The 55,258-nt window shown below is 67.9% G+C and carries 51 protein-coding genes (2 of these 51 only partly in view); 26 read left to right on the top strand and 25 right to left on the bottom strand.

Features of this window, described 5'->3' with window-relative positions:
• A protein-coding gene (gene pbpG / locus ACYJSS_RS15785; protein ID WP_111263709.1) for a D-alanyl-D-alanine endopeptidase crosses the window boundary here: on the top strand, positions 1-764 show its 3' portion. Its footprint begins 169 nt before the window's first position; 764 of the gene's 933 nt are visible here — the last part of the coding sequence; its start codon lies off the left edge, out of view; it ends in the stop codon at positions 762-764.
• A gap of 294 nt (positions 765-1,058) precedes the next feature.
• Here pbpG and ACYJSS_RS15780 read toward each other — a convergent pair whose 3' ends face one another.
• From ACYJSS_RS15780 to ACYJSS_RS15770, 3 genes are all read right to left on the bottom strand, one after another.
• The gene (locus ACYJSS_RS15780) at positions 1,059-1,757 is read right to left on the bottom strand and encodes an LrgB family protein (protein WP_111263710.1); all 699 of its coding nucleotides are present in this window, start codon (positions 1,755-1,757) and stop codon (positions 1,059-1,061) included.
• Positions 1,754-2,110, bottom strand: coding sequence for a CidA/LrgA family protein (locus tag ACYJSS_RS15775; protein WP_111263711.1), 357 nt, complete (start codon positions 2,108-2,110; stop codon positions 1,754-1,756). Before ACYJSS_RS15775 ends, ACYJSS_RS15780 begins: the two co-directional genes overlap by 4 nt.
• Before the next feature lie 105 nt (positions 2,111-2,215).
• The gene (locus tag ACYJSS_RS15770) at positions 2,216-2,350 is read right to left on the bottom strand and encodes a hypothetical protein (protein ID WP_256604861.1); all 135 of its coding nucleotides are present in this window, start codon (positions 2,348-2,350) and stop codon (positions 2,216-2,218) included.
• A gap of 259 nt (positions 2,351-2,609) precedes the next feature.
• On the opposite strand from ACYJSS_RS15770, the gene kynU reads away from it, so the two are divergent.
• The 5 genes from kynU (at position 2,610) to ACYJSS_RS15745 (ending at position 9,724) form a co-directional block, all read left to right on the top strand.
• Entirely contained in the window at positions 2,610-3,854 is a 1,245-nt protein-coding gene (gene kynU, locus ACYJSS_RS15765) for a kynureninase (RefSeq protein WP_111263712.1), read from the top strand.
• A gap of 30 nt (positions 3,855-3,884) precedes the next feature.
• Positions 3,885-5,300: an amino acid permease gene (locus ACYJSS_RS15760; RefSeq protein WP_111263713.1), complete on the top strand. Its 1,416-nt coding sequence runs from the start codon at positions 3,885-3,887 to the stop codon at positions 5,298-5,300.
• A gap of 127 nt (positions 5,301-5,427) precedes the next feature.
• Positions 5,428-6,747 (top strand): OprD family porin, encoded by a 1,320-nt coding sequence (locus ACYJSS_RS15755; protein ID WP_111263714.1) that lies wholly within the window; start codon positions 5,428-5,430, stop codon positions 6,745-6,747.
• A gap of 90 nt (positions 6,748-6,837) precedes the next feature.
• Positions 6,838-8,598, top strand: a complete 1,761-nt coding sequence (locus ACYJSS_RS15750; protein WP_158545628.1) for an LVIVD repeat-containing protein — start codon at positions 6,838-6,840, stop codon at positions 8,596-8,598.
• Positions 8,599-8,698: 100 nt separating this feature from the next.
• Positions 8,699-9,724, top strand: coding sequence for a porin (locus tag ACYJSS_RS15745; RefSeq protein WP_111263715.1), 1,026 nt, complete (start codon positions 8,699-8,701; stop codon positions 9,722-9,724).
• Between the two features lie 667 nt (positions 9,725-10,391).
• On the opposite strand, the gene ACYJSS_RS15740 is transcribed toward ACYJSS_RS15745, so the two are convergent.
• The 13 genes from ACYJSS_RS15740 to ACYJSS_RS15680 form a co-directional block, all read right to left on the bottom strand.
• Positions 10,392-11,378: an amidohydrolase family protein gene (locus ACYJSS_RS15740; protein WP_236205470.1), complete on the bottom strand. Its 987-nt coding sequence runs from the start codon at positions 11,376-11,378 to the stop codon at positions 10,392-10,394.
• Positions 11,375-11,947, bottom strand: a complete 573-nt coding sequence (locus tag ACYJSS_RS15735; protein ID WP_111263717.1) for a 3-hydroxyanthranilate 3,4-dioxygenase — start codon at positions 11,945-11,947, stop codon at positions 11,375-11,377. Before ACYJSS_RS15735 ends, ACYJSS_RS15740 begins: the two co-directional genes overlap by 4 nt.
• A 10-nt stretch (positions 11,948-11,957) precedes the next feature.
• Positions 11,958-12,383 (bottom strand): RidA family protein, encoded by a 426-nt coding sequence (locus tag ACYJSS_RS15730; RefSeq protein WP_111263718.1) that lies wholly within the window; start codon positions 12,381-12,383, stop codon positions 11,958-11,960.
• The gene (locus ACYJSS_RS15725; RefSeq protein ID WP_111263719.1) at positions 12,380-13,180 is read right to left on the bottom strand and encodes a 2-keto-4-pentenoate hydratase; all 801 of its coding nucleotides are present in this window, start codon (positions 13,178-13,180) and stop codon (positions 12,380-12,382) included. Before ACYJSS_RS15725 ends, ACYJSS_RS15730 begins: the two co-directional genes overlap by 4 nt.
• Positions 13,177-14,214, bottom strand: a complete 1,038-nt coding sequence (gene dmpG, locus ACYJSS_RS15720; protein ID WP_111263720.1) for a 4-hydroxy-2-oxovalerate aldolase — start codon at positions 14,212-14,214, stop codon at positions 13,177-13,179. Before dmpG ends, ACYJSS_RS15725 begins: the two co-directional genes overlap by 4 nt.
• Before the next feature lie 10 nt (positions 14,215-14,224).
• Positions 14,225-15,166 (bottom strand): acetaldehyde dehydrogenase (acetylating), encoded by a 942-nt coding sequence (locus tag ACYJSS_RS15715; protein ID WP_021218020.1) that lies wholly within the window; start codon positions 15,164-15,166, stop codon positions 14,225-14,227.
• A gap of 11 nt (positions 15,167-15,177) precedes the next feature.
• On the bottom strand, positions 15,178-15,990 hold the full coding sequence (locus ACYJSS_RS15710; protein ID WP_021218019.1) for a 2-keto-4-pentenoate hydratase: 813 nt from the start codon (positions 15,988-15,990) through the stop codon (positions 15,178-15,180).
• 14 nt (positions 15,991-16,004) lie between these two features.
• Positions 16,005-17,471 (bottom strand): 2-hydroxymuconic semialdehyde dehydrogenase, encoded by a 1,467-nt coding sequence (locus ACYJSS_RS15705; RefSeq protein WP_111263722.1) that lies wholly within the window; start codon positions 17,469-17,471, stop codon positions 16,005-16,007.
• A 514-nt stretch (positions 17,472-17,985) separates the two neighbouring features.
• On the bottom strand, positions 17,986-18,948 hold the full coding sequence (locus ACYJSS_RS15700; protein WP_111264561.1) for a LysR substrate-binding domain-containing protein: 963 nt from the start codon (positions 18,946-18,948) through the stop codon (positions 17,986-17,988).
• Between the two features lie 276 nt (positions 18,949-19,224).
• A complete protein-coding gene (locus ACYJSS_RS15695) occupies positions 19,225-19,974 on the bottom strand; it encodes a tetratricopeptide repeat protein (RefSeq protein WP_236206127.1) in 750 nt (249 codons plus the stop codon).
• 123 nt (positions 19,975-20,097) lie between these two features.
• Positions 20,098-22,551 carry a TonB-dependent siderophore receptor gene (locus tag ACYJSS_RS15690; protein ID WP_236206128.1) on the bottom strand — a complete coding sequence of 818 codons (2,454 nt, stop codon included), beginning with the start codon at positions 22,549-22,551 and terminating at the stop codon, positions 20,098-20,100.
• 105 nt (positions 22,552-22,656) lie between these two features.
• Positions 22,657-23,622 carry a FecR domain-containing protein gene (locus ACYJSS_RS15685; RefSeq protein ID WP_111264558.1) on the bottom strand — a complete coding sequence of 322 codons (966 nt, stop codon included), beginning with the start codon at positions 23,620-23,622 and terminating at the stop codon, positions 22,657-22,659.
• Entirely contained in the window at positions 23,619-24,152 is a 534-nt protein-coding gene (locus ACYJSS_RS15680) for a sigma-70 family RNA polymerase sigma factor (protein ID WP_111264557.1), read from the bottom strand. Before ACYJSS_RS15680 ends, ACYJSS_RS15685 begins: the two co-directional genes overlap by 4 nt.
• A 189-nt stretch (positions 24,153-24,341) precedes the next feature.
• Between ACYJSS_RS15680 and ACYJSS_RS15675 the strand changes: the two genes are divergently transcribed.
• The 3 genes from ACYJSS_RS15675 (at position 24,342) to ACYJSS_RS15665 (ending at position 28,565) form a co-directional block, all read left to right on the top strand.
• Positions 24,342-24,854 (top strand): sigma-70 family RNA polymerase sigma factor, encoded by a 513-nt coding sequence (locus ACYJSS_RS15675; protein ID WP_111264556.1) that lies wholly within the window; start codon positions 24,342-24,344, stop codon positions 24,852-24,854.
• Entirely contained in the window at positions 24,851-25,825 is a 975-nt protein-coding gene (locus ACYJSS_RS15670) for a FecR family protein (protein WP_236206129.1), read from the top strand. The genes ACYJSS_RS15675 and ACYJSS_RS15670 overlap by 4 nt, the downstream gene beginning before the upstream one ends.
• A 295-nt stretch (positions 25,826-26,120) precedes the next feature.
• Positions 26,121-28,565: a TonB-dependent siderophore receptor gene (locus ACYJSS_RS15665; RefSeq protein ID WP_236206130.1), complete on the top strand. Its 2,445-nt coding sequence runs from the start codon at positions 26,121-26,123 to the stop codon at positions 28,563-28,565.
• Between the two features lie 399 nt (positions 28,566-28,964).
• On the opposite strand, the gene ACYJSS_RS15660 is transcribed toward ACYJSS_RS15665, so the two are convergent.
• From ACYJSS_RS15660 to ACYJSS_RS15645, 4 genes are all read right to left on the bottom strand, one after another.
• The gene (locus tag ACYJSS_RS15660; protein ID WP_236206131.1) at positions 28,965-29,285 is read right to left on the bottom strand and encodes a hypothetical protein; all 321 of its coding nucleotides are present in this window, start codon (positions 29,283-29,285) and stop codon (positions 28,965-28,967) included.
• Positions 29,282-29,821, bottom strand: coding sequence for a thiamine pyrophosphate-binding protein (locus tag ACYJSS_RS15655; RefSeq protein WP_111261007.1), 540 nt, complete (start codon positions 29,819-29,821; stop codon positions 29,282-29,284). The genes ACYJSS_RS15660 and ACYJSS_RS15655 overlap by 4 nt, the downstream gene beginning before the upstream one ends.
• A complete protein-coding gene (locus ACYJSS_RS15650) occupies positions 29,818-30,996 on the bottom strand; it encodes a PepSY-associated TM helix domain-containing protein (RefSeq protein ID WP_111261008.1) in 1,179 nt (392 codons plus the stop codon). Before ACYJSS_RS15650 ends, ACYJSS_RS15655 begins: the two co-directional genes overlap by 4 nt.
• A gap of 223 nt (positions 30,997-31,219) precedes the next feature.
• Positions 31,220-32,095, bottom strand: coding sequence for a LysR substrate-binding domain-containing protein (locus ACYJSS_RS15645; RefSeq protein WP_236206132.1), 876 nt, complete (start codon positions 32,093-32,095; stop codon positions 31,220-31,222).
• A gap of 134 nt (positions 32,096-32,229) precedes the next feature.
• Between ACYJSS_RS15645 and ACYJSS_RS15640 the strand changes: the two genes are divergently transcribed.
• Genes ACYJSS_RS15640 through ACYJSS_RS15625 form a run of 4 tightly spaced genes read left to right on the top strand, consistent with a single transcriptional unit; the run spans position 32,230 to position 36,458 of the window.
• Positions 32,230-33,285: an agmatine deiminase family protein gene (locus tag ACYJSS_RS15640; RefSeq protein ID WP_236206133.1), complete on the top strand. Its 1,056-nt coding sequence runs from the start codon at positions 32,230-32,232 to the stop codon at positions 33,283-33,285.
• Position 33,286: 1 nt separating this feature from the next.
• Positions 33,287-34,198 (top strand): N-carbamoylputrescine amidase, encoded by a 912-nt coding sequence (aguB, locus tag ACYJSS_RS15635; RefSeq protein WP_236206134.1) that lies wholly within the window; start codon positions 33,287-33,289, stop codon positions 34,196-34,198.
• A gap of 2 nt (positions 34,199-34,200) precedes the next feature.
• Complete coding sequence (locus tag ACYJSS_RS15630; RefSeq protein ID WP_236206135.1) at positions 34,201-35,295, top strand: extracellular solute-binding protein; 1,095 nt, start codon at positions 34,201-34,203, stop codon at positions 35,293-35,295.
• A gap of 35 nt (positions 35,296-35,330) precedes the next feature.
• Positions 35,331-36,458, top strand: coding sequence for an agmatine deiminase family protein (locus tag ACYJSS_RS15625; RefSeq protein WP_236206136.1), 1,128 nt, complete (start codon positions 35,331-35,333; stop codon positions 36,456-36,458).
• A 465-nt stretch (positions 36,459-36,923) separates the two neighbouring features.
• Here the strand turns inward: ACYJSS_RS15625 and ACYJSS_RS15620 are convergent, their stop codons facing one another.
• Entirely contained in the window at positions 36,924-37,226 is a 303-nt protein-coding gene (locus ACYJSS_RS15620) for a DUF1883 domain-containing protein (RefSeq protein WP_111261014.1), read from the bottom strand.
• Between the two features lie 329 nt (positions 37,227-37,555).
• Here ACYJSS_RS15620 and ACYJSS_RS15615 point away from each other — a divergent pair, with 329 nt between their 5' ends.
• Positions 37,556-38,995, top strand: a complete 1,440-nt coding sequence (locus tag ACYJSS_RS15615) for a purine-cytosine permease family protein (protein ID WP_236206137.1) — start codon at positions 37,556-37,558, stop codon at positions 38,993-38,995.
• The gene (locus tag ACYJSS_RS15610; RefSeq protein ID WP_111261016.1) at positions 38,992-39,849 is read left to right on the top strand and encodes a nitrilase family protein; all 858 of its coding nucleotides are present in this window, start codon (positions 38,992-38,994) and stop codon (positions 39,847-39,849) included. Before ACYJSS_RS15615 ends, ACYJSS_RS15610 begins: the two co-directional genes overlap by 4 nt.
• A gap of 43 nt (positions 39,850-39,892) precedes the next feature.
• Here ACYJSS_RS15610 and ACYJSS_RS15605 read toward each other — a convergent pair whose 3' ends face one another.
• Together ACYJSS_RS15605 and ACYJSS_RS15600 are read right to left on the bottom strand one after the other, a co-directional pair.
• Positions 39,893-40,765 (bottom strand): helix-turn-helix transcriptional regulator, encoded by an 873-nt coding sequence (locus tag ACYJSS_RS15605; protein ID WP_236206171.1) that lies wholly within the window; start codon positions 40,763-40,765, stop codon positions 39,893-39,895.
• 90 nt (positions 40,766-40,855) lie between these two features.
• Positions 40,856-41,881, bottom strand: coding sequence for a pyridoxamine 5'-phosphate oxidase family protein (locus ACYJSS_RS15600; RefSeq protein WP_236206138.1), 1,026 nt, complete (start codon positions 41,879-41,881; stop codon positions 40,856-40,858).
• Between the two features lie 367 nt (positions 41,882-42,248).
• Between ACYJSS_RS15600 and ACYJSS_RS15595 the strand changes: the two genes are divergently transcribed.
• The gene (locus tag ACYJSS_RS15595) at positions 42,249-43,280 is read left to right on the top strand and encodes an ABC transporter substrate-binding protein (RefSeq protein WP_236206139.1); all 1,032 of its coding nucleotides are present in this window, start codon (positions 42,249-42,251) and stop codon (positions 43,278-43,280) included.
• A 310-nt stretch (positions 43,281-43,590) separates the two neighbouring features.
• Here the strand turns inward: ACYJSS_RS15595 and ACYJSS_RS15590 are convergent, their stop codons facing one another.
• The gene (locus ACYJSS_RS15590; protein ID WP_236206140.1) at positions 43,591-43,953 is read right to left on the bottom strand and encodes a winged helix-turn-helix transcriptional regulator; all 363 of its coding nucleotides are present in this window, start codon (positions 43,951-43,953) and stop codon (positions 43,591-43,593) included.
• A 123-nt stretch (positions 43,954-44,076) separates the two neighbouring features.
• Between ACYJSS_RS15590 and gstA the strand changes: the two genes are divergently transcribed.
• The 7 genes from gstA (at position 44,077) to ACYJSS_RS15555 (ending at position 52,487) form a co-directional block, all read left to right on the top strand.
• Positions 44,077-44,679 carry a glutathione transferase GstA gene (gene gstA / locus ACYJSS_RS15585; protein WP_236206141.1) on the top strand — a complete coding sequence of 201 codons (603 nt, stop codon included), beginning with the start codon at positions 44,077-44,079 and terminating at the stop codon, positions 44,677-44,679.
• A gap of 75 nt (positions 44,680-44,754) precedes the next feature.
• Complete coding sequence (locus ACYJSS_RS15580) at positions 44,755-45,783, top strand: AraC family transcriptional regulator (RefSeq protein ID WP_236206142.1); 1,029 nt, start codon at positions 44,755-44,757, stop codon at positions 45,781-45,783.
• Positions 45,784-46,057: 274 nt separating this feature from the next.
• Complete coding sequence (locus ACYJSS_RS15575; protein WP_111261023.1) at positions 46,058-46,417, top strand: DUF3509 domain-containing protein; 360 nt, start codon at positions 46,058-46,060, stop codon at positions 46,415-46,417.
• Between the two features lie 268 nt (positions 46,418-46,685).
• Positions 46,686-48,953, top strand: a complete 2,268-nt coding sequence (locus tag ACYJSS_RS15570) for an ATP-binding protein (protein WP_236206143.1) — start codon at positions 46,686-46,688, stop codon at positions 48,951-48,953.
• 9 nt (positions 48,954-48,962) lie between these two features.
• The gene (locus tag ACYJSS_RS15565; RefSeq protein WP_236206144.1) at positions 48,963-49,424 is read left to right on the top strand and encodes a response regulator; all 462 of its coding nucleotides are present in this window, start codon (positions 48,963-48,965) and stop codon (positions 49,422-49,424) included.
• A gap of 64 nt (positions 49,425-49,488) precedes the next feature.
• Positions 49,489-51,879 (top strand): hybrid sensor histidine kinase/response regulator, encoded by a 2,391-nt coding sequence (locus ACYJSS_RS15560; protein WP_111261025.1) that lies wholly within the window; start codon positions 49,489-49,491, stop codon positions 51,877-51,879.
• Complete coding sequence (locus ACYJSS_RS15555) at positions 51,876-52,487, top strand: biliverdin-producing heme oxygenase (protein WP_111261026.1); 612 nt, start codon at positions 51,876-51,878, stop codon at positions 52,485-52,487. The genes ACYJSS_RS15560 and ACYJSS_RS15555 overlap by 4 nt, the downstream gene beginning before the upstream one ends.
• A gap of 183 nt (positions 52,488-52,670) precedes the next feature.
• Here ACYJSS_RS15555 and ACYJSS_RS15550 read toward each other — a convergent pair whose 3' ends face one another.
• On the bottom strand, positions 52,671-53,903 hold the full coding sequence (locus ACYJSS_RS15550; protein ID WP_111261027.1) for an NADH:flavin oxidoreductase/NADH oxidase family protein: 1,233 nt from the start codon (positions 53,901-53,903) through the stop codon (positions 52,671-52,673).
• A 120-nt stretch (positions 53,904-54,023) separates the two neighbouring features.
• Between ACYJSS_RS15550 and ACYJSS_RS15545 the strand changes: the two genes are divergently transcribed.
• From ACYJSS_RS15545 to ACYJSS_RS15535, 3 genes are all read left to right on the top strand, one after another.
• On the top strand, positions 54,024-54,458 hold the full coding sequence (locus ACYJSS_RS15545; protein WP_111261028.1) for a MerR family transcriptional regulator: 435 nt from the start codon (positions 54,024-54,026) through the stop codon (positions 54,456-54,458).
• 370 nt (positions 54,459-54,828) lie between these two features.
• Positions 54,829-55,113 (top strand): PqqD family protein, encoded by a 285-nt coding sequence (locus ACYJSS_RS15540; protein WP_111261029.1) that lies wholly within the window; start codon positions 54,829-54,831, stop codon positions 55,111-55,113.
• Positions 55,110-55,258, top strand: partial view of a lasso peptide biosynthesis B2 protein gene (locus ACYJSS_RS15535; protein WP_111261030.1) — the 5' end (the start) only. 265 nt of this gene lie beyond the right edge of the window; the window shows 149 of its 414 coding nt (coding positions 1-149); the start codon lies at positions 55,110-55,112; its stop codon lies beyond the right edge, outside the window. The genes ACYJSS_RS15540 and ACYJSS_RS15535 overlap by 4 nt, the downstream gene beginning before the upstream one ends.

The raw sequence follows: 55,258 nt of genomic DNA, 5'->3' as shown, positions 1-55,258 counted from the left end.
CCAACAACCCCGACCTGGTGGTGCCCATCGCCTCGGTCACCAAGCTGATGACCGCCCTGGTGGTGCTCGATGCCAGGCAGTCGATGAGCGAAGTCATCGACGTCGACATCAGCCAGACCAAGGAAATGAAGGGCGTCTACTCGCGCGTGCGCCTGGGCAGCCAGGCCACTCGCCACGACATGCTGCTGATGACGCTGATGTCGTCCGAGAACCGCGCCGCCGCGACCCTGGCCCACCATTACCCGGGTGGTTACGGCGCCTTCATCGCCGCGATGAACGCCAAGGCCCGCGCCCTGGGCATGAAGCACACCCGCTACGTGGAGCCCACCGGCCTGTCGCTGAACAACGTCTCCACCGCCCGTGACCTGGTGCAACTGCTGGTCGAGAGCCGCAAGTACCCGCTGCTCAGCGAGCTCAGCACCACCAAGGAAAAGACCATCACCTTCGTCAAGCCGCGCTACAGCCTGGGCTTCAGCAACACCAACCACCTGACCCGCAAGGCCGACTGGAACATCGAGCTGACCAAGACCGGCTTCACCGACGAGGCCGGCCACTGCCTGGTGATGCGCACCCGCATGGGCAACCAGCAGGTGGCCATGGTGCTGCTCGACGCCTTCGGCAAGTACACCCACTTCGCCGACGCCACGCGCATGCGCCGCTGGGTGGAAACCGGCAAGAGCGGCCCCATCCCCGTCGCGGCCAAGGCCTACCGCCAGCAGAAGGACAGCGCGCGCAAGCAGCAGATGGTCGCCACGCCGAATTGATCCGGCGCGTCGTCTTCCATTGGCTTGGGCAACCACGTCCGTAGGGCGTGGTCATGAGTCATCGGTGCTGTCGCTGAAGGACGAACTCGTGCCGCAGGGGGTGCCGTGCGCACCGCAACTCGGTGCCTCCGGTGAAGCCCAGGTGCGCGCAGCACACCCTACGTGTGGAGCGAGCAGCGGCTGCATGTTCCGAGGCCTGGCGGTGCTTCCCCTCCCGTGGAGCCAAAGGTAGATCCACGTTCTACGGACGCGGATTTCTGCGCCTATTGATCCTGGCCTGTTCAGCCCGGCACCTCACCCCAGCAACACCGGCAACAGCACTGCCGTCGCCACGCCCGCCAGGCTCATGGCCAGGGCGGCGAAGGCGCCGGTTTCGCTGTTTTCCTGCAGCGCCTGGGCGGTGCCCACGGCGTGGGCGCTGAGGCCCAGGGCGAGGCCGCGCGCGGCGGGGTGGGTGACCCGTGCCAGGCGCAGCAGGGCCGGGCCCAGGGCCGCGCCGAGCACGCCGGTGATCATCACGAAGACGGCTGCGAGGGAGGCGCTGCCGCCCAGTTGCTCGGCCACCAGGATGGCGATGGGCGAGGTCACCGACTTCGGCGCCAGGGTCATCAGCATCACGTGGCCGGCGCCCAGCAGGTGGGCCAGCAGCAGGGTCAGCGCCAGCGTCACCGTGCCGCCCACGCCCAGGGCGATGAGCACCGGCCAGAACAGCTGGCGGATGCGCGGCAGGTTCAGGTACAGCGGCACCGCCAGGGCGACGGTCGCCGGGCCCAGCAGCAGCCAGAGCATGCTCGATGCGCTGCGGTAGGTGGCGTAGTCGATGCCGCAGGCCAGCAGGGCGGCGACCACCAGCAGGGTCGCCACCAGCACCGGTTGCGCCAGCACCGAGCGGGTTTTCTCGAACAGCAGCAGCGCCAACTGGTAGGCGCCCAGGGTCAGGGCGAGGTGGAACAGCGGGTGGTCGCTGACACCGGGCAGCAGCGGGGTGCTCATGGGCGGCGCTCCGGGCGGCTGCGGCGGATCAGCGCCTGCATCAGCCAGCCGGTGAGCGGGATGCCCACCAGCAAGGAGCCCAGCAGCGCGGCGGCGATGGCCCAGACGTCGCGGCCGATGGTCTCGACGTGCAGCATGATCCCCACCGCCGGCGGCACCAGCAGCAAGGGCAGGTATTTCAGCAACTGGCCGCTGGCGTCCCCCAGTGCCGCCGGCACTTCGCCACGGATCACCAGGAACGCCAGCAGCAGGAGCAGGCCGAGCACCGGCCCCGGCAACAGCGGAAGGAGGAGGTGATTGAGGGCCGAGCCCAGGAGCAGGAACGACAGCAGCTGGAACATCCCGCGCAGCATGGCGACGCCTTCCGAATGACGAGTCGAAGGGGCATCACTATGGGAGCGGCATGGCACCGGAAACAGCGGCAGTTGCGGGCGTGAAAAGCAGAGCAGGGCGGCGCCTCAGGCCAGCCAGTCGTCCTCGCTGCCGGGTTCTTCTTCCGGCGCCAGTCCGCGGATGATGTACCAGCGCACGCCGAGATGGACGCCGATCGCGGCCAGTACGACGAGCAGGATGTGCAGCGACTCCGAATCCATGAGTTCCCCAGGGCAGTGAGGCGACCGGCTCCACGCTAGCTGCCTGCGGGGGCTTTGAACAGGTGCAGTCGAGGGCGTTTTCCAGCGGGCCAGCCGTCGTGGCTGGCTATAACGGCTCGGAATAGTTGCTTCGGGCATTTCTATTTTCGGGTAATGGCGACTGAGGGGTAGCATCCGCTCACCCTAATGCGAACAGGTGCCCCGGACCCGCGCCGGGCACCTGCGGCAACCGATAAGAACAAGCAGTCAAGGAATCGCCATGTCCAGCAGCGCCCCTCTCACCCGCGATGATTTCGTGCGCCTCGACGACGAGGACGGAATGGGTCAGTTCCGTGCCCGTTTCGACCTGCCGCCCAACGAGATCTACCTCGACGGCAACTCCCTCGGCGCCATGCCGGCCCACGTCCCGGCGCGCATCGACAGGGTGATGCGCAAGGAATGGGCCCATGGCCTGATCCGCTCCTGGAACGACGCCGACTGGTACCCGGCCCCGCAGCGCACCGGCGGCAAGATCGCCCGACTGATCGGTGCCCAGGCCCACGAAGTGATAGTGGCCGACTCCACCTCCATCAACCTGTTCAAGGTGCTGGTGGCCGCCACCCGCATGCAGCCTTCGCGCAAGGTGATCCTGGCCGAGCGCGGCAACTTCCCCACCGACGTCTACATCGCCGACGGCGTGGCCGAGCTGACCGGCTGCGAGCTGCGCTGCGTGGAGCCGGACGCGGTGCTCGACGCCCTCGACGAGAGCGTCGCGATCCTGTCCCTGACCCACGTGAACTTCAAATCCGGCCGCCGCTACGACATGGCCGCCATCACCGCCCGCGCCCATGAAGTCGGCGCCCTGGTGGTCTGGGACCTGTGCCACTCGGCCGGCGCCATGCCCATCGAGCTGAACGGCGCCAACGCCGACTTCGCCGTGGGCTGCGGCTACAAGTACCTCAATGGCGGCCCCGGCGCGCCGGCCTTCGTCTTCGTCGCCGAGCGCCACATCGCCCAGGTGCGCCAGCCGCTGACCGGCTGGCACGGCCACGCCAGGCCCTTCGACTTCAGCCACGACTACGCGCCCCACGCCACCATCGACCGCATGCTGGTGGGCACCGCCCCGCAGCTCGGCGTGCTGGCCCTGGAGGCGGCGCTGGAGGTGTTCGAAGACGTCGACATGCAGGCCCTGCGCACCAAGAGCGTGGCCCTGTGCGACCTGTTCATCCGGCTCTGCGACCAGGAGCTGCAAGGCCTGGGCATCGAGCTGCGCACCCCGCGCGACGCCGAGCAGCGCGGCAGCCAGGTGTCCCTGGCCCACGCCGACGCCTACCCGGTGATGCAGGCGCTGATCGCCCGCGGCATCGTCGGCGACTTCCGTGCGCCGGACATCCTGCGCTTCGGCTTCACCCCCCTCTACACGCGCTACCAGGACGTCTGGGAATGCGTGGCGGCACTGCGTGAAATCCTCGAACGAAAAGAATGGGACCGCCCGGAGTTCCTGGCCCGTAAATCGGTGACCTGAGCCCCCGCCAAACCCTGGAGCAAGAATGCGATGACAAAAACAACAAGCTCATTCGAACAATTGGTAGACCGGGAAAAAGGCCTCAAGCAGAGCCTCACCAGCGGGCAGCTGTCGATGATCGCCATCGGTGGCGCCATCGGCACCGGCCTGTTCCTCGGCAGTGGATTCGCCATCGGCTTCGCCGGGCCCAGCGTGCTGGTCAGCTACGGCATCGGCGCGCTGATCGCCCTGCTGCTGATGGGCTGCCTGGCGGAAATGACCGTGCGCCACCCCACCTCCGGCTCGTTCGGCTCCTTCGCCGAGTTCTACGTGTCACCCGGCTTCGGCTTCGCCATCCGCTACGCCTACTGGTCGTCCATCGTCTTCGCGGTGGGCACCGAGATCACCGCCGCGGCCATGTACATGAAGTACTGGTACCCCGAGGTGCCGGGCGGCTACTGGATGGTGGCCTTCTCCGTGGCGCTGATCCTGGCCAACGCCTTCAGCGTCAAGGTGTTCGGCGCCATCGAGTACGTGTTCTCGCTGCTCAAGCTGTGCGCCATCGTGGTCTTCATCCTGCTCGGCGCCTGGGTGGTGTACGGCGCGCCGGCGGATTCGGCCATCGGCTTCGCCAACTACGGCAACGACCGCGGCTTCTTCCCCAACGGCCTGTGGGGCACCTGGGTGGCGGTGATCGTGGCCTTCTTCAGCTACCTCAGCATCGAGATGATCGCGGTGGCCGCCGGTGAGGCGAAGGACCCGCAAAGCGCGGTGACCCGAGCCTTCCGCATCACCGTGGTACGCCTGGTGGTGTTCTACCTGCTGACCATCGCCCTGGTCCTGGCCATCGTGCCCTGGGGCCAGAACACCGGCGGCCAGAGCCCCTTCGTCATGGTGATGGAAGCCACCGGCGTGCCCTATGCGGGCGCGGTGTTCAACGCGGTGATCCTGATCGCGGCGCTGTCGGCGATGAACAGCCAGCTGTACATCACCACCCGCCTGATGTTCAGCCTGTCCCGTGCCGGCCAGGCGCCCAGGGTGTTCGGCACCCTGAGCGGCAAGGGCGTACCGCTGCCGGCGCTGCTGCTGTCCTCGGTGGGCATCGCCCTGGCCACCCTGCTGTACCTGGCGTACCCGGAGAAGGCCTTCACCCTGATGATGTCGATCGCCATGTTCGGCGCGATGTTCACCTGGGCGGGCATCTTCCTCACCCACCTGTTCTTCCGTCGCCGCCAGGGCGGCCAGCCGCTGACGTTCAAGCTCTGGGGCTACCCCTGGACCAGCCTCGCCGGCCTCGCGCTGATGCTGGCGCTGATGGTCACCACGCTGTTCACCGAGGCGTTCGCACCCACCCTGCTGTGCGGCCTGCCGTTCCTCGCGGTGATCCTGCTGATCTACGCCCTGCGCTTCCGGCAACGGGCGCCACTCGAAGGCGACGCGCCCAAGCCGCTGCCGATCCAGCGTTGATCCCCGGGCCAGGGACGGCCCGCACCCCCTGAAGGCAACACGACCCGTCCATGGCGGGCCGATGCCCGCACGCGCCCGGGGAAAGGCGCGACAGCGAAGAACAACAAGAATCCACGAGGCTCGAACCATGTTGCGCAGAACCTTCCCGGCATTGCTGCTGGCCGCCTGTGCCTGCCCGCTCGCCCTTGCGGCGAGCGAGCCGGCGCCGGGCCTCGTCGCCGGCAGCCAGGCGACCCTGTTGCTGCGCAACTCCTACTTCAACCGCAGCAAGGAGGATGGCCGCCGCGACGCCCGCGACTGGACCCAGGGCGTCGTCGCCCAGTACGCCTCCGGCTTCACCGCAGGCACCGTCGGTGTCGGCCTCGACGGCTTCGCCTACCTCGGGCTGAAGCTCGATGCCCCGGCCAACAAGAGCGGCACCGGCAACCTCCCGGTGCACGACGACGGCCAGCCTGCCGACGAGTACGCCAAGGCCGGCGCCGCCCTCAAGCTGCGTTACTCGCGCAGCGTGCTCACGCTCGGCGAGCAGCGCCCCGACACCCCGGTGTTCGGCGTCAGCCACTTCCGCATCGTGCCGCAGACCGCCACCGGCATTGCCCTGGTCAGCCAGGAGATCGACGGGCTCGACCTGCAGGCCGGGCACTTCACCTCGTCCACCAGCCCGGTGACCACCAACGGCGACGGCGACCTCTGGGCGGTGATGGCGGGCGTCATCACCCCGCGCGCCGACTACCTGGGCGGCCGCTACCGGGTCGCCCCCGGCCTGGATCTGAGCCTCTACGGCGCGCGCTTCAAGGACATCTGGAACCAGTACTACGCCAGCCTCGACGGCCGCCACGGGCTGGCCGCCGACCGCGAACTGGGCCTGACGCTGACCCTCTACCGCACCACCGACAGTGGCCAGGCGCGGGCCGGCGATATCGACACCACCACCCTGGGCGCCGCCACCTGGCTGCGCAGCGGCGCGCACCGCTGGCTGCTGGGGCTGCAACGGGTGGACGGCGATACGCCGTTCGACTACCTGGGCGTGGGCGACAACGACCGCAATGGCCGCAACGGGCGGGACCAGGGCGCCTCCATCTACCTGCCCAACGCCGCCCAGTTCGCCGACTTCAACGGCCCCAATGAGCGCTCCTGGCAGGTGCGCTACGACCTGGCGCTGGAGCGCTACGGCGTGCCCGGCCTGTCGCTGATGGCCCGTCACGTGCGCGGCTGGGGCATCGACGGCAGCCGGATTCCCGCCGGCAGCCCCTACGCCGGGCGCTACGGCGCCGATGGCGAGCACCGCGAAAGCAACCTGGAGCTGCGCTACGTGGTGCAGGCCGGGCCGGCCAAGGGCCTGAGCCTGCGCGCGCGCCAGGCCTGGCACCGCGCCGATCGCGACCAGGGCTCGGGCGACCTCGACGACTTCCGCCTGATCACCGACTACCCCATCGACCTGTTCTGACCGGCCAGCACGCCTGGCCGGGGGCTTCACCCACATCGATTTCTGCAATGGCAAGCACTGCCCAATCGGGCACAACTGACGGAGTGAATAATGAAAACAAGGCTGCTCCCTTCCAAGGCTCGCGTTCCGTTCATCCAGACCGGCGTCGCGGCATCCGTGATCCTCGGCATGTTGCTGGGCGGTTATGCCCGCGCCGAGGGCCACGGCCCGATCAACATCGTCGACCCCTTCGTGAAGCGGCAGGCCGAGCTGTCGCCGGACAGGACCCCACCTGAACCGGCGCCGGGCAGCTACGGCCTGGACAAGAAGACCGGCGTCTTCACCCACCCGGCGGCCACGCCCTTCTCCCACGGCGGCCAGCCCTTCGCCGGCCAGCTCGACTACTGGGACAGCAAGACCTACATCAAGAACATGAAGGTCGAGGCCTACTACCCCATCGTGGTCGAGCCCTTCCACACCTGGCAGAACATCGTCGACTTCGACGGCAAGCGCTACCTGTACCAGTACGTGCGCCGCAGCCTGAAGATCTTCGACATCACCCATCCCAAGGACGTGAAGCTGCTGCTTACCCGTGGCGAGACCTGGGGCCCGAACGGCCCGGGCGAGGAGCAGAACCCCTACCCGGCGGACGACATGTTCGGCGCGGCCTCCATCCAGTGGAACAAGAAGCTGGGCAAGAACATCATGGTGCAGTCCTTCGAGGTGCGTCGTTTCGGCGTGCTGGAAGACAAGTACCGCGAGCCGGACAAGGTCGAGGCCATCCGCAAGTCCAAGCACCTCAAGGGCTTCAAGGTCTACGAGATGAACGGCCCGCTGCCGGCGGACTGGAAGCTGATCGCCACCCGCACCACCGACATCGAGCACCCCAACGCGCCCATCGGCGAGCAGGAAGGCTCCGGCGTGCGTGACATCCCGGCCTACTTCGGCGGCGATGTGATGTACGTGGCCGCCGCCCCCAGCGACAAGTACGCCCTCACCGAATACCCCAACGACCTGTACAACGCCGGCTACCAGTCCTGGGACATGTCCAACCCGGCCGACCCCAAGCTGCTGGACGTGCTCACCGTGCCCGGCCAGATCGTCGGCGACCCCGAGCACGAGGCCGTGTTCAAGGCCAACCCGCGCGCCGGCAACCGCGCCTCCTGGATGGGCGCGCGCATGTCGCTGTTCATCCCCAAACCGGTGGAGCAGGGCGGCAAGTACGGCTACGCGGCCATGGGCGGCATGGGCCTGTACGTGGTCGACATCACCGATTCGAAGGCGATGAAGGTGGTGGGGCACGTGGACTTCCCGGTCAGCGTGGCCGGCACCGAAGGCGACAACATCGACGTCTCCCAGGTGGAGAAGACCGGACTGGTGTACTTCAGCGGCTACCCGCTGTCCGAGGACTGCTACGAGGCCTACAAGGACATCTACGCGGTGGACGTGAGCAACCCGGCCAAGCCCGCCATCAAGCACGTGCTGCCGCGCCCGACGCCGCCGGCCGATGCCGCCTTCACCGACTTCTGCCAGCGCAAGGGCAGCTTCGGGCCCAAGCGCACCGGCTACTACACCCAGCCCGGCGTCTCCCGCGAGGGCATCCTGCCGTACGCCTTCTACAACGCCGGCGTGCAGGTGTTCGACGTGCGTGACCCGGCCAAACCCACCATCGGCGCCTACTTCGTGCCGCCCTTCGACACCCAGAACGTGGCCAGCTACGCGGTCGGCAACCTGACCCACAGCGCTTACACCGAGTACGACCGCAACCTGATCTGGGTCTTCACCAACCACGGCTTCTACGCACTGTCGACGCCGTTGCTGGGCACGCCGAGCTTCGACGCACCGAAGAAGCCCTGGCCGTCCCGGGACTGACCCTGCGGCTCCATAACAACAAAACCCAATAAGAAAAATAGAGCGCGCGGCGGCGGGGAGATGGCCGCCGCGGGCTCACCCTGTTCGATCGGAGCAACCCATGCGCAAACTTCTACTCGCACTTCCGCTTGTGAGCGGGCACGCCTTCGCGGGAATCGAGATATCCGGGATCATCGACGTCACCTACGAGGTGGCCACCTCAGGCGGGGACACCGTGGAGCGGGTCACCGGTGCCGGTCTCAGCGCCAACCGCATCCAGTTCAAGGCGGACCAGGCGCTCACCGACGACCTCTCGGTGAAGGGCGTCTACGAGGCGATGTACAACCCCCATTCCGATGACGACATGGGCAAGCGCGAAGCCTATGCCCAGATCATCTCCAAGCGCTGGGGCACCCTCAGTGCCGGGCGCCAGGACACGCCCTCGGCCAACGCCTACGGCTACGCCGACCCGCTGTTCGGCAACGAATACAGCCTGATCAACAACGTCAGCGTGTTCTATGCGCCCTGGCGTGAAGACCGCTCGCTGATGTACATCAGCCCGCGCATCGAGGGCTTCGAGTTCCGCGGCATGGCCACCCAGGGCGAGAAGGACGGCAGCCGCGACGGCCGTGTCTACAGCGTGGCGCTGGACTACTGGGCCGACAGCCCCTGGTACTTCTCCGGCGCCCTGGACCGCAAGTACCAGCGCAACCTCTGGGACAAGGACAGCATGGAGTACGCCACCGACCTCTACCTGACGGCGGTGTACAGCATGGGCAAGACCGACCTGACCGCCGTCTACCACCGCTACACCGGCTACTACGCCTACGCGCCCTGGGTGGATTTCGAATCCAACGGCAGCGACCTGCAGCTGGGCCTGCGGCACAACTTCGGCAACAAGCACAACGTCGCCGTCAGCCTGATCTACAAGGACGACCGCAAGGACGAAGCCCTCAGCGACGCCGCCGGCATCAACCTCGGCTACATCTACAACTACGACGAGAACATCGACCTCTACGGCGTCTACGCCTACATCCACCACACGCGTGATTCGGATGTGCGCTACCCCATCAGCTGGAACCTGGAAAGCCCGCTCGCCGACGAAAACCCCGAAGGCATGCAGCTCGGCGTGCGCTTCAAGTTCTAGCCCACCCGCCACACCCCCGCCCGCGACAGGACGCTGTCGCGGGTTTTTTATTGCCCGCGATACGGCGGTGCATGGGGCACGTCCGGTGCACGCCGGTCACGCCGATTGGTGGATGGGTGAAGCGTCATCCACCCTAAGCGAGGCCGGGCCGATGAGCCGGGTTGGGGCCCGGAGGTGATGGGTTTCGCGGCGCTCTACCCAGCCCCGGGGTTGATCGGGATGTAGGGTGGATGACGCTCTTTTCATCCACCAAACGATGTCGCCGGAAAGCACATTGCGGCGGCGGTGCATGGGGCATGTCCGGTGCACGCCGGTCATGCCGATTGGTGGATGGGTGAAGCGTCATCCACCCTACGCGAGGCCGGGCCGATGAGCCGGGTTGGGGCCCGGAGGTGATGGGTTTAGCGGCGCTCTACCCAGCCCCGAGGTTGATCGGGATGTAGGGTGGATGACGCTCTTTTCATCCACCAGGCGATGTGCCGGGGAATACCTGAGCCCATACAGGGATGCAGTTCGTAGGATGGGTAGAGCGAAGCGAAACCCATGCTGCACAGGCGGTGCGGGGTGTCGCGGGTTTCACCCGCCCTACGGAAACCATGCCCATAAAAAAGCCCTGGTCCGACGGTGCGGACCAGGGCTTGAGTCAGGAGGCGTGATGGAGGGGGTATCAGATGCCGAAGAACTCCCGGGCGTTGCCGGCGCAGATGCGTGCCTTGTCGGCGTCGTCCAGGCGCGGGTGTTCGAGCACGCCGGAGCCGATGCGCTGTTCGCCCAGGGGGAAGGGCGAGTCGGAGCCGAGCATGACCCGGTCCGGGCCCATCACCTCCACCAGCAGCTGCAGGGCGCGGGGGTCGAACACGGCGGAGTCGACGAAGAAGCGCTTCACGTAGCTCGAGGGCAGTTGCGGGCAGTCCTCGCGGACGATGTCGCGGTGGCGCCAGGCGTTGTCGACGCGGCCGAGAAGGAAGGCGAAGCCGCCGCCGCCGTGGGCGAAGCAGATGCGCAGCGACTCGGGGATGCGCTCGAAGGCACCGGAGAGGATCAGCGAGAGGATGCCCAGCTGGGTTTCCGCCGGCATCGCCACCAGCCAGGGCAGCATCCATTTGCGCATGCGCTCGCCGCCCATCATGTCCCAGGGGTGCACCAGCACCGGGATGCCGTCGTTGGCGCAGTGGCTGAGGAAGGTCACCAGGTTGTCGTGGTCCAGGTCGTGGTTGCCCACGTGGTTGCCGATCTGCACGCCGACGTGGCCGGCGGCCTTGGCGCGGCTGGCCTCGCGGCAGGCTGCGTCTATGTCCTGCAGGGGCACCTGGGCCAGCACCTTAAGGCGGTCCGGGGCGCGGGCGGTCATCTCCAGGGCGCGGTCGTTCATCAGCTGGGCCCAGGGCAGGGCGCGTTCGATGGGCGCGTCGTAGGCGAACATCACCGGGGTGGCGCACATGATCTGGATGTCCAGGCCCTGCTCATCGAGGTGCTCGATGCGCCGGACCGGGTCCCAGAGCACGTCGTGCACCGGGCGGAAGGGCTTGTCGCCGACCATGATCTGGCCGCTGGGGCCGTCGCTGTGCAGCCAGGGCGCGCGCTCGGGGTTGAGCCGTGCGGCTTCCTCCCGGGTGATGGTGGGGAAGAAGTGCGAGTGGATATCGATTTTCATGCTCGGGCTGCCGCCTCCAGGGTCCGGTGCCAGGTCTGCCAGTCACGGCCGGGGTGGATCTCGCCGCATTCGCTGCAGCGGCGCTCGGCCTCGCGGGTGGCGTAGAACTGCTCGTACACCGGGGGCAGGTCGTTGACGATGCTCTGCAGCTGCATCTCGTAGCGCTTGATCACCGTGCCGCAGTGGGCGCAGCTCCACTGCAGCGCGTCGTACAGGCCGGCGGGGCGCTGGCGCTCGATCACCAGGCACAGGCTGCCGGGCTCGGGGCGTTGCGGGGAGTGGATGACGTGGGGCGCCATCAGGTAGATGTCGCCCTCGCGCAGGTCGATGCGCTCGTAGCGGCCACGGTCCCAGATGTTCAGGTAGGCGTTGCCCTTGAACTGGTAGAAGAACTCTTCCATCGGGTCGTCGTGGAAGTCGGTGCGCTGGTTCGGGCCACCGACCACGGTGACCATGAAGTCGGCGTCCTGCCACACCTGCTGGTTGCCCACGGGCGGCTTGAGCAGATGCGCGTGCTCCTCGATCCAGCGGTTGAAGTTGAGCGGCGGGCTGAAGTGGTGTTTGTCCATCTTGTTGTTCTCAGCGATTGAGCGGGGCGTAGGCCACGGCCTTGATTTCGATGCGCAGGTGCGGGTGCGGCAACTGGTGCACGGCGACGGTGGTGCGGGTCGGGCCGCTCTCGTCGAAGTACTCGGCGTAGACCTGGTTGTAGGGGCCGAAGTCGTTCATGTCGACCAGGAAGGTGCTGATCTCCACCAGGTTCTGCAAGGTTGCGTTTTCACTGGCGAGGATGTCGCGGATGTTCTCGATCACCGCGCGGGTCTGGGCGCGGATGTCCAGGTTGGTGGTGCCCATGGCGTCCACCTCCACGCCCTCGAAGCTGTTGTCCGGGCGCCGCGAGCTGGTGCCGGAGACGTAGAGGAAGTCGCCGGCGCGCTTGATGTGCGGGAAGCGCCCGCGTGGGGTGGCCTTGCCGGCCACGACTGTGGAGCGGTTGTCATTCATGCTCGGGTTCCTTGTTGGGGCGCGCGGGCGGCGCTGCAGGTGAAGCCGCATTCGCCGTAGCCGGCGATCTCCACGCTGACGTGGGCGCCCGGGGTGAGGGCTTCGGCGGCGGTGGCGGCGCCGGCCATGATCAGGCTGCCGGCGGGAAGGGCGATTTCGGCGCGGGCCAGCAGCTGCGAGGCCTGTACCAGGCTGCGCAGCGGGTGGCCGAGGATCGCGGCGGTGGAGCCGGCCTGGACCACGCGGCCGTCGATGCGCATCAGCACGCCGGCGTTGGCCAGCCCGGCGAAGTCCCGCGACCAGGCACCGACCACCAGGCCGGACGAGGAGCAGTTGTCGGCCACCACGTCCTCCAGGCTGAACTTGAAGGCCTGGTAGCGCGAATCGATGATCTCGATGGCCGGGGCCACGGCCTCCAGGTAGTCGGCCGCCTCCAGCTGGGTGAGCGGGCGCTCGATGGCGCGGCGGGTGACGAAGCACACCTCCGGCTCGGCGCGCGGGTGGATGAAGCGGCCCAGGTCCACCACGCCGCCGTCCTCTTCCAGCATGGCGTCGGTGAGCCAGCCCCAGATCAGGCTGTCGACGCCCATCTGGATCATCTTGGCGCGGCTGGTGAAGCCCAGCTTGACCCCGACCATGCGCTCGCCGTCGGCGTAGCGACGGGCCATGGACGCGCGCTGGATCAGGTAGGCCTCGTCGAGGGAAAAGGGGCTGCTGGTGCTGAACTGTGCCAGCGGCTCGGCCTGGCGGGCGGCGCGGTCGAGGGCGGTGGCGATGCGGGCGATATCGGTGCTCATGGGCGCGGCTCCTGGCGTTGGGCGAGAAGGTCGAGGGCGACGTCGACGATCATGTCTTCCTGGCCGCCGACCATGCGGCGCTGGCCGAGCTCGACGAGGATGTCCACGGTCTTCAGCCCGTAGCGGGCGGCGGCCACCTCGGCATGGCGCAGGAAGCTGGAGTACACGCCGGCATAGCCCAGGGCGAGGGTTTCGCGGTCCACGCGCACGGGGCGGTCCTGCAGTGGGCGGACGATGTCGTCGGCGGCATCCATCAGTGCCAGCAGGTCGGTGCCGTGGTGCCAGCCCAGGCGTTCGGCGGCGGCGATGAACACCTCCAGCGGCGCGTTGCCGGCCCCGGCGCCCATGCCGGCGAGGCTGGCGTCGATGCGGTCGCAGCCTTCCTCCACCGCGACGATGGAGTTGGCCACGCCCAGGGAGAGGTTGTGGTGGGCATGGATGCCGGTGGCGGTGGCCGGGTCGAGCACGGCCTTGAGTGCGCGGAAGCGCTCGCGGATGTCCTGCATGCCCATGGCGCCGCCGGAGTCGACCACGTAGATGCAGGTGGCGCCGTAGCTTTCCATCAGCTTGGCCTGGCGGGCGAGGCCGTCGGGGGTCTGCATGTGGCTCATCATCAGGAAGCCGACGGTGTCCATGCCCAGGTGGCGGGCGTACTCGATGTGCTGGCGGGAGACATCCGCCTCGGTGCAGTGGGTGGCCACGCGGACCACCCGGGCGCCGGCGGCGTGGGCGGCCTTGAGGTCGTGCACCGTGCCGATGCCGGGCAGCAGCAGGGTGGCGATGCGCGCGTGCTGCAGCACATCGGCGGCGGCCTCGATCCATTCCAGGTCGGTGTGGGCGCCGAAGCCGTAGTTGAAGCTCGAGCCCTGCAGGCCGTCGCCGTGGGCGATTTCGATGGAGTCCACGCGGGCCTGGTCCAGGGCGCGGGCGATGGTCTGCACCTGCTCCAGCGAGTACTGGTGGCGGATGGCGTGCATGCCGTCGCGCAGGGTCACGTCGGAGATGTACAGCTTCTTGCCGGGGGTGGCGGTCATGGCGTGCTCCTCAGCGGTTCAGCAGCGACTGCGCCATGCGTTCGGCGGTGGCCAGCGCGGCGGAGGTCATGATGTCGAGGTTGCCGGCGTAGCTCGGCAGGTAATGGGCGGCGCCTTCCACTTCGAGGAACACCGAGGTCTTCAACCCGCTGAAGCGGCCATGGCCGGGGAGGGTCAGCGGCGCCGATTCGGGGATCACCTCGAACTGCACCTGCTGCTTGAGGCGGTAGCCCGGCACATAGGCCTGCACGGCGGCGACCATTTCTTCGATTGAGGCGGCGACCTGCGCCTGGTCCACCGCTTCGCTCAGCACATAGACGGTGTCGCGCATGATCAGCGGCGGCTCGGCCGGGTTCATGATGATGATCGCCTTGCCCTTGGCCGCCCCGCCGATTACTTCGATGGCCTTGGAGGTGGTCTCGGTGAACTCGTCGATATTGGCGCGGGTGCCGGGGCCGGCGGACTTGCTGGCGATGGAGGCGATGATCTCGGCGTAGTGCACGCGGGCCACGCGGGACACCGCCGCCACCATGGGAATGGTGGCCTGGCCGCCGCAGGTGACCATGTTGACGTTGGTCTGTTGCAGGTTCTGCTCCAGGTTCACCACCGGCACGCAGTAGGGGCCGATGGCCGCCGGGGTCAGGTCGATCAGGCGGATGCCGGGCTTCACGCTGCGCAGGTAGGCATCGTTCTGCACATGGGCGGCGGCGCTGGTGGCATCGAAGACGAAGTCGATCTCGGCGAACTCGGGCAGGCGGGTCAGCCCCTCCACGCCTTCATGGGTGGTGGCCACGCCCAGGCGGGCGGCGCGGGCCAGGCCGTCGGAGGCCGGGTCGATGCCGACCATGGCGGCGATTTCCAGGTGCTGGGCGTTGCGCAGGATCTTGATCATCAGGTCGGTGCCGATGTTGCCCGAGCCGATGATCGCGGCCTTGAGTTTCTGTCTGTTCATGGGGGCTCCGGTCATTGCGCGGTGGCGAAGGCGGCGGTGACGCTGCCCAGGCCCTGGATGTGCGCGGTGAAGCTGTCGCCCGGTTGCACGGCGACCATCGGCCCCAGCGCACCGGTGAGGAGGATGTCGCCGGCACGCAGCGGTGCACCGTGGCGGACCATGGTGTCGGCCAGCCACAGCGCGGCGTTCAGCGGGTTGTCCATGCATGCGGCACCGGCGCCGACCGACACCGGCTCGCCGCGCAGGGTCATGCTCATGCCGCAACGCACCAGGTCCAGCTTGTCCAGGGTCACCGGGCGGCTGCCGAGCACGAAGAGGCCGGAGGAGGCGTTGTCGGCGATGGTGTCCACCAGGCGGATGTCCCAGTTGGCGATGCGGCTGCCGACCACTTCGATGGCCGGCAGGGCGAAGGCGGTGGCGCGGATCAGGTCGGCCACGGTGTGGCGCTCGAAGCACAGGTCGTGTTCCAGCACCAGGGCGATCTCCGCTTCCACCTTGGGTTGCAGGGTGTCGTCCCAGGCGATGGGCTGGCCGTCGCCCCGGGCCCGCTCGGCGAACAGCAGGCCGAAGTCCGGCTGGTCGACGCCCAGCTGCTTCTGCACGGCGCGGGAGGTCAGGCCGATCTTGTGGCCCACCGGGCGCAGGCCGGCGTCGATGGCGGCCAGGGTGTTGTAGCGCTGGACGGCATAGGCCAGGGCGACCGGGTCCTGGGTCGGGTCTTCGGCCAGGGCGGTGGCGATCAGGTCGCGCACCGGGGCGCAGGGTTGGCCGCTGCGTTCCGCCTGGCGCAGGCGGCTGGCCGCTTCGATGAGTGCTGCATGCATGGTGGGGCTCCCGCTCAGGCGTTGACGCAGATGGTGGTGATCTCGGAGTAGAAATCCAGGGAATGGCGGCCGCCCTCGCGGCCGAGGCCGGACAGGCGCGCGCCGCCGAAGGGCGTGCGCAGGTCACGCAGGAACCAGGTGTTGACCCAGACCATGCCCACGCGGAAGCGCCGCGAGACCTTGTGCGCGCGCTTCAGGTCGCGGGTCCACAGAGCCGTGGCCAGGCCGTAGGCGGAGTCGTTGACGCGGCGCACCACCTCGTCCTCGCTGTCGAAGGGGGCGATGTGGCAGACCGGGCCGAACACCTCTTCGCGCACGCAGCGGGCGTCGTCGCCGAGGCCGGTCCAGATGGTCGGCTGCACGTAGGCGCCGTTGTCGCGCTCGTCGCCGAACACCGGCACGCCGCCACCGGTGACTTCGACGGCGCCTTCGCTGCGGGCCAGTTCGAAGTAGCCGAGCACCTTGTCGCGGTGCTTGTGGGAGATCAGCGAGCCCATGTTCACGCCGTCTTCGTCGGGGTAGCCGATCTTCAGCTTCTCGGCGCCGGCCTTCATGGCGGCGACGAAGCGCTCGTAGATCGGCCGCTCGACATAGACGCGCTCCGAGCACAGGCACACCTGGCCGGAGTTGGTGAAGCTGGAGCGCAGCACGCCGGCCACCGCCGCGTCGAAGTCGCAGTCGGCGAAGACCACCGCCGCGTTCTTGCCGCCCAGCTCGAAGGAGACGTCACGCACGCCCTCGGCGGCGGCCTTCATGATGGTGGCGCCGGTGCGCGACTCACCGGTGAAAGTGATGGCGTCGACGTCCGGGTTGCGGGTGAGGAATTCCCCGGCGGAGTTGGGGCCGAAGCCGTGCACCAGGTTGAACACGCCGGCGGGCAGCCCGGCTTCCTGCATCACCTCGGACAGCAGGGTGGCGCTGGAGGGCGAATCCTCCGACGGCTTGACCACCACCGAGTTGCCGCAGGCCAGGGCCGGGGCGACCTTCCAGGTGAGCAGCAGCATCGGCAGGTTCCACGGCGAGATGATCGCCACCACGCCGTGGGGCTTGCGCACGGTGTAGCTGAACACCTCGCTGCCATCGGCGGCGCGCATCTCGAAGAACTCGCTGCCGGCCTGGCGCACCAGCTCGGCGAAGGTGCGGAAGTTATGCACGCCCCGGGCGATGTCCAGGGTGCGCGCCTGCTGCACCGGGCGCCCGGTGTCGGCGACCTCGGCGGCGACGAACGCCTCGAAGCGGCGCTCGATGCCATCGGCGATGCGCATCAGCATGTCGGCGCGCTGGCTCGGGCTGAAGTCGGCCCAGGGCCCTTCCTGCGCGGCCTTGGCGGCGGCGACGGCGCGTTCCACCTGGCTGGCGTCGGCTTCGCAGACCTGGCTCAGGACGCGCCCGTCGATGGGCGAGATATTGGGGAAGGTCTTGTCACTGGCGACGAATTCGCCCGCGATGAAATGGCGCAGCAAGGGCAGGGGAGTGGACACGACAACCTCCGATTCTTGGATTTCGGAGGAGTCTAGGGAAGGCGCCTATAAGCGAATAATGAAAGCCTTGAGGTTGACTATTCTGCTTTGGAATAGCTGGGTGGCCCCGATCATGGCACACCGGTGCGACATGACCGTAGGGGCGAATTCATTGGCTCTGTCTGCGTTAAGTGTTGCTAGAAGAATTGAGCCCTGCTGATTGCCGAGCTCTGGTGATGTTTCTGGTTTCGCCCCCCGGGCGAGTCTCTTTTGGCAGTCGCCCCAAAAGAAACCAAAAGGGCTTGCCCCATCATCCGGCCCCGGCTTCGCCGGGGTTCCCTCACTCCATCGTCGCTCTGGGGGCCGGCGCGATGGGCCATCCATGGCCTGGCGCGCCTCTCGCGGCATCCATGCCGCTCGTCCCCCGGCGCAACGACTGCGTTCGGCCTCCTGGAGGGGCGTTGGCGGCTGCTCCAACTTTCTTCGCTCAAATCCACACATTGATGTGCGCACCTACCCAACGTGCACGCATCGATCAGGCCGGCGCGCCCTGGTCATGCTCGCGGCTGGCCTGTTCCAGGCATTCGCGGAACAGGCGGGCGGCGGGGCCGAGGTCGCGGTTGGCGGCGTGGAAGTAGCCGATGTCGCCGAACTGCAGCGGGGCGCCCAGGTCGAGGGCGCGCAGCATGCCGGCATCGGCGAACTGGCGGGTGGCTTCAAAGGGCATCAGGGCGACGGTCTGCTGGTCCTGCATGAGGCTGATGTTGGTGAGGATCGACAGGGATTCGACCACGTTGGCCGGGGTGCCCAGGTCGGCCTCGGCGAACAGGCGGTCGGCGGTGCGGCGCAGCAGCGAGTCTCGGGTCGGCAGCACCCAGGGGTAGCCGTGCAGTTCCGCCAGGCTCACCGGCGAGCGGCCCTGCAGCGGGTGCTGGGCGCCGGCCACCACGCACAGGGCCTCGCCATAGAGCACTTCGACTTCCAGCATCGGCGACTCGTTGCGCCAGCCCCAGTCGTCCGGCACGCGGCCCACCACCAGGTCCACCTCGCCCACGGCCAGGGCCGGGAACAGCTGGTCCATCTGCCCCACCCGCAGGGACACCAGCACGCTGGGCGCGCGTTGCTTGAGCAGTTGCATGGCGCGCGGCAGCAGCGAGCTGGAGGCGGAGATCAGGGTGCCGACCATGACATGGCCGGAGGTGCCTTCCTGGAAGGCGTTGACCTCGTCGGTCAGCGAGCGCAATTCGGCCAGCAGCGACTTGGCCCGGCGCACCACCAGCTCGCCCAGTTCGGTGGCGGTCACCCCCCGGTTGCCACGGATCAGCAGCGGGGCGTCGAAGTAGGATTCCAGCTCGTGGATGATCTTGGTCACCGCCGGCTGGGTCAGGTTAAGCGCCTGCGCCGCGCGCAGCAGCGAGCCGCTTTGCAGCACCTGGTCGAACACCACCAGTTGGTAGAACTTGAGCTTCCGCGCCACGGACATGGGGGTGAATTTCATGCGGTGCCTCGACGGGTCAAAGGGCGGTGGGGTGCGCAAAGCACCGCATGGTAATCAAAAGCGGGGACGAGCGGGGGATGTGGATGGTGGCGCCTGCTGGAGAGTTTTTGAGTCCAGCGGGTTGCCGAGTTTTGATGGTGGTTGTGCCGTAGGGTGTGCCGTGCGCACCGCCGCGCGGTGCGTCCGGCGAGCTCCAGGTGCGCGCAGCACACCCTACGTTCGAGGTGAGCGGCGGCTGCATGCTCAGAGGCCCGGTTGTGCCCTTTGGCTATGGCCTCAGGGCTGCATCTCGCGCAGGGCGTCGCGGCTGAGGCTGATCCACTCGCCGTGCAGGTTGCGGTAGTGCCTGGGGGAGCGGCGGGCGTAGTGCTGGATCTGTTCCAGCAGCTCGCGGGCTTCGCGCTGGCGGCCCAGCTGGCGGAGCATCAGGGCGTAGCGGTAGTTGGCCTCGGGGCCGGTGTAGTAGCCCGAGAGGGCGCGGTATTCCTCTTCCGCTTGGCTGGTATCGCCGAGGCTTTCCAGGGCGCGGGCGTAGAGCAGGTGGCCGACGGCGGAGCGGTAGTCGGGGTTGTGCTGGATCAGCCGGTCGAGGGTGTCGCGGCAGCCTTGCGCGTCGTCCTTGGCGAACTGCGCCTGGGCGAGGCCGAGGAGGATGTCCGGCGCGTGCGCGTGGATGCCGCGCAGGGCGGCCTGGTAGTGGCTGGCGGCTTCGTCGGCACGGCCCAGGCGCAGCAGCTCTTCGGCCACTTGCACGCGGGTTTCGCGGGTGTCGCGCAGGTCCAGCTCGTCACGCAGGGCGCGCAGGTGGCGCTCGGGGTCGAGGGTGTCGTGCAGGCGGTTGACGGTGCGCCGGCCGGTGCGGCTGCCGAGCAGGTCGGGGAGCATGATGCCGAGGAAGTAGATCAGGCAGCCGAGGCCCGGCAGCGCGATGATCAGGTACAGCCAGTAGCGTTCCTGCCCGCTGCGGACGACGTGGAGGCCGCAGGTGACCTGGCAGGCGATGACGAGCAGGGCGAGCAGTGGCATGGCGGTTTCCAGTCCCTTGGAGAGTCGATGGGCGCCGCCCGGAAAGGACGGGCGCCTATGAAATCACGCCGCCATGCGCTTGTCAGGTGGCCGGCTGTGGAGCCGGTCACGTTGTGGGCGGGCTTACCAGTCGTAGCTGAGGTTGGACACCAGGGTGCGGCCCTGGCCGTAGTAGCAGTCCCAGATGCTGCGGCAGCTGGCGACGTAGGTCTTGTCGGTGAGGTTCTCGACGTTCACCGCCAGCTTCACGCCCTTCAGGCGCAGTACCGAGTGCTCGAAATCGTAGGTCACGGCTGCGTCGTAGACGGTGTAGGACGGGATCTGGAACGAGCCCTCGTAGTCATCGCCGTAGCTGCCGCGCACGTAGCGGGCACCGAACCCGGCGCCGAGGCCGGAGAGCGGGCCGTCGCCGATGTAGCGGTAGTCGGCCCAGAGCGAGGCGGTGAGCGGCGGGCTGCTGGCCGGGTGGCGGCCTTTGCGGCCGTCGTTGTCCTTGCTGTATTCGATGTCGTTGCGCGAGACCGAGGCCAGCAGGTTGAGGTTCTCGGTCAGCGCGGCCTTGCCTTCCAGCTCCACGCCCTGGGAGCGGATGGCGCCGGTCTGGGCGTTGAAGCCGGGGTTGGCGAGGTCGGTGGTGAGGATGTTTTCCTGCTCCAGTTCGTAGACCGAGAGCTGGATGAAGCTTTCCTGGCCACTGGGCTGGTACTTCAGGCCGGTTTCGTACTGCTTGCCGGTGGAGGGCTCGAAGGGCTGGCTGGCGGCGTTGGTGCCGGTCTGCGGGAGGAAGGATTCGGAGTAGCTGATGTAGGGCGCCAGGCCGTTGTCGAAGACGTAGGTGAGGCCGGCGCGGCCGGTGAAGGCTTCGTCCTTGACGTTGCTGTGGGTGCCCTGGATCGGCGCGCGGTTGTCGGTTTCGGCCCAGTCGTAGCGCCCGCCGAGGGTGAGGATCCACTGGTCGAGCTTGATCTGGTCCTGCAGGTAGAGGCCGGTCTGGGTGACGGTGTTGTCCCACTTGTAGCGGTTGCCGAAGCGCAGCGCCTGGCCGTAGACCGGGTTGAACAGGTCGATGATCGGCGGGTTGTAGTCGTACTGGCCGTCGAACTTCGAGTTGAAGTGGTAGTAGTCCAGGCCGATGAGCAGGGTGTGGCGGGCCTCGCCGGTGTCGAACTGCGCCTGGGCGATGTTATCCACGCCGAACACGCTGTTCTTCTGCGCCCAGTCGACGCCGTAGCGGGTCTGGTAGCGCTTGTCGTTGGCACCGGTGACCGGGTTGGCGACGAAGCGGTAGCCGTGCAGCGGCGCGGTGTAGTGGTCGTCGACATAGGCGTAGCGGGCGTTCTGCCTGAACGTCCAGACGTCGTCGAGGCGGTGGCTCAGCTCGTAGCCCAGGGCGTTCTGCTTGCGGTTGTAGTCGTTGACGCCGGGCTCGCCGAGAAAGCGGTCACGGGAGATATGGCCGTTGGGGTTGGCGAACACCGTGCCTTCGCTGGGCAGGCCCTGGGCCTCGGGCACGCCGTCGTCCTTCTGCCATTGGGCGTAGAGCGTGAGGCTGGTGTCGTCGCTGGCCAGCCAGGTGAGGCTCGGGGCGATGAACAGGCGCTGCTGCTCGACGTAGTCGATTTCCGCGTTGCTGTCGCTGGCCAGGCCGGTGAGGCGATAGAGGAACTGGCCCTGGTCGTCCAGCGGGCCGCCGAGGTCGAAGGCGCCGCTCTTGCGGTCGTAGCTGCCGGTGCCGAGCTGGATCTGGTGCAGCGGCTCGGCGGTGGGGCGCTTGCTGACCATGTTGACCATGCCGCCGGGCTGGTTCTGGCCGTAGAGCACGGAGGAGGGGCCCTTCATCACTTCGATGCGTTCCAGCGAGTAGGGCTCGATCTGCAGGGCGCCGCCGGTGCTGCCGCCGCCATAGGGCAGGTGCAGGCCGTCGAGGTAGAGCGGGGTCGGCAAGTAGCCGCGCGAGGTGGGCTCGTCGAAGATCTTCACCCGGTCGGAGAAGCCGCCACCGGTCATGCCGGCGGTGTAGCGCAGCGCCTCGGTGATGCTCTGCGCGCCGCGCGCCTTGATCTCGTCGGCGGTGATCACGTTGATGGTCTGGGGGATTTCCAGCAGCGGCGTATCGGTCTTGGTGCCGGTGCCGCTGCGGGTGGCCACGTAGCCCTGCACCGGGCCCCAGGCGTTTTCCTGGTAGCTGCTGCCCTGGATGCGCGTGGCGTCCAGTTGCAGGCCGTCGCCTTCGCTGCGCGGTTGCAACTGGTAGCGGCGTTCACCGGTGGGCAGGGCCTGCAGGCCGCTGGCGCCGAGGAGGATGCCCAGCGCCTGGTCCACGCTGTAGCGCCCCTGCAGGGCCGGGCTCTGCTTGCCGGCGGTGAGGGCGCCGTCGGCGGCCAGGTAGATGCCGGCCTGCACGGCGAAGCGGTTGAGCTGGTCGGCCAGGGGGCCCGCGGGGATGTCGAACTGTTGCTCCTGCATCTGCTCGGCGGCGGATACCAGCGTGCCGTGGAGGGCGGCGACAGCGCCGAGGGCGAGCGGGATGGCCAGCGCGAGGGGGCGCAGGGGGAAGCGTGAGGGGCGCGGTGACATGTTTTTTCCTTGTCGTTCGAGGGGCAGAAAGCCGTTGTCACCCGCTAATTCGGATGAGAAGGAAAAACCGGAAACGCGAATGCGAAATTTTTTCGAACAGTGCGATCAGCGCGCTTCCACGGTGTGCCACCAGGGCAGGGTGCGGTGCACGCGGATGGGCAGGACGTCTTCCAGCATCGCCAGTGCCTGGTCGCCGTCATGCAGGGGGAAGGCGCCGCTCACCCGCAGGTTGGCGACCTGTGGCGCCACGCCGAGGTGGCCGTGGCGGTGGGCGGCCAGCTCTTCGACGAAGGCCGAGAGCGGCATGTCGCTGGCCAGCAGCATGCCCTGGCTCCAGCTCTGCCGGCCCTGGCTGGCGGGCTGCAGGGCGCCGATGGCCTGGTCGTCGAAGCCCAGTTGCTCGCCGGCCTGGGCGATGCGCACCTGGCCGGCGGTGTTGCGTACTTCCACCGCGCCTTCGAAGACGTTGAGCCGGGTGCGCCCCTGCTGTTGCTGCACGCTGAAGCGCGTGCCCAGCGCGCGCAGGCGGCCTTCGGCGGTGGTGATGACGAAGGGGCGGCTGTCGTGGTGGGTGTCGATCAGCACCTCGCCGGCCACCAGGTGCAACAGGCGCAGGTCGGCTTGCAGGTCGACGTCCAGGGCGCTGGCGCTGTTCAGCCAGACGTGGCTGCCGTCGCCCAGGGTGAGTTCGCGCACCTCGCCCGTGGCGCTGCGGTAGTCGGCGCGCCAGCCCGCCACCAGGCCCGGCAGCGGCATGTTGCGCCAGCCGGCCCAGCCGAGCAGGGTGCCGCCGGAGAGCACGGCCAGGGTGCGCAGCACCTGGCGCCGGGAGTGCTGGGCACGACGGGCGCCCTTGAGCGTTTGCAGGGCCACCTCGCCATCGCCTTGCAAGGGGGCGAAGCGCTGGCTGATGCGTTCGACGTAGAGCCAGGCCTGGCGGTGCATCTCGCTTTGCCCGTGCCAGTGCAGCCAGGCGGCGCGGGTGCTGTCGTCGGCGGCTTCGGCGCTGAGTTCGGCGTACCAGTGCGCGGCCTGCTGGAGGATGGCGTGGTCGGGCTTGAGCGGGGTCATGTGCGCAGCGCCTCGTCCAGTTCGGCTTCCAGCAGCAGGCACTTGAACATGGCCTGGGCCATGTAGCTGGTGACGGTCCGTTCGGACACCCCGAGCCGCTCGGCGATGGCGCGGTAGCCCAGGCCCTGGACCTGAGCCAGGAGGAAGGCCTCGGCGACCTTGGGCGGCAGGCTGGCGAGCATCGCGTGCACCTGCTGCAGCGCTTCCAGGACCATGGCGCGGTGTTCCTCGGAGGGTGTCACCGCCTCGGGCTGGCCGGCCAGCACCTCGGCCCAGGCGCGCTCCACCTGCTGGCGCCGCCAGAAATCCACGCACACATGGCGGGACATGGCGCTGAGGTAGGCGCGGACGTGGGTATCGCTGTCGAACTGGCGCGGCCTGCTCAGCAGGCGCAGGAACACGTCGTGGGCGAGGTCGGCGGCATCGCTGGCGTTGCCCAGCTTGCGTTGCAGCCAGGCGCGTATCCAGCCGTGGTGCTCGACGTAGTAGTGCTGCACCTGGCGTTGGTAGGACTTGTCGAGGGTCGACATCGGGTGGCTTCCGGCAGGGCAGGCGGCTTGAATGCAGATGAGAAGGATTCGCATATTATGCGCAGTCGCCCGTGCTGGCAAACCGCACCGTGGCCGACCGGCCAGGGCGGGTGAATGCGGGCATTGCCAGCGGGAACGCGGATCAACAATAATGCGACTTATTCTTATTTGAATCCTGGGTCTTTCCCCGTGTCCACCTCTCCGGATCTCAATGCTTCCCTGGCGACGCTCTACAGCGAGAACCACCGCTGGCTGCGCGCCTGGCTCTATCGCCAGCTGCGCTGCCCGCAGGATGCCGCCGACCTGACCCAGGACACCTTCATGCGGGCCATGGCCTCGCGCCAGCTGGGGCAGTTGGAGGAGCCGCGCGCCTTCCTCAACACCCTGGCCCGGCGCCTGCTGTGCAGCTTCTGGCGGCGGCGCAAGGTGGAGCGTGCGTACCTCGAGGCCCTCGCGGAGCTGCCCGAGCGGTTCGCCCCCTCGGAGGAGGACATCGCCCTGGTCAGCGAGGCCATCGACGCCATCGACCGGCTGCTCGACGGCTTGCCGCAGCGGGTGCGCCGCGCCTTCCTGCTCAACCGTCTCGACGGCTTGCCGCAGCAGGCCATCGCCGACCTCCTGGGGGTGTCCCTGGCCACGGTCGAACGCGACCTGCGCCGTGCCTTCGTGCATTGCCTCTGCGCCCACCCGGAGCTGCCATGAGCCACGCCGAACTCGACCCGCACACCCGCACCGCCATCGACTGGATGCTGCGCCTGGACCCGGGCCGGGTGACCAACCACGACCGCCAGGACTTCAAGCGCTGGCTGGCCGACGACCCGGCCCACCTGCTCGCCTGGCAACGGGTCAGCGGTCTGCTGCAGCAGCCGCTGGCCGACCTGCAGGGCGCCGAAGTACGCAGCCCGGGCCAGTTGCGGGCCGCCAGCCGGGCACTCTCCGCCCCTGACTCGCCGCAGCGCCGCAAGCTGCTGCGCGGCGGCCTGGCCCTGCTGGTGCTGGGCGCCGGCAGCGGTGCGCTGGTCAACCGCGTGACCCCGTTGACGGGCCTCAGCGCCGATGTGCACACCGCCACCGGCGAGCGCCGCACGCTGCAACTGGCTGACGGCAGCCGCCTGGTCCTCAATGCCCGCAGCTCGGTGGATATCCGCTTCGATGGCGCGCGTCGGCTGCTGCGCCTGCGTGAGGGCGAGGTGCTGGTGACGGTCGCCGCCGATGCCGCGCGGCCCTTCGTCATCGCCACCGCCCAGGGCGAAGTACGGGCGCTGGGCACGCGCTTCCTGGTGCGCCAGGAGGCGTCGCGCAGCCTGGTCTGCGTGCAGGAGCACAGCGTGCGCATCGACTGCCTCGACGGGCGCCAGGGCGAGCTGGGCGAAGGCCAGGCGGCCTGGTTCGGCGCCTCGGGCATCCAGCCGGCCCCTGCCAGCCTGCTGACCCGTGCGGCCTGGGTGGACGGGCGCGTGGAAGTCGATGACGAGCCCCTGGGGCACCTGGTCGAGGCCCTGCGCCCCTACCATCGCGGCCTGCTGCGCATCAGCCCGGAAGCCGCGCAGGTGCGGGTGTTCGGCGTGTTCCCCCTGGACGACAGCGGCGCCGCCCTGCAATCGCTGGCCGAGACCATGCCGGTGCGGGTGCGCCGCTACGGCCCCTGGCTGACCCTGATCGACCGCGCCTGATCGCGCATGGAGTGGCTCCGTGCATAGGGCGGATGGCGCTCTTTTCATCCACCCGCGGTGTCGCCTGCGAGCACGAAATGGTGGACGGGTGAAGCGTCGTCCACCCTAGGGCTGGCGTGCGCGGAGTCGGTCGGTGTGTGGGGTGGGTTTTTTTCATCCACCAAAGGGCGCCAAAGACGGGCTCGAAAGCGCGGCCATCGAACACATGCAAAAAATTCGCAAGAACGATGAGGGGTTTATGCGCCTCGTTGGACATGGATAGGGCAAACCCGACACACGGAACAAGGAGCCCTTCATGTCGTCCCCCCTTCTGCGCCCTGGCCTGCTGGCCCTGGCGATCGCCTTCGCCAGCGCCGGCCAGCCACTCGTGGCCCTGGCCGAGTCCAGCAGCAGCCAGGTTGCCGTGCGCAGCTATGACATCCCCGCCGGCCCGCTGGGCGAGACCCTGGCTCGCATCTCCCGCGAGAGCGGCCGCACCCTCTCCGCCGACCCGTCGTTGATTCAGGGCAAGCAGGCGCCGGCGGTGCGCGGGCAGTTCACCGCGGAGCAGGCGGTGCAGCAGGCGTTGGCGGGGAGTGGGTTGTCGCTGGTGATCACCGCCGGCGGCACGCTGTCGTTGATCCCGGCGCCAGCGGAAGGCGCCCTGGAGCTGGAGGCGACGACCATCTCTTCCTCGCTGCTGGGCGATACCACCGAGGGCACGGGCTCCTACACCACCGGTTCGACCCGTACCGCGACCAAGCTGCCGCTGTCCCTGCGCGAGACGCCGCAGTCGGTCAGCGTGATCACCAGCCAGCGCATCCGCGACCAGAAGATGGTCAGCCTGGAAGACGTCCTCACCCAGGCCCCGGGCGTGCTCTACAAGAAGAAGAGCAACTCCTCGGACGAGGAGGTGGGCATCTTTTCCCGTGGCATGAAGATCGAGAACTTCCAGGTCGACGGCATCCCGACGGTGTTCGAGCCCTCGATGAGCAGCCAGTCCAACGACATGGCGGTGTATGACCGGGTCGAGATCGTGCGCGGCGCCACCGGGCTGCTCAGCGGCATCGGCCAGCCGTCCGCCACCATCAACATGGTGCGCAAGCGCCCGACCCGCGAGTTCGCGGCCTCGATCCAGGGCAGCGCCGGCTCCTGGGACAACTACCGCTCCGAGGTCGATGTTTCCGGCCCGATGAACGAGCAAGGCACCCTGCGCGGCCGCCTGGTGGGCGCCTACCAGACAGCCAACTCCTTCACCGATCGCCTCAGCACCGAGCGGCGGGTGGCCTATGGCGTGATCGAGGCGGACCTCGGCGAGCGCGATACCGTCAGCTTCGGCATCGACTACCAGGTGCGCAACTGCGATGCCTGCGGCTATTTCGGCTTCCCGGCGTTCTACAGCAATGGCCAGCGCACCGACTTCAAGCGCTCCTTCAACTCGGCCGCCGACTGGAGCCACGCCGATCGCCAGCGCACCTCGATCTTCGGCACCTACGAGCACCGCTTCGACAACGAGTGGATGGCTAAGGTCGCCGTCACCAACGTGCGTGACGACAACGACGTCGAGTACGGCTGGTTCAGCAGCAATGGCTACCCCAATCAGCAGACCGGTGCGGGCACCAGCCTGTATTTCGCCAAGTGGCCGAGCAAGCCCGAGCAGAATTCGGTGGACGCCTACGCATCCGGCCCCTTCAGCCTGTTCGGCCGCGAGCACGAGCTGGTGGTCGGTGCCAGCGCCATGCGCTACCGCAGCAACACCGGTGCCTACCCGCTGTGGGTGGATCGCAGCGGCAGCGGCTGGAACCCGGCCATTCCCGACGTCTACCAATGGCGCGGCGACATCTCCAAGCCGCCGTTCAACCGCATTGGCGACCTGGAGTACAGCCAGCGCCAGTACGCGGCGTACAGCACGGCCCGCTTCACGCTCACCGATGACCTGTCGCTGATCCTCGGCAGCCGCCTGAGCTACTTCAAGGTCGACCAGAGCTCCGCCTACTACGGCTACGACCCGACCTCCCTGAAGAAGCGCGAGCACGGCGAGCTCACGCCATACGCCGGCATCGTCTACGACCTGGACGACAACCACTCGGTCTATGCCAGCTACACCAGCATCTACAAGCCGCAATCGAGCCGGACCCTCGAAGGCACCTTCATGGACCCCACCGAAGGCGAGAGCTACGAGGTCGGGGCCAAGGGCGAGTACTACGACGGCCGGCTCAACCTCAGCGCCGCGCTGTTCGAGTCCAAGCTGAGCAACTACGCGGTCGGCACCGGGCTGTACGACGCCTTCGACAACGAGATGGTGGCGCCCGCGAAGATCAAGATCAGGGGCCTGGAGCTCGAAGTCGCCGGTGAACTCATGCCGGGCTGGCACGTGCAGGCGGCCTACAGCCACGTGAACGCCTACTACCCGCAAGGCGTCGATGTGAACGTCGGTTTCCCACGGAACAACGTCAAGCTCTTCACCACCTACGACCTGACCGGGGACCTGAACCGCCTCACCCTCGGCGGCGGCGTGCGCTTGGAAAGCGCGACCCGCTACGGCAATACCCAGGTGATCCCCGGCACCACCCTGCAAGCCAAGCAGGGCAGCTACGCCCTGGTGGACCTGCTGGCGCGCTACCGCTTCGACGAGCACTTCACCGGCACGCTCAACGTCGGCAACCTGTTCGACAAGGCGTACTACGCGAGCACCAGCGTCTACAGCGACCTCTACGGCGAGCCGCGCAGCCTGACCGCTTCATTGCGCTGGGAGTATTGATCGCAGCCGACCAGGCCCGGGGCTTAAGCGCGGGCTACGGCGTGACGCTGTGCGTGGGTGGAGGTCGTTCTTTGCCTCCACCAGCGGTGCCGCCCGTGAGTTCGCAGGGTGGACGGGTGGAGCGTCGTCCACCCTACGGCTGGCGCGCACGGAGTTGGGCCATGGGTCGGGTGGATGGCGCTCTTTTCATCCACCAGCGGTGTTACCTGTGAGCACGCAGGGTGGACGGGTGAAGCATCGTCCACCCTACGGTTGCGTGCACGGAGTTGGCTCGTGGGTAGGGTGGATGACGCTTTTTTCATCCACCAGCGCTGCCGCCGGCACGCACCGGGTCGGCCTGTGTGTAGGGTGGGCCGGGCGTCGCTCCGTTTCAGCCCGCCGATTGTCGATTGCGCGCCCTCAGAGCCCCTTGATCTGCTTGTAGTCCAGCTCGGCGGTATGGCCGGCGCCGAGGTCGAGCAGCACGTAGAACTCGCCGTCCGGGCGGGGGAAGGTGAAGCGCGAGTCCGCGCCGAGCTTGCCGGCAACCAGTACCTTTTCGTCGTAGCCGATCACGTCCAGGGTCACGCCCGGGGCGGCGCTGCCGTTGGAGAGGCCGCCGGTGCAGCGGATCTGCCCTTCGGCGATGGCTTCGCACTCGACGAAGGCGTTGTGGGCGAAGGCGGCGGGGGTGGCGAGCAGCAGGGCGCTCGCCAGCAGGGTGGGGTAAAGGGGCTTCACAGCGTGTCTCCATTGCGGGCCAGCCATTCGATCATCGACGGCGAGACTTCCTTCAGGGGGATGGACGCCTGGTGCACGCTGCCGTCCCAGCCTTCCACGGTCAGCCACAGGGCGTCGTCGGCGGTGGTGCCCGGCGGAATGCGTACTTCGGCGAACAGCCGGTAGGGGCTACCGGACAGCAGCGAGCCGGCGGCGCGCAGGCTGCGTGGCTTGCCGATGCGCAGGTAGGCGGCCTTCACCTGGCCGATGCACTCGGCGCAGAAGGCCAGGGTGATCTCCTTCATGTAGCCGGCCTTGCCGTCGCGTTGCGGCTCGTGCAGCTCCCATTCGGCGATGCGTGCGGTCCAGGGGCCGACCGGGTATTGGCCTATCACCCGTTCGCCCAGGCCCTGCAGGCCACGGTCGAGGCTGACGTCATGGAAGTAGGCGGGCATGAAGCCCAGCGGGATCAGCACCAGCAGCGCGCTGAGGTGGAAGCGCCACGTGAGCCACAGGCGCTTGAGGCGGGTCTCGGGAATCAGGGCTGCGTTGCTCATTCGGTCGCCTCCACGGCGGTGGCGGCGGGTGTCGGGCGGGGCTTGCGCTTGAGCGCCTTGGCGGTGGCGATCACCGTGCGCTTGCTCCAGATGAGCAGGCCGCTGAGCACCATCATGCTCAGCAGCAGGCCGAAGAAGAACCAGACCAGCTTCACCCAGATGCCGCCGAAGTCGCCGGTGTGCAGCGGGCGCATGGACTCGGTGACGAACTCCAGGGGCGTGCGGTCGGCGAGCAGGCGCGAGCCCACCAGTTCACCCGTGTAGGGGTTGAGTTCGGCGGTCTGGTACATCAGCGGGTACCAGCCGCGGCCGCCCACTTCCATCGGCGTGTAGGCGTCCGGGGGGAACATCACGAAGCTCACCTCGAAGCCGGGAATGGTCCGCGTGGCGGTGGCCACCGCCTGGTCCACGCCCACGCGCGGCATCGGCCGGCCGGGCTGCGCCAGGGGGACTTCGTCACGCGGGATCAGCGTCGGCAGGCCTTCGCTGGAGATGGAGATGTGCGTGTCGGCGAGGATGGCGCTGATCAGGAACCACACGCCGGTGATGGAAATCACCGCGATGAACCAGATCGACCAGATGCCCGACAGGCGATGGAAGTCGCCCCAGAAGATGCGCGCGCCCTGGTTGAAGCGCAGCGTCGGCTTGAGGAAGCCGCGCCAGAAGCGCTTGTACACCACCAGCCCCGTGACCAGCGAGGCGAGCATCGGCAGGCCCAGCAGCGAGACCAGGTACCAGCCCCAGCTGTAGCCGTTGGTGAAGGGCACCAGCCACCAGCCATGCAGGGCGCGGGTGAACTGGCGGAAGTCGAACAGCGGGCTGCTGCCCTGGATCTGCCCGGTGTAGGGGTTCACGTACAGGGTCGCGGTGCGCGTGTCGGGGTAGGTCACCGAGGCGGTCAGGGCGAAGTGGCTTTCCTCGGGCTTGGCCAGCCACTCCACATCGGCGGTGGGGTCCTGCTTCTCGATGGCGGCGAGGATCTGGTCGAAGCTCATCAGCTCGGCGTCATCCGAGGGCGCGGTGGCGCGCACGTCGGGGTTGGCGAGCCAGACGATCTCCTCGCTGAGCACCGCCAGGGTGCCGGTGATGCACACCAGGAACACGAAGAACCAGATGGGCAACGCCAGCCAGCTGTGGACCAGGAACCAGGTTTTCGAACGGGATTTCTTCGACATGGGCAACGATCTGGGTAGCGGAATCAGGGCCTCCGGCCTCGGCCGGTCACGGGTGCGGTCACGCCCGGCCCATGGAAAAGCACCCGCCGGCCCGAGGGGCTGGCGGGTGAAACCAAAGAAACGGCATCTCGAAATCGAGGGGGCGTTACATTCAGGACGGATGAGAAGGGCAAAACCCGCAACGGCACATGCAAGAAAATGTTTCCGTCCGACTGATGGTCTTCTAGCCCAGGGCTTTCACCTCGTCTTCCAGCTGTTCCAGCAGCCACTCGCTGAAGCGGCGCGTCAGCGGGCTGAGCTCGCTGTCGCGGTGGATCAGCCAGGCCCAGTTGGGGCCACGGATGGTCTGCTCCACCAACGGTTGCAGGCGCTTCTCGGCGCGGGCCCTCTGCGCCAGCAAGCGGCTGACCAGGGCGGTGCCGAGCCCGTCGCAGGCGGCGTCCAGCAGCAGGCCGGGGTCGGAGAAGTTGAGGCCGCTGCTCTGCTGGCCGACGTCGATGCCCGCTTCCAGCGCCCAGTGGCTCCAGTCCATCTCGCGCTCGCCGTGCAGGGTGGTGCGCTGCGCCGGCGGCGTGGCCAGCAGCGCCGGGTGGCAGGCGGGGTAGAGGCGATCGGCATGCAGGACGCGGAAGCTGCATTCGGCCTGGGCGGCGATGTCGTCGCGCACGGCGATGTCGATGGTCTGGGTGGCCATGTCCGGCGGCTCGTCGGTGGTGAACAGCCACAGGTCCACTTCCGGGTGTTGCCGGCGGAAGTCGCCCAGGCGCGGCACCAGCCAGTGGCGGGCGAAGGCCGGGCTGGTGTTGACCACCAGCTGGTTGGGCTTGCGGTACTGCTCCAGCCGGCGGATGCCCACGGCCAGTTGCTGCAGCAGCGCCTGGGTGGTGCCGAGCAGGTCGTGCCCCGCATCGGTGAGGGCGACGCTGCGGCCGTTGCGGTGGAACAGCGGCTGTTCGAGGAAGCCTTCGAGGCTGCGGATCTGCTGGCTGATGGCCGATTGGGTGAGGTGCAGCTCCTCGGCGGCCTTGTGGAAGCTGCCGAGGCGGGCGGCGGCTTCGAAGCCGCGCAGGGCGTTCAGCGGGGGCCAGTGCTTGAGCATCTCTGATAAGCCTGTCTGATCATAAGTGTGGAAAATCTATCGTTTGTTGCGCCTGTTTCACAGGCCTAGCATGGCATCCATTACCGCAATCGCGGTTTTCAGTGATAACTAAAACTTAACTGAAGGCAATCGTCATGCAGCAGCAACACGCGCAGCAGAGCGGCTGGGTCATGCCCGCCGAATGGTCCCACCACGCCGCCACCTGGATGGTCTGGCCGCACAACCAGCCGCTGTGGGAAACGGGCTGGGGCGTGACCCTGGCTGCGGTGCAGGAGGACTTCGCCCGTGTCGCCAACGCCATCGCCCGCTTCGAGCCGGTGAAGATGGTGGTGGACCCGAGTGCCGTGGAGCGCGCCCGCGCCCTCTGCGGCCCGGGCATCGAGCTGCTGCCCCTGGCGGTCGACGACAGCTGGTGCCGTGACTCCGGCCCCAGCTTCGTCTGCCACCCGCAACTGGGCGTGGCCGGCGTCAGCTGGCGCTTCAATGCCTGGGGCGGCAAGTCGGCCCACGACCTGGATGAGGGCCTGGCGCGCCGCGTGCTCAATCACCTGGGGCTGGACTGCTTCGGCACCGCGTTGAGCAACGAGGGCGGCGCCATCCATGTGGACGGCGACGGCACCCTGATCACCACCGAGTCGGTGCTGCTCAACGCCAACCGCAACGCGGGCATCAGCAAGGCCGAGGTGGAGGCGATCTTCGCCCGCCTGCTGGGGGTGAAGAAGACCATCTGGCTGCCGGGCGACCCGGACCACGTCACCGGCGACATGACCGACGGCCACGTCGACGGCGTCTGCGCCTTCGCCCGCCCCGGTGCGCTGCTGGTGGATGCCACCCGTGACGCCACCTCGGTCTATGCCCAGGTGGCGCGGGAGAACCGCCGCGCCCTGGAGCTGGCCACCGACGCCCGTGGCCGCCGCTTCGAGATGCTCGAACTGTTCGAGGCCAGCGATGCGGTAGACACCGGGGCCGAGGTGTTCTGCGCTTCCTACACCAACTTCTACATCGCCAACGGCGCGATCATCATGCCGGCCTACGGCATCGACGCCGACGACGAGGCCGCCGCCACCCTGCGCCTGGCCTTTCCCGGCCGCGAAGTGGTGCCGGTGCGCATCGACCAGCTGGCCCACGGCGGCGGCGGGGTGCATTGCATCACCCAGCAGCAGCCGGCCTGGCTGCTGAAGGGGGTGTGAGATGGCCAGGCTGACCGTCGCCACCACCCAGATGGCCTGCAGCTGGAACCTCGCGCGCAACCTCGACCAGGCCGAGCGCCTGGTCCGCGAGGCGGCCGCCAGGGGCGCCCAGGTGATCCTGCTGCAGGAGCTGTTCGCCACCCCCTATTTCTGCATCGAGCAGAACCACCGCCACCTGGCGCTGGCCGAGGAGTACGCCCAGAGCCAGGTGCTGGCGCGCTTCGCCGACCTCGCCGGGGAGCTGGGCGTGGTCCTGCCGCTGAGCTGGTTCGAGCGTGCCGGCAACGCCTTCTTCAACTCCCTGGCCATGGCCGACGCCGATGGCCGCCTGCTGGGCGTGTACCGCAAGACCCACATCCCCAACGCCATCGGCTACCAGGAGAAGGACTACTTCAGCCCGGGCGACACCGGCTTCCGCGTCTGGGACACCGTTCACGGCCGCCTCGGCGTGGGCATCTGCTGGGACCAGTGGTTCCCCGAGACCGCGCGCTGCCTGGCCTTGCAGGGTGCCGAGGTGCTGCTGTTCCCCACCGCCATCGGCTCCGAGCCCGGCGCCCAGGGCCTGGATTCCCGCGACCACTGGCAGATGACCATGCGCGGCCACGCCGCCGCCAACCTCCTCCCGGTGGTGGCGGCCAACCGCGTCGGCCGCGAGGTGGCGACCACCGACCCGGAATTGCAGATGAGCTTCTACGGCTCCTCCTTCATCTGCGACCACAAGGGCAAGGTGCTGGCCGAGGCCGACCGCGAAGGCACCACGGTGCTGCTGCAGGAGCTGGACCTCGACGCCATGGCCGAGGAACGCCTGGCCTGGGGCATCTACCGCGACCGCCGCCCGGAGATGTACGGCCCGATGCTCGGCCTCGACGGCAAGCGCACCCACGTCACCTGGCAGAACACCCGAGGAGCCTGAGCATGCGTGCCTTCCGATCGCTGTTGGTCACCGCCGCCGCCCTGGCCTGCCTGGCCGGCAACGCCCAGGCGGAGGAGAAGATCCTGCGCCTGTACAACTGGGCGGATTACTTCGCCGAAGACACCCTCAGCCGCTTCACCGCCGAGACCGGCATCCAGGTCGTCTATGACGTGATGGACGGCAGCGAAACCCTGGAAGCCAAGCTGATGGCCGGCAACAGCGGCTACGACCTGGTGTTCCCCGGCGACACCGTGGCCGAGCGGCTGATGCGTGCCGGCGCCCTGCAGAAGCTCGACGCGAGCAAGCTCACCGGCCTGGACGACATCGAGCCCGGCCTCAAGCGCCTGCAGACCCGCTACCCCTACTCGCGCCACGCCGTGGTGCCCTACACCTGGGGCACCATCGGCATCACCTACAACGCCGCGATGATCGCCCAGCGCCAGGCCGATGCGCCGGTGAACAGCCTCGACCTGCTGTTCAAGCCGGAGCTGGCCGCGCGCTTCGCCGACTGCGGCATCTCGGTGATCGACTCCCCCGACGAGGTGCTCGCGGTGGTGCTCAACTACCTGGGTCGCGACCCGCGCAGCGCCAAGGCCGAGGACCTGGCGGCGGCCACCGCGCTGCTGAGCGCCATCAAGCCCTACATCCGCAAGTTCCAGTCGCAGCCGGTCACCGACCTGGTCAACGGCAACCTCTGCCTGTCCCTGGGCTACAGCGGCGACGTCACCCAGTCGCAACGCGCCGCCGCAGCGGCGGGCAAGCCGATGGACTTCCAGTACCGCATTCCCCGCGAGGGCACCACGGTGTGGATGGACACCCTGGCCATCCCCGTCGATGCGCGGCACCCGGAATACGCCTATGCCTTCATCAACTTCGTGATGCGCCCGGAGAACATGGCCGCCATCAGCAACTTCACCGGCTACCCCACCTCCAGCGCCAAGGCGCGGCCGATGGTGGACGCCGACATGCGCGGCAACCCGGACATCTACGTCGACGATGCCACCTATGCCCGGCTGATCCCCGGGCGCGACATCCCCCAGCGCGACATGCGTGCGCGCATGCGTGCCTGGACCAAGTTCAAGACCTCCACCCACTGAAATGCCCGCCGGCGCCCCGCGCCCTGGAGAAAGCCATGCCTTCGCGTCGTGACTTCATCAAGCACCTCACCGCCGTCGCCGGCCTCGGCGCGGTCGCCAGCCTCGGGCTCGGCATCTCGCCCGCCCGTGCCCAGGCCGCCCTGCGTGGCGGCGCCTGGCGCATGCCGGACGAGAACGGCGTGCACGTCTGCAGCTACGTCAGCTTCGGCGCCCAGGCGGCGATCTGGGAGGACTTCACCGCCGACGTGCAGGACTGCATCGGCCTGATCGCCCGCACCATCGCCACCTACGAGCCGGTGGTGGTGCTGCACCGCCCCGGCCAGCTGAGCCTGGCCAGGCAGAAGTGCGGCACGCGCAACACCCGCTTCGTCGAGATGCCCCTGGACGACGTGTGGATGCGCGACATCGGCGGCGCCTTCGTGGTGGACGGGCAGGGCGGCCTCGGCCTGGTGGATTTCAACTTCAACGGCTGGGGCAACAAGCAGCAGCACAGCAAGGATGGCGAGGTGGCCGGGGAAGTCAGCTACGACGCCGACGCCAGCTACATCGCCAGCCAGCTCACCGGTGAAGGTGGCGGTATCGAAGTGGACGGCGCCGGCACCGGCATCATGACCGAGAGCTGCTGGATCAACGGCAACCGCAACCCCGGCCTGAGCAAGGCCCAGGTGGAAGCCGAGCTGATGAGCAACCTCGGCCTGCGCAGGATCATCTGGCTGCCCGGCATCAAGGGCAAGGACATCACCGACGCCCACGTCGACTTCTACGCGCGCTTCGTCAAACCCGGCGTGGTGGTCGCCAACCTCGACAACGACCCGCAGTCCTACGACTACGCGGTGACCCGCAAGCACCTGGAGATCCTCAACAAGGCCACCGACGCCGACGGCCGCAAGCTGCAGGTCCACACCCTGCCGCCGCCCCGCACCCTGCGCAACAACCGCTTCACCCGTAACAACCCGGACTTCGCCCCCGGCTACATCAACTACTACCCGGTCAACGGCGCGGTGATCGCCCCGCAGTTCGGTGACGCCAGCGCCGATGCCTTCTGCCGCGACCTGCTCACCCGGCTCTACCCGGGGCGCAAGGTGGTGCAGATCAACATCGACGCGGTCGCCGCCGGCGGTGGCGGCATCCACTGCGTCACCTGCCACCAGCCGAAGGTGTAGACGGGCGGTCCCGGTTCCGATGGGCTCCCGGTTTGTAGGGGGGATGACGCTCTTTTCATCCACCGTGCGAGGCCGCCGGGAGCACCGTGGTGGCAGCCCTGCGGGTTGCTTGGCGTACGGGGCGGGTGCAAGGCCGGTGATGGGTTTCGCTGCGCTCTACGCCATCCTACGGTTCGTGTGCGGGGCCTGTTGGGGCGAATGCATGCGCCCGCTTTTCCACCCGGTTCGTGTCACACCCGCTCCATTTGTTTACGTGCGAAAAGTTGACACATGGACATGTAAACAAACACGACATAGCGTGACGCCCCAGATGCCGAATCAACTTCTGGGGAGCCCGGACATGTTGTCGATCGAACTGATTGTGGAAAACCTCGCCAGCAGCGCCCTGGTGCTGGGCGTCATGCTGGGCCTCGCCTGGCTGGCCTACGGCCCGGCCGAGCGCGGCCTGCGTGGTTGAGGCGGCCGTCAGGCCATGTCGGAAGGCGAGCGGCGCACGAACTTGATCTTGTGGGTGAAGGTCGGTTTGCGCGTCACGCTGATGGCCCGGCGGGTCACCGCGTCGAGGGTGATGTTCCAGTAGCCGGTGCTGGGCACGGTGATGCGCGCCGGGAACTTGTCGAAGGCGCCGCCGTGGTAGGTGTGGCGCCCACCATTCTTGAAGCTGCGAAAATTCGCGTCGCTCATCAGGCGGATGTTGCAGACCTGCGAGCACTCGATGACCACGATGTCGCCTTCGTTGAGGTGTTCGCGCTGGTGGATGAACTTCATGTACCGCTCCGGAACTGGTAAAGCGAAAAGGCGCAACGATATCACGCCCTTCCCCCGGCCCGCTCCGCCGCGAAGGCCGAACGGCAGGCCTGCCGACGGGCTGCGGTAGCGCTTGGTTTGCATATTCCTCAACCAAGTATTTGATTTGTCCGATGTTTCCCCGCCGCCCCCTTGGCTAGAGTCGGTGCCATAACGACTACAACAAGCCGAGGCATCCGATGGACCACCTGCCCCTCTCCTGCGACATCCCGCCCGCCTGATCCGCAACCCGTGACCTCCACCGCACGCCCCTTGGCGCTGCGCCTTCACGTTCCGGATGAGGCCTTCACATGCACAACACCCCGCACACCCAAGCATCGCGCCCGAAGATCGAGGTGCGCTCCATCGACTACGTGCCGCGCAGCGAGCGCCACGGCAAGGTCTGGCACCAGGGGCCGTTCTGGTTCACCGGCAACTTCGTGCTCACCACCCTGGTCACCGGTTTCACCGGACCGGCCCTGGGGCTGGGGGCGTTGCCCTCGATGCTGGCGATTCTGATCGGCGTGGCCATCGGCACCTTCTTCATGGCCTTCCATGCCAACCAGGGGCCGCGCATGGGGCTGCCGCAGATGATCCAGTCGCGGGCGCAGTTCGGCCTCCGCGGCGCGGTGGTGCCCTTCATCGCAGTGGTGGGGGTGTACATCGGCTTCAACGTGTTCAACGTCATCCTCGCCACCGATGCGATCAACACCGTGCTGCCCGGCGCGCGCACGCCCTGGTACGTACTGCTGGTGGGGCTGGCGGTGCTGCTGGCGATCGTCGGGCACGACCTGCTGCACACCGTGCAGCGCTGGCTGACCTACCTGATGATCGCGGTGTTCGGCATGCTCACCCTCTTCGCCGTCACCGAGCTGCAGGCCGATGCGGCCCTGGCGTCGGCGGGGTTTTCCTGGAGCGCGTTCCTGGTGCAGCTCTCGGCGGCAGCCGGCTACCAGATCAGCTACTCGGTGTACGTGTCGGACTATTCGCGCTACCTGCCCCACGACACGCCGCCACGCCGGGTGATCTTCTGGACCTATCTCGGCGCCGGCGGCTCGGCGCTGTGGCTGATGTCCCTGGGGGCCTTCATCGCCTCGGCACTGCCGGCGCCGGATGCCATCGGCAGCATCCGCGAGATCGGCAACCGGCTGTTCGCGGGCTTCGGCACCTTCACCGTGCTCATCGCCGTGCCGGCACTGGTGGGCATCATGGCGGTGAACTGCTACGGCGCGATGCTCACCAGCCTCAGCGCCATCGACGCCTTCGCCCGTGTGAAGCCGACCCTGCGCCTGCGGGTGGCCGGTATCGGCGTGATCGCCCTCCTCGTGCTGGTGGTGGCGCGGCTGATCCCGGAGAGCTACCTGGGCAGCTTCAACACCTTCGTCCTGCTGATGCTGTACTTCCTGGTGCCCTGGACGGCGGTCAACCTGGTGGACTTCTACCTGGTGCGGCGCGGGCACTACGCGATCAGCGAGATCTTCAATCCGCAGGGCCTGTATCGCGGCTGGTCGGTCGCCGGGCTGCTGGCCTATGGGCTCGGGTTGCTGGCGATGGTGCCGTTCATGGCGCTGGGTTTCTGGACCGGCCCCGCCACGGCCGCCCTGGGCGGTGCGGACATCGCCTTCGCGGTGGGCCTGCCGGTGTCCGGGCTGAGCTACTGGCTGCTGGCCCGGAAGCTGGACCTGGCCGCCGAGCGCCGGCTGGCGGAATCGGACCAGCAACGACTGGAGCAAGGAGGGCCGCAGGCATGACGACGATGAAGGTGAGCGTGGCCTGCTGCCAGGTCGCCCCGCGCATTGGCGAGCTGGCCTTCAACCGCGCGCTCGTCGAGCGCGTCACCCGCCGGGCGGCGAGCCTGGGCGCGCAGGTGGTGGTGCTGCCGGAGCTGGTGCAGAGCGGCTATGTGTTCCGCGACCCCGCCGAGGCCCGGGCCCTGGCCGAACCGCTGGACGGCCCCGGCATCACGCTGTGGGCGGCCCTGGCCGCCGAGCTGGGCATCGTGCTGGTGGGCGGCTTCTGCGAGCTGCGCGAGGACGGCACCCTGGCCAACAGCGCGGCGCTGGTGGATGCCAGCGGGGTGCGCGCGGTGTACCGCAAGGCGCACCTGTGGGATGGCGAGAAGGCGATCTTCACGCCCGGCGATGCCGCGCCCCCGGTGGTGGACACGGCCTTCGGGCGCCTCGCGGTGATGATCTGCTACGACCTCGAATTCCCCGAATGGGTGCGCCTGCCGGCCCTGGCCGGCGCCGAGCTCCTCTGTGCCCCGGTCAACTGGCCGCGAGGCCCGCGCCCGGTGGGTGAACGCCCCGCCGAAGTGGTGCGGGTGCAGGCCAATGCGGCGGTGAACCGGATGACCATCGCCGCCTGTGACCGCCACGGCCACGAGCGGGGCGTGGATTGGGTGGAGGGTTCGGTGCTGGTGGACGCCGACGGTTATCCCCTGGCCGGGCCGGCGGGCGAGGGCGGCGAGCAACTGCTGCTGGCGTCGCTGGACCTGGGGGCGGCGCGGGACAAGCGCATCAGTGGGCATAACGATGTGCAGGGTGATCGGCGGCCGGAGCTTTATGCCGGGGTACTGGCTGTGCAGGGGAGGGCCCTGGGTTGAAGCCCAGGCGACAGGGTGATCGGCGTAGCCCGGCAGCGAATGCTCAGCTGTAGAGCCAGCGCCCGAGTTCTTCCAGGTTGGCGACCACGATCTGCTGCGCCACCGGCTTGGCCTGCACCTTGTTCGGGTCGATCTGGTAGCGCTGCAGCACGTATTGCACCAGGGCGCCGCGGCTGTGGATGACCAGCTGGCCGCCCTGCATGCCGTAGTCCGCCTCGATGATCGCCTGCTGCGCGGGCTTCAGCCGACCGTCGGGGGCGAGGATCACCTCCACCGCCGTCATCCAGCCCTCGTCCGCGTCGCGGCCCTGTGCGGACTCGTCCATCAGGTCCGGCTCGCCACGGAAGCGGCTGAGCACGAAGTCGCGGTAGTCGCGGTTCTTCTCGCAATAGGCGCGCACGTGCCAGCGCATGCCGGTGAACACCAGGGTGTGCGGGGCGATGACGCGGATCTCCGATTCCGGGTGGGCCAGGGATACGTACTCGGTCTCCAGGCGCAGGCCGTCGCGACAGGCCTGGAGCAGGGGGCGCAGCACCTCGGGGCGGATGCTGCGGTCCGGCACCTGCAGCACCTCGGTGTGGGCGTAGGCCAGGGCCAGGCCCTCGATGTGCGGCGAGCGTTCGCGGTTCTGGTCCAGCAGGTGCAAATAGGCACTGGCGCTGCCGTCGATGAACAGCGGGCGGAAGCCCTTGCCGGGTTTGTAGCCCTTGAGGTGCTTGTCGTAGACGAGGTTCTTCGGCGCGTGCTCGTTGAGGTAGGCGTTGATGTCCTTGGAGGCCTGCTGGCGGCTGATGCCGAAGCTCTGCATCAGGTGGTTGGTGGTCAGCCGGCCTTCCCACCAGGCCACGGTTTCGATGAGCCGGTAGCGCTGGGCGAGGTCCCAGCGGACGTGGTCGATGGAGCGCTTCATGGCGATGCACCTGGCGGGAGGGAGCCTTGGGTATAGGCCAGGTGCGTGGATATGTCCAATAAGGCGACATGACGCGTCGGGTGGCTGGAAGGCCCGTCAATAGAGGTGCTTGAGATCGTGCCTGACCACCGCATCCACCACCAGGGTGGTGGCCTTGCCCAGCAGGCCGGTGCCGTTCATGTGCTCGGCGAGCATCTTCGGGAAGGAGGGGATGGCCGTCGGCGCCAGGTGGGTCTCCGCGCGCCACAGGCCGGCTTCGACCAGCTCGGCTGCCTCGACGAAGGCGAAGCGCTCTACCTCCACCAGGGTGCCCAGCACTGGGGCCTTGCCGTTCACCGCGAGCGGGCCCAGCAGCTGCGGGTCGGCGCTCACCTGTGCGCGGCCGGTGACGCTGAGCACGGTCGCTGAGCCCGGCAGCAGGAAGGCCAGCTTCAGTTCGTCGCAGGCGAGGATGTTGCTCAGCGACACCGCCACCTTGTTGCCCGGCCGTTCGGGGATCAGCAGCCGCTGCGGGTCGAGGAGCCCGATGAAGCCGTCCGGGTCGCCCCGGGGCGAGAGCTCGGTGGCTCCCTCGGCGTTGCGGGTCAGCATCAGCAGGTAGGGCGAGCGGGCGATGAAGCCCCGCGCGGCCTCGGAGAGCACGCCTTCGCCCCGTTCGGCCGGCCACCCGTCGAGGTGTTCGCGTGGCGTCCAGAAGTCCGCGCGCACCATGGCCCGCGAGCAGTGCAGGAACAGGGCGTCGGCCTCGAATTCCAGGCAGGTGCCGGCCTCTTCCCGCAGCGGCTGGCCGCGACCATTGGCGCGCAGGGCGAAGCCGATGCCCGGCAGGATGAAGAGCAGGCTGCAGGCCCTGGAGTTGCCGTACTCCAGCAGGGGCAGGGCGGCGGGCCAGGCCAGCCGGATGCGCTTGCCTTCGGCCAGGATCACCGGCGTGGTGTGCAGGTCGAGGAAGGCGATGTCGCTGTCGGCGCCGGCCAGGCCGACGGCGCAGACACTGGCGTTGCGGATGAGCGTCAGGCAGTGGGGGTCGATCACCGGTTGCAGGCGCTTCTTCATCAGGGCGGGCGGTTCGGCGATCAGCGTGCGCAGGGCGCCGAGGGATTCGATGCGGTGGCGGGACATGCGGCAACTCCTCATGGGGCGGTGACCCGATGCTAGGGCCGCCCGGGCCATGAGGGCATGGCGCATGGTTTCAATCGACATGGCGTTCGGTTGCAATCGTCCGCGCGGGTGCGACGGCCACGCCCGATAACCTGAAACGCTCGTCCCAGAGCCTGTGAAGCGCTCGCCACTGTGACGGAAAGCAATATGTGTGACGGGCGTTGCGTTCAGACTGTGCGGCAGATCCGGACCCGGTGCCTGCCAGGGGCGGTGGGAGGCAGCGTCATGTCGCTGCCGCGCACCTGGCAACCAAGGGGCACTGTGAGAATCCGGGCAGCGCCACGGTCGACCCGTGGCCACACCGCCAATCGACAATAAGGAATGCTTCATGGATGTTGCTGTACGACGTGCCCTCGGTCTTCTCCTGGCCTGCGCCAGCCTGCCCGCCTCGGCGGATTTCGTCACCGTGATCACCTTCGGGGGCGCCAACAAGGACGTGCAGAAGGAGGCCTTCTTCAAGCCCTTCAAGGCGAGCACCGGCAACGCCGTGGTGCACGGCTCGTACAACGGCGACCTCGACAAGCTCAAGCACATGGTCGAACTCAGCCACGTGACCTGGGACGTGGTGGAGATGGAGGCACCGGAACTGGCGCGGGGCTGCGAGGAGGGGCTGTTCGAGAAGCTCGACCCGGCCCTGCTCGGCAACCCCGCCGACTTCGTACCCGGCACCTTCCAGCCTTGCGGCGTCGGTATCTTCGTCTGGTCCACGGTGCTCGCCTATGACTCGGCGAAGATCAAGAACGTCCCCAGCGGCTGGGGCGATTTCTGGGACCTGCGCAAGTACCCGGGCAAGCGCGGCCTGCGCCATGGCGCCAAGTACAACCTGGAGTTCGCCCTGATGGCCGACGGCGTCGCGCCGCAGGACGTCTACCAGGTGCTGGACACCCCGGCCGGTGTCGAACGCGCCTTCCGCAAGCTCGACGAGATCAAGGCCAGCGTCGTCTGGTGGAAGGCAGGCGCCGAACCGGTGCGCGCCCTGCAGGACGGCAAGGTGGCCATGAGCGCCGCCTACAACGGCCGCATCGCCACCGCGCAGAAGGAAACCCGTTCCCTGGCCATGGTCTGGACCGGCAGCATCTACGACTTCGACTACTGGGCTCTGCCCAAGGGCTCGTGGAAGGGCGACCTGGCCAGGACCTTCGTCGCCTTCACCACCCAGCCGGAGCGGCAGAAGGCCTTCGCCGAGGGCATCTCCTATGCCCCGGTGAACAACAAGGCGATCGCCATGATCGACCCTGCCATCGCCGCCACCCTGCCCACCGCCCCGCAGAACATCAGCGGCGCCCTGCCGATGAGCGTGAAGTTCTGGGCCGCCCACGGCGAGCTGGAGCAGCGCTTCGAGAACTGGGTGAAGAACTGATCCCCCGCACGGAGCTGGTCTGTGTGTAGGGTGGAGGTCGCTCTTCACCTCCACCAGCGGTGCTTCATGTGGGTACGAATGCTTGTGGCTGCGTAGCCCGGGAGCGGAGTTGCCTGCATCCCCGGGCTGAAGCCCGGGCTACAACCTGTGCAGCATGTGGGCGCGAACGGTGGACGGGAGAAGCGTCGTCCACCCTACGGTTCCGGCGCGCGAGGCGTTGGTCCGTGTGTAGGGTGGAGGTCGCTCTTTACCTCCACCGGCGGTGCTGCATGTGGGTACGAATGGTGGACGGGAGAAGCGCCGTCCCCCCCTACGGTTGCACGTGCTCCGGCGTTGGCGCTTCGGCGCCCTCGTGCGGCGGTCTCGCCTTGAGCCAGAGGCCGAATTCCTTGATCACCTCGACCACCTTGCGCAGGCGCTGGCCGTCTTCGGTGAGCTGGTATTCCACCCGCACCGGCACTTCCGGGTAGACGGTGCGCAGCACCATGCCGGCCTCTTCCAGGGCGCGAAGGTCGAGGGTGAGCATGCGCTGGGAGATGTGCGGGATGTCGCGGCGCAGGTCGTTGAAGCGCTTGGGACCGTCGAGCAGGTAGGACACCAGCAGCAGGCGCCAGCGGCCGCCGAGCAGGTGCATGGCTTCCTCGACCGAGCAACCGGATACGTTCTTCTTCATGGGGGCTCCAGGTATATTTTGTGTACCTAAGCTACAGATTTCTCCCTTCTTCAAAAAGAGAACCGCTGCGTCGATACTCCCGCCGCGCCCCCATTCCGGGGGTGGCCCGTGCAAGGAGTCGCCATGAAGCTGTACTACGCCCCCCGTACCTGTTCGCTGTCGCCGCATATCGTGCTGCTGGAGCTGGGCCTGCCGTTCGAGGCGGTCCGTGTGGACAACCGCAGCAAGCTCACCGAGCACGGCGACGATTTCCTCGTCATCAACCCCAAGGGCTATGTCGCCGCGCTGGAGCTGGACAATGGCGAGGTGCTCACCGAAGGCACCGCCATCGTCCAGTACCTGGCCGACCTGCGCCCGGAGGCGGGGCTCGCGCCGGCCAACGGCACGCTGCAGCGGGTGCGCCTGCAGGAGTGGCTGAACTTCATCTCCGGGGAGATCCACGCCGGCATGAGCCCGCTGTTCAACGCGGCGATCCCGGAGGAGGTGAAGGCGATCTTCCGCGCGCGCCTGTTCAAGCGCTTCGACTTCCTGGAAGCCGCGCTGGGCCAGGCCGACTACCTGCTGGGCAATCGCTTCGGCGTGGCCGATGCCTACCTGTTCACCGTGCTCGGCTGGGTGGATTTCTTCGCCATCGAGCTGGCGCCCTGGCCGGCGCTCGCGGCCTTCCGTGCGCGCATCGGGGCGCGACCCCAGGTGCAGGCCGCGATGCGTGCCGAGGCGGCGTGAGGCACGCGACCGCAGCCGCTGGCGGTGCCTGCGGCTGAGCGGTTACTGTCCGTGCAGGAAAAAGGAAGGCCTGCCATGAGCCCAACCCGCGTCTCCGCCCTTGCGGTGCTCGACCTGCATGACCTGCTGCTGCAACTGGGCGCCGTCGAGGCGGCGCAGCTGCAGGTTGCCGGCCTGTCCCGCGAGGTGCTGCTGGAGCGTTGCGATCCCGCCGCGCCGCTGCAGGAGCAGCGCCTGGACGAGGGCCTGTTGCTGGGGTTGTGGCAGTTGGCGGCGAGCAACGCGGCGTTGCCGCAGGTCGGCCTGCTGGTCGGGCAGGTCTTCAACCCCGAGCGACGTGGCCTGCTGGCCAGCCTGCTGTTCCAGTGCGCGTCGGTGGGCGAGGCGCTGTCGACCTTCCTGCGTCATGGTGCGCTGATGAACCCCTCCGAACGCTGGAGCGCACGCGATGCACAGGGCGGCCTGTGCCTCGAACTGGAGTTCGTCGCCGGGCGCGGTTATCCACAGGCGGCGGTGGAGCGCAGCCTGGCGGCGCTGGTGCGCTGGGGACGGGAGCTGGTGGGGGAGGACTTCGTGCCGCAGCGGGTCGAATTCGCCTGCCCGTGCCCGGCCCATGCCGCGTACTTCGTCGAGGCGTTCGGCAGGCCCGTGCGGTTCGGCTGCCCCGCCAACCGCCTGTATCTGTCGCGCGAGCAGGTGGCCAGCCCGATCCGCAGCGCCAACCCCTACCTCAAGGCGTTGCTGGAGTCGCGTGCGCAGATGGCTCTGGAGCAGCTGCGGGCCGAGCGCGACCTGGCCGAGCGCGCACGCCTGATGATCCGCGCCGGTCTCGCCGGCGGCCCGGGCATCGAGGCGCTCTGCGCCGCCCTGCACCTCAGCCGAGCGACGCTCTACCGGCGCCTGCGTGAGCAGGGCACCAGCTTCACCGCGCTGCTGGAGCAGGAGCGCAGTCGTCTGGCCCTGCAGCAGGTGCGTGACGGCGTGCCGCTGCAGGCGATCAGCGAGGCGTTGGGCTTCAAGGACCTGAGCACCTTCCACCGTGCCTTCCGCCGCTGGTTCGGCCATTCGCCCGGTGCGGCGAGAAGGCCGTCCGTCGCGGAATGACGCCAGTGGGGCTCGCCTGAGTACCGCCGCTCCCTCCACCCCAGCGCAACGGACGACCGCTTTCTCGGCAACAGGTTCGAGCGAAACGTGGCGGCCCGTCCAAAAGTTCAGTGCAGATTGCAAGGCTCGCTTGGGGGCATCGTGCAATATGCAAGTGGCATTTTGATGGCTATAAGATCCAACTATATGATTTTCATGATTTTTTTCATTCGGCTCAACTGGCACAGCGGGTGCAGAGGGAAGAGCTCAAAGAAAAATATCAGGGAGCAGAACAATGCAGATCGCCATCAAAGAATTCTTCGACGCATTCCCCGGCTACGAGGTGTCCATCCGCCCCCGTCCCGACGGCATGCTGCTGCTCACCCTCGGCAAGCAGGGCGAGACGGCCATGAGCAAGGCCATCCAGAGCGACGCCGTGTTCTGCAAGGAGCGCGTGCGCGGGCTGATCCGCGATGTGATGCGCGAGATGAAGCTGGCCTCCGGCGAGGTGACCTGGAAAGGCGAAGGCAACATCTGGCTGAGCCGTGACCTGCCGACCTTCACCGGCGGCCCGATCCAGATGACCGCGGCCAAGACCCTGGTCGAGCGCCGCAAGCTGGAGCGCATGGCGGGTCGTCGCGCCGTCGCAGGCTGATCGCAGCGGCCGCCGGTCCCTGTGATCGGCGGTGCCGCTGATCTTCCGTCGCTGGAAGCGAATGAGTTTTTGGGAATTTTTCACGTTCCAGGCGTTCAATCCTTCATGATAAGCGAGGCGATCAATCCCGCTGGCCGTCGACCTGGTCGACGGCGGACACCGGCGGTTCAGCCTCCCTGACATCAATGGAATGCGTGGCTGCAGTGCGCCGAATATCCGGCGCGCGCCCTTGCGAGGGTCGGCAGTGGTGCATCGAAGGAGACCGTTCTTGATACCCAGCGACAGCGACGAGGCCCTGGCCAACGCGAGCGAGAACTGCGCCCGGGAGCCCATCCATATCCCCGGCAGTATCCAGCCGCACGGCTTCATGCTGGTGTTCGACGAGGCCGCTGGCCGCGTCGTCCAGGCTAGCGAGAATGTGCGCGAGTGGTTGGGGCTGGCGGTCGAGGACCTGCTCGGCCGCCACCTCGATGAGCTGCTGGCGGATGTGCCGCCGTTACTGGCACGCCTGGCCACCCTGGCGGACGACGAGACCAATCCCTTCCATGTTGGCGATGTGCATTTCGCCATCGGCGACCGGGCGGGCCAACCGATCGCGATGATGGCGCACCGCTGGGACGGCGTGCTGATCGCGGAGTTCGAGCCTGCCAGCGACGTGGCCACCGCCTACGGCAATTTCTATCCGCTGGTGCGCAGCTTCATCGGCCGCCTGCAGGAGTCCGACAGCATCGAGGCGCTGTGCCGGCGCGCGGTGGAGGAGGTCAAGCGGGTCACCGGCTTCGGCCGGGTCAAGGCCTACTCCTTCGACGCCGATGGCAATGGCCTGGTGCTGGCGGAGGAGGCCGACCCCGGCTACCCGCGCTACCTGGGCCTGTGCTTCCCCGCCTCGGACATCCCCCAGCAGGCCCGTGCGCTCTATTGCGCCAACCGCATCCGCGTGATCGAGGACGCCAACTACCGGCCTTCGCCCCTGCGGCCCCAGGACAACCCGCTGAGCGGCAAGCCGCTCGATCTCAGCTTCTCGGCCCTGCGCAGCGTCTCCCCGGTGCACCTGCAGTACATGCGCAACATGGGCACCCTGGCGTCGATGTCGATTTCCATCGTCGTGCGCGGCCAGCTCTGGGGCCTGATCTCCTGCCATGACGAGCAGCCGCGCGCGGTGGGCTTCCAGACGCGCACCGCCTGCGAGCTGCTGGGCAGCGTGCTGTCGCTGCAGATCGAGACCCGCGAGGCCCACGGCCAGACCCAGCGCCTGCTCGGCCTGCGCCAGCACATCGTGAACCTGCTCTCCTCGATGGCTGACCGCGACAGTGTGGCCGCCGGCTTGCTGGCGATGCCCACTGCCCTGCTGGACTTCGCCCGTGCCAGTGGTGCGGCGATCATCTCGGCGGCCAATTGCGACCTGGTGGGGCAGACGCCACCCCGGGCGCAGGTCGATGCGCTGGTGCACTGGCTGGCCAGGCGTGGTGGCCAGGAGGTCTTCCACACCGACAACATCGGCCACGACATCGACGAGCTGCCCGAGCTGGCCGCGCATGTGGGCGGTGTACTGGCGGTGGCCATCTCCAAGATCCACTCCCACTACCTGCTGTGGTTCCGCCCCGAGCAGGTGCGCACCGTCGAATGGGCGGGCAGGCCGGAGAAAAGCATCGGACCGGGGGGCGCGCTCAACCCGCGCAACAGCTTCGAGCGCTGGCAGGAGACGGTTCGCGGCTTCTGCGTGCCCTGGGACCCGCTGGAAATCGAGGGCGTGATCGAACTGCGCTCGGCGGTGCTCGGCATCGTCCTGCGCAAGGCCGAGGAGATGGCCCAGCTGGCGGGTGAGCTGAAGAAGTCCAACAAGGAGCTGGAAGCCTTCTCCTACAGCGTCTCCCACGACCTGCGTGCCCCGCTGCGGCACATCGCCGGCTACGCCGAGCTGCTGGGGGAATTCGAGGGGGGGCGCCTGTCGGAACGTGGCCTGCGGTTTCTCGATCACATCGGTGAGTCGGCGCGTTTCGCCGGCACCCTGGTGGACAACCTGCTGAGCTTCTCGCAGATGGGCCGCGCCGCGCTGCGTTTCTCCGACGTCGACTTGCAGGCGCTGGTGGAAGCCATCCGCCACGAGATGGCGCCGGATGTGGAAGGGCGCCGAATCGAATGGCGCACGGACGGGCTGCCGGTGATAATCGCCGACGCCGCATTCCTCCACCTGGCGATGCGCAACCTCCTGTCCAACGCCGTCAAGTACAGCCGCGACCGCAACCCCGCGATCATCGAGGTGAGTGCGCGTTTCGAGGGCGACGAGGTGGTGGTGGCCGTGAGCGACAACGGCGTGGGTTTCGACATGGAGTACGCCGGCAAGCTGTTCGGCGTGTTCCAGCGCCTGCACCGCATGGAGGAGTTCGAAGGCACCGGCATCGGCCTGGCCAGCGTGCGCCGCATCATCGAGCGCCACGATGGCCGCGTGTGGGCCGAGGGCCGGGTCGACGAAGGCGCCACTTTCTTTTTCTCACTGCCCCTGCGTGGGCAGGAAATACCGTCAAGGAACACATGAGGATCGATGATGCTCAAACCCATCCTGCTGATCGAAGACAACCCCCGGGACCTTGAGCTCACTCTCGTGGCCCTGGAGCGCAGCCAGCTGGCCAACGATGTGATCGTCCTGCGTGACGGCGCCGAGGCGCTGGATTACCTGTTCCGTCGCAACGAGCACGCCCAGCGCGCCGACGGCAACCCGGCGGTGATGCTGCTGGACCTCAAGCTGCCGAAGATCGATGGCCTGGAAGTGCTCAAGGTCGTGCGCGATACCCCCGAGCTGCGCAGCATTCCCATCGTCATGCTCACATCCTCGCGGGAGGAGCCCGACCTGCAGCGCGCCTACGAGCTGGGAGTGAACGCCTATGTGGTGAAGCCGGTCGAATTCAAGGAATTCGTCGCGGCGATTTCCGACCTGGGCATCTTCTGGGCCGTGCTCAACGAACCGCCGCCCGGCTCGCTGCGCCTCCAGCGCCGCCCGGGCTCCTGAGCCGCGACCATAGCCACGCCCCGGCCGCCGATCGCCGGGCTACAGGGAATGACGACGACTGTCCATGCCGCAAAAGCCTTTGAACCTGCTGTTAGTCGAAGACAGTTCGCGCGATGCCGAGTTGGCCCTGCTGACCCTGGAACGTAGCGGCCTGCTGGTGGAATCCACGCTGGTCTACAACCATCGGGGCGTCGAGGAAGCGCTGTTGCGCACCCAGTACGACCTGATCCTCTGCGACTTCATCCTCCCCGGTTCCTCGGGCGCCCAGGCCCTGGAAGTGGCGCGGCGCCTGGCCCCGAAAACGCCGTTCATCTTCCTCTCCGGCGTCTTCGGCGAAGAGCACGCAGTGGAGATGATGCGCCAGGGCGCCATCGACTATGTGCTCAAGCAGAACCTCAGCCTGCTGCCCAAGGCGGTGACCCGCGCGCTCGCCGAGGTGCACGAGCGCAAGCGCCGGCTCATGGCCGAAGAGGCGCTGATGGAGGTCGAGGTGCGCGCGCGCCTGGCCATCGACTCGGCACGCATGGGCATGTGGGACTACCAGCCCGAGGATGACCGGGTGATCTGGGACGAGCGCTGCAAGGCGCTCTACGAACTGCCGCAGGATGCCGAGATCAGCCTGCGCACCTTCCTCGATCGCTGCCACCCGAAGGACCGGCCGCTGCTGGAGCGGCGGATGAACGAGGCGCTGTCCAACGACAGCGGCAACGATTACCAGGCCGAATACCGCCTGCAGCTGCCCGGCGGCCGCGAGCGCTGGGTGCAGACCAGCGGCCGCGCCTTCTTCGAGGAGGGCCGCTGCGTGCGCTTCATCGGCGTGCTGCAGGACATCAGCGAGCAGAAGTACGCCACCGAAGCCCTGCAGCGCCTCAACGAGATGCTCGGTGAACGTGTCGAGCGGCGCACCCGCGAGCGCGACCGCACCTGGGAGCTGTCCCGCGAGCTGCTGGCGGTGCTGCGCTTCGACATGACGCCCATCGCCCTCAACCCGGCCTGGGAGGAAACCCTCGGGCTCACCCGCCAGCAGCTGACCCGCGTGCAGCTCTGGCAGCTGATCCACCCGGACGACATCGACGCCACCCTGCGCGAGGCCGAGAACATCGCCAACGGCAACGTCTCCACGCGCTTCGTCAACCGCATGCGCCACAAGGACGGGGAGTACCGCTGGCTGTCCTGGACCATCGTTCCCGACGAAGGGCTGATGTACGCCGCCGTGCGCGACATCACCAGCGAGCGCGCGGTGATGGACGAACTGGCCAGTGCCAACAGCCAGCTGCGCGAGCAGATCCGCGAGCGCGAGCGTGTCGAGGCGGCGCTGCAGCAGCTGCAACGACTGGAAGCTGTCGGCCAGCTCACCGCTGGCGTGGCCCATGACTTCAACAACCTGCTGACGGTGATCCTCGCCAGTACCACCTTCCTCGAACGTGACCTGGCGCGTGGCAACTTCGAGCGCTCCCAGGGCCGCCTGCAGAACATCAAGGAAGCCGGCGAGCGGGGTGCCAAGCTCACCGGCCAGTTGCTCGCCTTCGCCCGGCGCCAGCGTCTGGAGCCAGTGGAGGTGAACCTCAACGACACGGTGCGCGGCCTGCTCGACATGCTCCAGCGCACCCTCGGCGGCTCCATCTGGATCGACACCGATACCGCGCCCGACCTGTGGCGCGCGCTGGTCGACCCGACCCAGACCGAGATGATCATCCTCAACCTGGCGATCAACGCACGCGATGCGATGCCCGCCGGCGGCACCCTGCGCCTGAGCACCTCCAACCAAGTGGTCAGCCAGGCGCCGCAGCGCCCCGAGGACCCGGAGCCCGGCCCCTACGTGGTGCTGGCGATCACCGACACGGGCAGTGGCATGAGCGATGAGGTGGTAGCCAAGGCCTTCGAGCCCTTCTTCACCACCAAGGAAGTGGGCAAGGGGTCCGGGCTCGGCCTGGCCCAGGTGTTCGGCTTCGCCAAGCAGTCCGGCGGCGGCGTCAGCATCGAGACCTGCGAAGGGCAGGGCACCACGGTCAAGGTCTTCCTGCCATGCATCCAGACGGATGCCGGCGAGGCGCAGGCCGAGCTGCACCTGCCTGCCGAGCCCCCGCTGGAGGGGCCGCGGCGCACCATCCTGCTGGTGGACGACGACGACAACGTGCGCGAGGTGACCGCCTCCCTGCTCGATGCGCTCGGCTACCGGGTGCGCGAAGCGCAAAGCGGTGCGCGCGCCCTGGAACTGCTCGACGAAGGCGTCGACCTGCTGCTCACCGACTTTGCCATGCCCAGCCTCAATGGCGCCGAGCTCGCGCGTCTGGCCCGGCAGCGCTACCCGGCGCTGCCGGTGTTGTACATCACCGGCTACGCCGAGCTGGATGACCTGGACGTGAGTGACAGCGTGATCGTGCAGAAACCCTTCCGTGACGACGAGCTGGCCACCAAGCTCAGCGCCGCCCTGAAGCGCCACGCCGCCGCATGAGCCTTCGCCAGTTCCTGAGGGACGCGGGCGCTCACTGGCACGCGCGGGTCGATTGCGCCTACTCGGCCTTCTGCCTGGAAAGCCGCAGCGGCTATGGCGATTTCCTCCAGGCCCACGCCCGCGCCCTCCTGGCGCTGGAACCCGCCCTGGAGGCGGCGGGCATCGAGCGGCTGCTCGACGACTGGCCGCAACGCCGCCGCCGCGAAGCCCTGTGCCACGACCTGCAAGCCTTGCACCTGCCCATCCCGGAAACCGCCCCACTGGTGCTGGCCGCTGACGCCGGCACGCTCTGGGGCCTCGCCTACGTGCTGGAAGGCTCCCGCCTCGGCTCGCGCCTGCTCGCCAGCCGAGTCCGCCAGGCCGCCTGGCCGGGCGCCACCACGGCCCTGTGCTACCTGGGCCATGGCGAGGGCCTGCCGCTCTGGCCCGGCTTCCTGCGGTGCCTGGAAGAACAGCACGGCCAGCAGGACCCTGAGGCCCTGCGCAGCGGCGTCGAACTGGGCTTCCGTACCTTTCTCGCCGCAACCCGCCCACCCTTGCGGCCCGGCGTGGCAGCGCCGGTGGAGGTGGAAAGCGACCTCCACCGAACGCTTGGATCAACCCCGTAGCCCGGTATTCCAACGCCACGGTCTCAGGCTCCGTGGGGTGGACCGCGCTTGATCGGTCCACCGTTCGCGGCCCCGGTGACACCGCAGGTGGAGGTGGAATACGCACGGATCACCCCAGTCGCACGGCTCCAGCCCCTCACCCGCGCCATCACCCGCGCGAACGCGGGGGCCACTGACGGGCGATCAGGCGCGGTTGCTCATCTGCTTCCTGTATTGGCGTGTGCGGCCCAGGGTCTTCCACTGTTCGTTCAGCAGCGCTTTCAGCGGCGAGGCGCCTGGGTCCGGCTGGTTGCCGGCGGCCAGGCGGCGCATCTGGAATTTCACCAGGGCCATGTAGGCCAGGGCAGCCAGGGCCTTGCGCTTCCAGCGGATCGGCGGCAGTTCGGCGCTGGCTTTCGTCTCGCCGTTGCGCCAGCGGCGGGGCAGGGCGGGGTCGACGGCCAGGGCGGTGCCGATACCGGCCATGGCCACGCCGCTGGCGAGTACCTGCTCCACCACCGGCAGCCGCCGGATGCCACCGGTGACCATTACCGGCATGCGCGCGATGGCGGCGATCTCCTGGGCGAACTCCAGGAAGTAGGCTTCACGGGCGAGGGTGCGGCCGTCACGGGCGTCGCCCTGCATGGCCGGGGCCTCGTAGCTGCCGCCGGAAAGCTCCACCAGGTCGACGTCCAGTTCATTGAGCCAGAGCACCACCTGGCGTGCGTCGCTCGGCTCGAAGCCGCCGCGCTGGAAGTCGGCCGAGTTGAGTTTCACCGCCACGCAGAAACCGGGCGAAACCTGGGCACGCACGGCCTTCACCACCTCCAGCAGGAAACGCGCGCGATTCTCCAGCGAGCCGCCCCAGCGGTCTTCGCGGCGGTTGCTCAAGGGCGAGAGGAACTGGCTCAGCAGGTAGCCGTGGGCGGCGTGGATCTGCACGCCGGTGAAGCCGGCCTGCTCGGCGAGCACGGCGGTTTGGGCGAAGCGCTGGATCAGCGCGGCGATCTCCGCCTCGTCCAGCGCCTTGGGCACCGGGAACATCTTCGACAGGCCGCCCATCTCCAGTGCCACGGCGGAGGGGGCGACCGTGGGCTGGCCGAGGTTGGCCTGCATCTGCCGGCCGGGGTGGTTGATCTGCATCCAGAACTGCGCGCCCTGGGCACGGCCGATGCGTGCCCATTCGCGGAAGCGCTCCAGCTTCTGGCCTTGCTCCAGCACCACGCCGCCGGGGCCGGTCATGGCGCGGGCGTCCACCATCACGTTGCCGGTCAGCAGCAGGCCGGCGCCGCCCTCCGCCCAGGCGCGGTAGAGACGCAGCAGCTCGTCGGAGGGGGTCTGGTCCGGGTTGGCGAGGTTTTCCTCCATCGCCGCCTTGGCGATGCGGTTGGGGATGACGGCGCCATTGGGCAATTGCAGGGGCTGGAAGGACGACATGGGGCTCTCCGGGTAGGCGCCGGTCGTCGGCTCGGGGTGAGCGGCGTTCGGCGGGGGCTGTGACGTCGCAAAGGCTAAGGTTAAAGTCAACTTCAAGGTCAATAGGGGAGCAGCAAATAAATGAAGATCGGCGAACTCGCCAAGCGCAGCGGCCTGGCCGCCTCGCGCATCCGCTTCTACGAAGCCAGCGGCCTGATCCACGCCCAGCGCCTGGGCAACGGCTACCGCGACTACCCCGAGGAAACCCTGCATGTGCTGGAAATCATCGGCTGCGGCCAGCAGGCGGGCTTCAGCCTGGAGGAAATGCGCAGCCTGATGCCCGGCGCCGACCTGCGCATCGGTGACCACGATCGCCTGCTGGCTGGCCTGCACGCCAAGGTCGCGGAGATAGAGATCGTCCAGCAGCGCCTGGCGCAAAGCCGCGAGCGCCTCTTGCAGACCATCGCCAGCATCGAGGGCAAGCCCGAAGGCATGGACTGCGCGGAAAATGCCCAGCGCGTGATGGCGCAGTGGCGGGAGCGCAATGGCAAGGGGGCGAAGGAAGCGGCTTCCTGATACGGCGGGGGCTTCCGAGCAACTGCCGTTGACCAACGAGCCAGCAGATGTGCGTGGGTATCAATTTGGCCGCACCGGAGGCGGCGGAATCGGCACCGATAACCTGACGGATCCGGGATACGGCTGGGTCCATGGCTTTCACCCGGCCTTTGGCCATTGAGCGTACTGGCGAATGGGGGGGCGGTCTAAGCCGTGCAGCCAGCTGATTAAAGCGGGTTTTCGCTGTGGAGCCCTGCAGGGTGGAGGCCATCTCGATGCGATTCGATAAAATTAGCGTTCACCTGCCCCTGTTCTGCTGGCCCAGGGGCTTGTAGGGCCTTGGATGGCTCGGCATTATGAGCCGCGTTTGACTGGGGCGACGGAGTCAGGAATGAGCGATATCACGGGTGAGGCGACTGTCATCAGGAATGCTAGCGTGCTAGCCGCCGAAATCGGTGGTGAGCTGGTGCTGATGAGTGTGTCCCAGTGGCACTACTTCGGCCTCAACTCCGTGGCCAGCGATATTTGGGAGCGTCTCGCGTCGCCCATGCGTGTAGAGGCCTTGTGTGAGTCACTGGCAGCCGACTATGACGGCGATATCCAGGTGATTCGCCAGGATGTCGTGGAGCTGCTGAGCAAGCTGGCGAGTCGTGAACTCATCGAGGTTCAGGCTTGATCAACGCTCACCGTCTTCGTGTTGTCGAAGCTGCCCTGTTTTTCTTGTTCACTCCTGTCTTCTGCCGTCTATTTTCCTGGCGCCTTCTGCTGAGTTTGAGCGGGGCTCGCATCGAGCCTGCGCCGTCTGAGTTGAATCCGGTCTT

This window comes from Pseudomonas sp. No.21 (assembly GCF_054558415.1).
Note: the sequence above shows the minus strand (reverse complement) of the source record. Positions and strands in the feature narration are given on the sequence as shown.

Bases quoted from the DNA above. Each gene is read 5' to 3' on its own strand.
- ACYJSS_RS15600 (WP_236206138.1), bottom strand. From the start codon at position 41,881: ATGTCCCGCCACCGCATCGAATCCCTCGGCGCCCTGCGCACGCTGATC.
- ACYJSS_RS15750 (WP_158545628.1), top strand. From the start codon at position 6,838: ATGAAAACAAGGCTGCTCCCTTCCAAGGCTCGCGTTCCGTTCATCCAG.
- ACYJSS_RS15770 (WP_256604861.1), bottom strand. From the start codon at position 2,350: ATGGATTCGGAGTCGCTGCACATCCTGCTCGTCGTACTGGCCGCGATC.
- ACYJSS_RS15690 (WP_236206128.1), bottom strand. From the start codon at position 22,551: ATGTCACCGCGCCCCTCACGCTTCCCCCTGCGCCCCCTCGCGCTGGCC.
- ACYJSS_RS15590 (WP_236206140.1), bottom strand. From the start codon at position 43,953: ATGAAGAAGAACGTATCCGGTTGCTCGGTCGAGGAAGCCATGCACCTG.
- ACYJSS_RS15620 (WP_111261014.1), bottom strand. From the start codon at position 37,226: ATGAAGTTCATCCACCAGCGCGAACACCTCAACGAAGGCGACATCGTG.
- ACYJSS_RS15650 (WP_111261008.1), bottom strand. From the start codon at position 30,996: ATGTCGAAGAAATCCCGTTCGAAAACCTGGTTCCTGGTCCACAGCTGG.
- ACYJSS_RS15575 (WP_111261023.1), top strand. From the start codon at position 46,058: ATGCAGATCGCCATCAAAGAATTCTTCGACGCATTCCCCGGCTACGAG.
- ACYJSS_RS15615 (WP_236206137.1), top strand. From the start codon at position 37,556: ATGCACAACACCCCGCACACCCAAGCATCGCGCCCGAAGATCGAGGTG.
- ACYJSS_RS15780 (WP_111263710.1), bottom strand. From the start codon at position 1,757: ATGAGCACCCCGCTGCTGCCCGGTGTCAGCGACCACCCGCTGTTCCAC.
- ACYJSS_RS15715 (WP_021218020.1), bottom strand. From the start codon at position 15,166: ATGAACAGACAGAAACTCAAGGCCGCGATCATCGGCTCGGGCAACATC.
- ACYJSS_RS15625 (WP_236206136.1), top strand. From the start codon at position 35,331: ATGCCTTCGCGTCGTGACTTCATCAAGCACCTCACCGCCGTCGCCGGC.
- ACYJSS_RS15735 (WP_111263717.1), bottom strand. From the start codon at position 11,947: ATGGACAAACACCACTTCAGCCCGCCGCTCAACTTCAACCGCTGGATC.
- ACYJSS_RS15550 (WP_111261027.1), bottom strand. From the start codon at position 53,903: ATGTCGTCCTTCCAGCCCCTGCAATTGCCCAATGGCGCCGTCATCCCC.
- aguB (WP_236206134.1), top strand. From the start codon at position 33,287: ATGGCCAGGCTGACCGTCGCCACCACCCAGATGGCCTGCAGCTGGAAC.
- ACYJSS_RS15640 (WP_236206133.1), top strand. From the start codon at position 32,230: ATGCAGCAGCAACACGCGCAGCAGAGCGGCTGGGTCATGCCCGCCGAA.
- ACYJSS_RS15680 (WP_111264557.1), bottom strand. From the start codon at position 24,152: ATGTCGACCCTCGACAAGTCCTACCAACGCCAGGTGCAGCACTACTAC.
- ACYJSS_RS15745 (WP_111263715.1), top strand. From the start codon at position 8,699: ATGCGCAAACTTCTACTCGCACTTCCGCTTGTGAGCGGGCACGCCTTC.
- ACYJSS_RS15580 (WP_236206142.1), top strand. From the start codon at position 44,755: ATGAGCCCAACCCGCGTCTCCGCCCTTGCGGTGCTCGACCTGCATGAC.
- dmpG (WP_111263720.1), bottom strand. From the start codon at position 14,214: ATGACCGCCACCCCCGGCAAGAAGCTGTACATCTCCGACGTGACCCTG.
- ACYJSS_RS15740 (WP_236205470.1), bottom strand. From the start codon at position 11,378: ATGAAAATCGATATCCACTCGCACTTCTTCCCCACCATCACCCGGGAG.
- ACYJSS_RS15665 (WP_236206130.1), top strand. From the start codon at position 26,121: ATGTCGTCCCCCCTTCTGCGCCCTGGCCTGCTGGCCCTGGCGATCGCC.
- ACYJSS_RS15710 (WP_021218019.1), bottom strand. From the start codon at position 15,990: ATGCATGCAGCACTCATCGAAGCGGCCAGCCGCCTGCGCCAGGCGGAA.
- ACYJSS_RS15645 (WP_236206132.1), bottom strand. From the start codon at position 32,095: ATGCTCAAGCACTGGCCCCCGCTGAACGCCCTGCGCGGCTTCGAAGCC.
- ACYJSS_RS15695 (WP_236206127.1), bottom strand. From the start codon at position 19,974: ATGCCACTGCTCGCCCTGCTCGTCATCGCCTGCCAGGTCACCTGCGGC.
- ACYJSS_RS15545 (WP_111261028.1), top strand. From the start codon at position 54,024: ATGAAGATCGGCGAACTCGCCAAGCGCAGCGGCCTGGCCGCCTCGCGC.
- ACYJSS_RS15730 (WP_111263718.1), bottom strand. From the start codon at position 12,383: ATGAATGACAACCGCTCCACAGTCGTGGCCGGCAAGGCCACCCCACGC.
- ACYJSS_RS15555 (WP_111261026.1), top strand. From the start codon at position 51,876: ATGAGCCTTCGCCAGTTCCTGAGGGACGCGGGCGCTCACTGGCACGCG.
- ACYJSS_RS15560 (WP_111261025.1), top strand. From the start codon at position 49,489: ATGCCGCAAAAGCCTTTGAACCTGCTGTTAGTCGAAGACAGTTCGCGC.
- ACYJSS_RS15540 (WP_111261029.1), top strand. From the start codon at position 54,829: ATGAGCGATATCACGGGTGAGGCGACTGTCATCAGGAATGCTAGCGTG.
- ACYJSS_RS15725 (WP_111263719.1), bottom strand. From the start codon at position 13,180: ATGAGCACCGATATCGCCCGCATCGCCACCGCCCTCGACCGCGCCGCC.
- kynU (WP_111263712.1), top strand. From the start codon at position 2,610: ATGTCCAGCAGCGCCCCTCTCACCCGCGATGATTTCGTGCGCCTCGAC.
- ACYJSS_RS15755 (WP_111263714.1), top strand. From the start codon at position 5,428: ATGTTGCGCAGAACCTTCCCGGCATTGCTGCTGGCCGCCTGTGCCTGC.
- ACYJSS_RS15775 (WP_111263711.1), bottom strand. From the start codon at position 2,110: ATGCTGCGCGGGATGTTCCAGCTGCTGTCGTTCCTGCTCCTGGGCTCG.
- ACYJSS_RS15685 (WP_111264558.1), bottom strand. From the start codon at position 23,622: ATGACCCCGCTCAAGCCCGACCACGCCATCCTCCAGCAGGCCGCGCAC.
- ACYJSS_RS15760 (WP_111263713.1), top strand. From the start codon at position 3,885: ATGACAAAAACAACAAGCTCATTCGAACAATTGGTAGACCGGGAAAAA.
- ACYJSS_RS15595 (WP_236206139.1), top strand. From the start codon at position 42,249: ATGGATGTTGCTGTACGACGTGCCCTCGGTCTTCTCCTGGCCTGCGCC.
- ACYJSS_RS15610 (WP_111261016.1), top strand. From the start codon at position 38,992: ATGACGACGATGAAGGTGAGCGTGGCCTGCTGCCAGGTCGCCCCGCGC.
- ACYJSS_RS15630 (WP_236206135.1), top strand. From the start codon at position 34,201: ATGCGTGCCTTCCGATCGCTGTTGGTCACCGCCGCCGCCCTGGCCTGC.
- ACYJSS_RS15565 (WP_236206144.1), top strand. From the start codon at position 48,963: ATGCTCAAACCCATCCTGCTGATCGAAGACAACCCCCGGGACCTTGAG.
- ACYJSS_RS15655 (WP_111261007.1), bottom strand. From the start codon at position 29,821: ATGAGCAACGCAGCCCTGATTCCCGAGACCCGCCTCAAGCGCCTGTGG.
- ACYJSS_RS15670 (WP_236206129.1), top strand. From the start codon at position 24,851: ATGAGCCACGCCGAACTCGACCCGCACACCCGCACCGCCATCGACTGG.
- gstA (WP_236206141.1), top strand. From the start codon at position 44,077: ATGAAGCTGTACTACGCCCCCCGTACCTGTTCGCTGTCGCCGCATATC.
- ACYJSS_RS15700 (WP_111264561.1), bottom strand. From the start codon at position 18,948: ATGAAATTCACCCCCATGTCCGTGGCGCGGAAGCTCAAGTTCTACCAA.